The sequence below is a fragment of the Thermomonas alba genome (genome assembly GCF_022419205.1).
GTDB lineage: Bacteria > Pseudomonadota > Gammaproteobacteria > Xanthomonadales > Xanthomonadaceae > Thermomonas > Thermomonas alba.
The window spans coordinates 1-57,157 of record NZ_JAJOZU010000006.1 but is presented as its reverse complement, the minus strand read 5'-3'; the positions used below and the strand labels follow the sequence as shown (position 1 = coordinate 57,157).

The 57,157-nt window shown below is 69.5% G+C and carries 47 protein-coding genes, 1 rRNA gene, 1 pseudogene and 1 riboswitch (1 of these 50 cut by a window edge); of the genes and pseudogenes, 24 read left to right on the top strand and 25 right to left on the bottom strand.

The features are described 5' to 3' along the window. Window positions 1-765, bottom strand: the 5' portion of a protein-coding gene (locus tag ML342_RS10235; RefSeq protein ID WP_240126951.1) for a 2OG-Fe dioxygenase family protein. 21 nt of this gene lie to the left of the window's left edge; only the first 765 of its 786 coding nucleotides appear in the window; the start codon lies at window positions 763-765; the stop codon falls past the left edge of the window. 125 nt (window positions 766-890) lie between these two features. On the opposite strand from ML342_RS10235, the gene argS reads away from it, so the two are divergent. Genes argS through ML342_RS10220 form a run of 3 tightly spaced genes read left to right on the top strand, consistent with a single transcriptional unit; the run spans window position 891 to window position 4,126 of the window. After that, window positions 891-2,579: an arginine--tRNA ligase gene (gene argS / locus ML342_RS10230; protein WP_240126950.1), complete on the top strand. Its 1,689-nt coding sequence runs from the start codon at window positions 891-893 to the stop codon at window positions 2,577-2,579. Further along, a complete protein-coding gene (locus ML342_RS10225; protein WP_240126949.1) occupies window positions 2,579-3,340 on the top strand; it encodes an SPOR domain-containing protein in 762 nt (253 codons plus the stop codon). Before argS ends, ML342_RS10225 begins: the two co-directional genes overlap by 1 nt. Window positions 3,341-3,370: 30 nt before the next feature. Continuing rightward, on the top strand, window positions 3,371-4,126 hold the full coding sequence (locus ML342_RS10220; RefSeq protein ID WP_240126948.1) for an SDR family oxidoreductase: 756 nt from the start codon (window positions 3,371-3,373) through the stop codon (window positions 4,124-4,126). Window positions 4,127-4,304: 178 nt separating this feature from the next. Here the strand turns inward: ML342_RS10220 and speA are convergent, their stop codons facing one another. Next, window positions 4,305-6,191 (bottom strand): arginine decarboxylase, encoded by a 1,887-nt coding sequence (speA, locus tag ML342_RS10215; protein ID WP_240126947.1) that lies wholly within the window; start codon window positions 6,189-6,191, stop codon window positions 4,305-4,307. 156 nt (window positions 6,192-6,347) lie between these two features. On the opposite strand from speA, the gene speE reads away from it, so the two are divergent. After that, window positions 6,348-7,202, top strand: coding sequence for a polyamine aminopropyltransferase (speE, locus tag ML342_RS10210; protein ID WP_240126946.1), 855 nt, complete (start codon window positions 6,348-6,350; stop codon window positions 7,200-7,202). A gap of 114 nt (window positions 7,203-7,316) precedes the next feature. Continuing rightward, window positions 7,317-9,230, top strand: coding sequence for a GGDEF domain-containing protein (locus ML342_RS10205; RefSeq protein WP_240126945.1), 1,914 nt, complete (start codon window positions 7,317-7,319; stop codon window positions 9,228-9,230). Between the two features lie 4 nt (window positions 9,231-9,234). Here the strand turns inward: ML342_RS10205 and ML342_RS10200 are convergent, their stop codons facing one another. Then, window positions 9,235-9,573 (bottom strand): P-II family nitrogen regulator, encoded by a 339-nt coding sequence (locus ML342_RS10200; protein WP_240126986.1) that lies wholly within the window; start codon window positions 9,571-9,573, stop codon window positions 9,235-9,237. A gap of 173 nt (window positions 9,574-9,746) precedes the next feature. On the opposite strand from ML342_RS10200, the gene ubiK reads away from it, so the two are divergent. Then, on the top strand, window positions 9,747-10,013 hold the full coding sequence (ubiK, locus tag ML342_RS10195; protein ID WP_240126985.1) for a ubiquinone biosynthesis accessory factor UbiK: 267 nt from the start codon (window positions 9,747-9,749) through the stop codon (window positions 10,011-10,013). Window positions 10,014-10,025: 12 nt separating this feature from the next. Then, entirely contained in the window at window positions 10,026-11,543 is a 1,518-nt protein-coding gene (locus tag ML342_RS10190; protein WP_240126944.1) for a YifB family Mg chelatase-like AAA ATPase, read from the top strand. Window positions 11,544-11,867: 324 nt separating this feature from the next. On the opposite strand, the gene ML342_RS10185 is transcribed toward ML342_RS10190, so the two are convergent. The 3 genes from ML342_RS10185 to aceB form a co-directional block, all read right to left on the bottom strand. Beyond that, a complete protein-coding gene (locus tag ML342_RS10185) occupies window positions 11,868-12,875 on the bottom strand; it encodes a GGDEF domain-containing protein (RefSeq protein WP_240126943.1) in 1,008 nt (335 codons plus the stop codon). A gap of 82 nt (window positions 12,876-12,957) precedes the next feature. Then, window positions 12,958-14,256 carry an isocitrate lyase gene (gene aceA / locus ML342_RS10180; protein ID WP_240126942.1) on the bottom strand — a complete coding sequence of 433 codons (1,299 nt, stop codon included), beginning with the start codon at window positions 14,254-14,256 and terminating at the stop codon, window positions 12,958-12,960. A gap of 66 nt (window positions 14,257-14,322) precedes the next feature. Continuing rightward, window positions 14,323-15,984, bottom strand: coding sequence for a malate synthase A (gene aceB / locus ML342_RS10175; protein WP_439655194.1), 1,662 nt, complete (start codon window positions 15,982-15,984; stop codon window positions 14,323-14,325). A gap of 107 nt (window positions 15,985-16,091) precedes the next feature. Between aceB and ML342_RS10170 the strand changes: the two genes are divergently transcribed. Further along, complete coding sequence (locus tag ML342_RS10170; RefSeq protein ID WP_240126941.1) at window positions 16,092-17,063, top strand: LysR family transcriptional regulator; 972 nt, start codon at window positions 16,092-16,094, stop codon at window positions 17,061-17,063. Window positions 17,064-17,070: 7 nt separating this feature from the next. Here the strand turns inward: ML342_RS10170 and ML342_RS10165 are convergent, their stop codons facing one another. Both ML342_RS10165 and ML342_RS10160 read right to left on the bottom strand, forming a co-directional pair. Then, complete coding sequence (locus tag ML342_RS10165) at window positions 17,071-18,048, bottom strand: isoaspartyl peptidase/L-asparaginase family protein (protein WP_240126983.1); 978 nt, start codon at window positions 18,046-18,048, stop codon at window positions 17,071-17,073. A 222-nt stretch (window positions 18,049-18,270) separates the two neighbouring features. After that, window positions 18,271-18,828 (bottom strand): annotated as a pseudogene (locus tag ML342_RS10160) (cyanophycinase); the annotation flags it as partial. A gap of 282 nt (window positions 18,829-19,110) precedes the next feature. On the opposite strand from ML342_RS10160, the gene ML342_RS10155 reads away from it, so the two are divergent. The 3 genes from ML342_RS10155 to ML342_RS10145 all read left to right on the top strand — a co-directional run bounded on the left by ML342_RS10155 (window position 19,111) and on the right by ML342_RS10145 (window position 23,813). Next, window positions 19,111-19,683 (top strand): RNA polymerase sigma factor, encoded by a 573-nt coding sequence (locus ML342_RS10155; RefSeq protein ID WP_240126940.1) that lies wholly within the window; start codon window positions 19,111-19,113, stop codon window positions 19,681-19,683. Then, a complete protein-coding gene (locus ML342_RS10150; protein WP_240126939.1) occupies window positions 19,670-20,674 on the top strand; it encodes a FecR family protein in 1,005 nt (334 codons plus the stop codon). Before ML342_RS10155 ends, ML342_RS10150 begins: the two co-directional genes overlap by 14 nt. A gap of 85 nt (window positions 20,675-20,759) precedes the next feature. Continuing rightward, window positions 20,760-23,813, top strand: coding sequence for a TonB-dependent receptor (locus ML342_RS10145; protein WP_240126938.1), 3,054 nt, complete (start codon window positions 20,760-20,762; stop codon window positions 23,811-23,813). A gap of 36 nt (window positions 23,814-23,849) precedes the next feature. Here ML342_RS10145 and ML342_RS10140 read toward each other — a convergent pair whose 3' ends face one another. The 11 genes from ML342_RS10140 to ML342_RS10090 all read right to left on the bottom strand — a co-directional run bounded on the left by ML342_RS10140 (window position 23,850) and on the right by ML342_RS10090 (window position 36,411). Next, on the bottom strand, window positions 23,850-24,809 hold the full coding sequence (locus ML342_RS10140; RefSeq protein WP_240126937.1) for a hypothetical protein: 960 nt from the start codon (window positions 24,807-24,809) through the stop codon (window positions 23,850-23,852). Continuing rightward, entirely contained in the window at window positions 24,806-27,187 is a 2,382-nt protein-coding gene (locus ML342_RS10135; protein WP_240126936.1) for an LTA synthase family protein, read from the bottom strand. The genes ML342_RS10140 and ML342_RS10135 overlap by 4 nt, the downstream gene beginning before the upstream one ends. Beyond that, window positions 27,184-28,473, bottom strand: coding sequence for a YaiO family outer membrane beta-barrel protein (locus ML342_RS10130; protein ID WP_240126935.1), 1,290 nt, complete (start codon window positions 28,471-28,473; stop codon window positions 27,184-27,186). Before ML342_RS10130 ends, ML342_RS10135 begins: the two co-directional genes overlap by 4 nt. Continuing rightward, window positions 28,470-29,972 carry a glycosyltransferase family 2 protein gene (locus ML342_RS10125; RefSeq protein WP_240126934.1) on the bottom strand — a complete coding sequence of 501 codons (1,503 nt, stop codon included), beginning with the start codon at window positions 29,970-29,972 and terminating at the stop codon, window positions 28,470-28,472. Before ML342_RS10125 ends, ML342_RS10130 begins: the two co-directional genes overlap by 4 nt. Continuing rightward, on the bottom strand, window positions 29,969-31,039 hold the full coding sequence (locus ML342_RS10120) for a HEAT repeat domain-containing protein (protein ID WP_240126933.1): 1,071 nt from the start codon (window positions 31,037-31,039) through the stop codon (window positions 29,969-29,971). The genes ML342_RS10125 and ML342_RS10120 overlap by 4 nt, the downstream gene beginning before the upstream one ends. A 317-nt stretch (window positions 31,040-31,356) precedes the next feature. After that, window positions 31,357-31,977, bottom strand: coding sequence for a 1-acyl-sn-glycerol-3-phosphate acyltransferase (locus ML342_RS10115; protein ID WP_240126932.1), 621 nt, complete (start codon window positions 31,975-31,977; stop codon window positions 31,357-31,359). Next, window positions 31,974-32,387: an alternative ribosome rescue aminoacyl-tRNA hydrolase ArfB gene (gene arfB, locus ML342_RS10110; protein WP_240126931.1), complete on the bottom strand. Its 414-nt coding sequence runs from the start codon at window positions 32,385-32,387 to the stop codon at window positions 31,974-31,976. The genes ML342_RS10115 and arfB overlap by 4 nt, the downstream gene beginning before the upstream one ends. Window positions 32,388-32,397: 10 nt before the next feature. Then, window positions 32,398-33,117 (bottom strand): pseudouridine synthase, encoded by a 720-nt coding sequence (locus ML342_RS10105; RefSeq protein WP_240126930.1) that lies wholly within the window; start codon window positions 33,115-33,117, stop codon window positions 32,398-32,400. Further along, a complete protein-coding gene (locus ML342_RS10100; RefSeq protein ID WP_240126929.1) occupies window positions 33,110-34,036 on the bottom strand; it encodes a cation diffusion facilitator family transporter in 927 nt (308 codons plus the stop codon). The genes ML342_RS10105 and ML342_RS10100 overlap by 8 nt, the downstream gene beginning before the upstream one ends. Before the next feature lie 87 nt (window positions 34,037-34,123). Continuing rightward, complete coding sequence (gene ubiB / locus ML342_RS10095; RefSeq protein WP_240126928.1) at window positions 34,124-35,776, bottom strand: ubiquinone biosynthesis regulatory protein kinase UbiB; 1,653 nt, start codon at window positions 35,774-35,776, stop codon at window positions 34,124-34,126. Then, window positions 35,773-36,411, bottom strand: coding sequence for a ubiquinone biosynthesis accessory factor UbiJ (locus ML342_RS10090; RefSeq protein ID WP_240126927.1), 639 nt, complete (start codon window positions 36,409-36,411; stop codon window positions 35,773-35,775). The genes ubiB and ML342_RS10090 overlap by 4 nt, the downstream gene beginning before the upstream one ends. 166 nt (window positions 36,412-36,577) lie before the next feature. On the opposite strand from ML342_RS10090, the gene ML342_RS10085 reads away from it, so the two are divergent. Both ML342_RS10085 and ML342_RS10080 read left to right on the top strand, forming a co-directional pair. Further along, window positions 36,578-37,084 carry a hypothetical protein gene (locus tag ML342_RS10085; RefSeq protein WP_240126926.1) on the top strand — a complete coding sequence of 169 codons (507 nt, stop codon included), beginning with the start codon at window positions 36,578-36,580 and terminating at the stop codon, window positions 37,082-37,084. Continuing rightward, entirely contained in the window at window positions 37,081-37,857 is a 777-nt protein-coding gene (locus ML342_RS10080) for a YkgJ family cysteine cluster protein (RefSeq protein ID WP_240126925.1), read from the top strand. Before ML342_RS10085 ends, ML342_RS10080 begins: the two co-directional genes overlap by 4 nt. Here the strand turns inward: ML342_RS10080 and oleD are convergent. Both oleD and oleC read right to left on the bottom strand, forming a co-directional pair. After that, complete coding sequence (gene oleD, locus ML342_RS10075; RefSeq protein WP_240126924.1) at window positions 37,788-38,789, bottom strand: 2-alkyl-3-oxoalkanoate reductase; 1,002 nt, start codon at window positions 38,787-38,789, stop codon at window positions 37,788-37,790. The two genes, ML342_RS10080 and oleD, sit on opposite strands and share 70 nt — an antisense overlap. Continuing rightward, window positions 38,786-40,441 (bottom strand): olefin beta-lactone synthetase, encoded by a 1,656-nt coding sequence (oleC, locus tag ML342_RS10070; protein WP_240126923.1) that lies wholly within the window; start codon window positions 40,439-40,441, stop codon window positions 38,786-38,788. The genes oleD and oleC overlap by 4 nt, the downstream gene beginning before the upstream one ends. A gap of 110 nt (window positions 40,442-40,551) precedes the next feature. On the opposite strand from oleC, the gene ML342_RS10065 reads away from it, so the two are divergent. Further along, window positions 40,552-40,932, top strand: coding sequence for a YkgJ family cysteine cluster protein (locus ML342_RS10065; protein WP_240126922.1), 381 nt, complete (start codon window positions 40,552-40,554; stop codon window positions 40,930-40,932). Window positions 40,933-41,165: 233 nt separating this feature from the next. Here ML342_RS10065 and bioD read toward each other — a convergent pair whose 3' ends face one another. After that, complete coding sequence (bioD, locus tag ML342_RS10060) at window positions 41,166-41,846, bottom strand: dethiobiotin synthase (RefSeq protein ID WP_240126921.1); 681 nt, start codon at window positions 41,844-41,846, stop codon at window positions 41,166-41,168. A gap of 66 nt (window positions 41,847-41,912) precedes the next feature. On the opposite strand from bioD, the gene ML342_RS10055 reads away from it, so the two are divergent. From ML342_RS10055 to ML342_RS10045, 3 genes are all read left to right on the top strand, one after another. Further along, window positions 41,913-42,398: a free L-methionine (R)-S-oxide reductase MsrC gene (locus ML342_RS10055; protein WP_240126920.1), complete on the top strand. Its 486-nt coding sequence runs from the start codon at window positions 41,913-41,915 to the stop codon at window positions 42,396-42,398. Continuing rightward, window positions 42,395-42,784: a TfoX/Sxy family protein gene (locus ML342_RS10050; RefSeq protein ID WP_240126919.1), complete on the top strand. Its 390-nt coding sequence runs from the start codon at window positions 42,395-42,397 to the stop codon at window positions 42,782-42,784. Before ML342_RS10055 ends, ML342_RS10050 begins: the two co-directional genes overlap by 4 nt. A gap of 10 nt (window positions 42,785-42,794) precedes the next feature. Then, window positions 42,795-43,020: riboswitch (cobalamin riboswitch) on the top strand. A 122-nt stretch (window positions 43,021-43,142) separates the two neighbouring features. Further along, complete coding sequence (locus ML342_RS10045) at window positions 43,143-45,068, top strand: TonB-dependent receptor domain-containing protein (RefSeq protein WP_240126918.1); 1,926 nt, start codon at window positions 43,143-43,145, stop codon at window positions 45,066-45,068. Between the two features lie 118 nt (window positions 45,069-45,186). Here ML342_RS10045 and ML342_RS10040 read toward each other — a convergent pair whose 3' ends face one another. Together ML342_RS10040 and glmS are read right to left on the bottom strand one after the other, a co-directional pair. Further along, entirely contained in the window at window positions 45,187-47,316 is a 2,130-nt protein-coding gene (locus ML342_RS10040; protein ID WP_240126917.1) for a putative bifunctional diguanylate cyclase/phosphodiesterase, read from the bottom strand. Between the two features lie 105 nt (window positions 47,317-47,421). Beyond that, a complete protein-coding gene (gene glmS / locus ML342_RS10035; protein WP_240126916.1) occupies window positions 47,422-49,254 on the bottom strand; it encodes a glutamine--fructose-6-phosphate transaminase (isomerizing) in 1,833 nt (610 codons plus the stop codon). Between the two features lie 161 nt (window positions 49,255-49,415). Between glmS and ML342_RS10030 the strand changes: the two genes are divergently transcribed. The 7 genes from ML342_RS10030 to ML342_RS10000 are packed head-to-tail and all read left to right on the top strand — an operon-like array spanning window position 49,416 to window position 56,979. After that, window positions 49,416-50,732, top strand: a complete 1,317-nt coding sequence (locus ML342_RS10030) for an efflux RND transporter periplasmic adaptor subunit (RefSeq protein ID WP_240126915.1) — start codon at window positions 49,416-49,418, stop codon at window positions 50,730-50,732. A gap of 3 nt (window positions 50,733-50,735) precedes the next feature. Continuing rightward, entirely contained in the window at window positions 50,736-50,942 is a 207-nt protein-coding gene (locus tag ML342_RS10025) for a hypothetical protein (protein ID WP_240126914.1), read from the top strand. Window positions 50,943-50,995: 53 nt separating this feature from the next. Further along, window positions 50,996-51,721, top strand: coding sequence for an ABC transporter ATP-binding protein (locus tag ML342_RS10020; RefSeq protein ID WP_240126913.1), 726 nt, complete (start codon window positions 50,996-50,998; stop codon window positions 51,719-51,721). A gap of 10 nt (window positions 51,722-51,731) precedes the next feature. Continuing rightward, entirely contained in the window at window positions 51,732-53,036 is a 1,305-nt protein-coding gene (locus ML342_RS10015) for an ABC transporter permease (RefSeq protein ID WP_240126912.1), read from the top strand. A 41-nt stretch (window positions 53,037-53,077) separates the two neighbouring features. Beyond that, a complete protein-coding gene (locus ML342_RS10010) occupies window positions 53,078-54,301 on the top strand; it encodes an ABC transporter permease (RefSeq protein ID WP_240126911.1) in 1,224 nt (407 codons plus the stop codon). A gap of 22 nt (window positions 54,302-54,323) precedes the next feature. After that, window positions 54,324-55,664, top strand: a complete 1,341-nt coding sequence (locus ML342_RS10005) for a sigma-54-dependent transcriptional regulator (protein ID WP_240126910.1) — start codon at window positions 54,324-54,326, stop codon at window positions 55,662-55,664. Window position 55,665: 1 nt separating this feature from the next. Beyond that, complete coding sequence (locus tag ML342_RS10000) at window positions 55,666-56,979, top strand: sensor histidine kinase (protein ID WP_439655193.1); 1,314 nt, start codon at window positions 55,666-55,668, stop codon at window positions 56,977-56,979. 95 nt (window positions 56,980-57,074) lie between these two features. Here the strand turns inward: ML342_RS10000 and rrf are convergent. After that, window positions 57,075-57,157, bottom strand: a 5S ribosomal RNA gene (gene rrf / locus ML342_RS12050); the annotation flags it as partial.

The following is a 57,157-nucleotide window of genomic DNA, read 5'->3' as shown; positions in this document are numbered from 1 at the left end:
GTTGCAATTGTAATCGTCGTCGCCCAGAAAGCCGGCACTGCGGAAGGTCAGCACCAGGGTGTCGCGGTGGCCGTCCCGGCCTTCGATCGCGGGCTGGATGGGAGTCGTCTCATGAATCACCCGCGCATCGTCCAGCAGCAGCAGCGACCACGGCTCGGCCAGGGTGAAGCGCTGGCCGTCTGGTCCGTCGGCGGCGAATACCCGCGTCTCGCCGCCTTTGATCGCCTGCCGCGCCACCAGCAGCACCGCGACGAAATCCACCCCGTCGCGATGCGCGCCTTCCGGAGTGGGGCGACCGATGCCGCCGCAGGTGTCGATCCGGAACTGGTGCGCCTCGACATACCAGCATGGCACCGCCGGGCGCTGGCGGCTGCAGACGGCGGCCAGCCCCAGCACCAGCGGCGCGAAGCCCGGGGCGGCCACGGTGGCCGGGTCCAGCGGCGCGAACCAGCGGCGCATGCCGCCATGCAGGGCGTTGTACTCGCGCGGCTGCCAGTGCGCGCGATGCGGGACTGGGCGCAACTGCCCGGCCTCGACCACGAACGAGCCGTGCCGGCGGTAGCGATAGCGGCCACCATCCTTGAGGTACTCGTCCGCCGGCAGGTCGTCCCAGCCGGGGGCCAGCGCCTGCAACGCGGCCAGCGGCACGCCCGCCAGCGCCGCCACGTCGTCCGCGCCCAGCACGGCATAGCCGCGCTCGCGCAAGGCCTGATCGAGCGCCGGCAGCGCGATCCGGGGCGGCGGAAAACTGGTGACGGCCGACATTGAGTTGAAGATCCGGCAAACGTAAGGCACCCATTCTCGCACCCACCGCTGCCCCGCGGCCTGCTTCGACCCAACCGGATTGCGACGTACAATGCACGGCCTCGTATTGGCAACCCCCCAGCCCTGTGAAAGCCCAGCTCCGCGCCCTGATCGACCAGGGCCTGACCGCCCTGCGTTCCGCCGGCAGCCTGCCGACCGACCTCGCTGCCCCCGACTTCGTGATCGAACGTCCGAAGGAGCGCGCGCACGGCGATTTCTCCACCAACGTCGCGATGCTGCTGGCCAAGGCGGCCAAGACCAATCCGCGCGCGCTGGCGCAGCAGCTGGTCGCGGCGCTGCCGCCCTCGGACGCCATCGCCAAAGTCGAGATCGCCGGACCTGGCTTCATCAACTTTCACCTGACCCCTGGCGCGTGGCAGCAGCAGGTGCGTGCCATCCACGCCGCCGGCATGCGCTTCGGCCACAACACCAGCGGCGGCGGGCGCACGGTCGGGGTCGAATACGTCTCGGCCAACCCCACCGGCCCGCTGCACGTCGGCCACGGCCGCGCCGGCGCGATCGGCGACTGCATCGCGCGGGTGCTGGCCGCCAATGGCTGGAACGTGAAGCGCGAGTTCTACTACAACGACGCCGGCGTGCAGATCGAGAATCTGGCGCGCTCGGTGCAGGCGCGCGCCAAGGGGCTTGCGCCCGGTGATCCCGGCTGGCCGGCCGATGCCTACAACGGCGACTACATCGCGGATGTCGCCGCCGCCTACCTGCGCGGAGAACGCGTGGACGTGGAGGGCCACGTGGTCGCCGGCAAGGACGACGCCGACGACCTCGACGCCATCCGCCGCTTCGCGGTGGCCTACCTGCGGCGCGAGCAAAATGCGGATCTGGCAGCGTTCGGCGTCAGTTTCGACGTGTATTTCCTGGAATCCTCGCTGTATGCCGACGGCAAGGTGGAAGAGACCGTGCAGCGCCTGATCGCGAACGGCTACACCTATGAGGACGGCGGCGCGCTGTGGCTGCGCACCACCGCCTTCGGCGACGACAAGGACCGGGTGATGCGCAAGTCCGATGGCACTTACACCTATTTCGTGCCGGACGTGGCCTACCACCTGTCCAAGTGGCAGCGTGGCTACGAGCGCGCAATCACCGAGCTCGGCGCCGACCACCACGGCTCGCTGGCGCGCGTGCGCGCCGGGCTGCAGGCGCTGGACTGCGGCATCCCTGCCGGCTACCCGGATTACGTGCTGCATCAGATGGTGACGGTCATGCGCGGCGGCGAGGAGGTAAAGCTGTCCAAGCGCGCCGGCAGCTACCTGACCCTGCGCGACCTGATCGACGAAGTGGGCCGCGATGCCACCCGCTGGTTCCTGATCGCGCGCAAGCCGGATTCGCAGCTGGTGTTCGACATCGATCTCGCGCGTTCGCAGTCCAACGACAACCCGGTCTACTACGTGCAGTACGCACATGCCCGCATCTGCAGCCTGCTGCGCCAGGCCGAGGACAAGGGCCACGCGCACGATCCCGCGCGCGGGCAGGCCGCGCTCGACCGTCTGGACGATGCGCCGGCGCAGGAGTTGCTGCGCGAGCTGTCGCGCTTCCCGGAAGTCGTCGAGACCGCCGGCGCGACGCTGGAACCGCATCTGATCGCGCAATACCTGCGCGAGCTGGCGCAGGCCTTCCACGCCTGGTACCACGCCAGTCCCGTGCTGGTGGAGGATGCCGATCTGCGCGACGCCCGCCTGGCGCTGGCGCTGGCGACCCGCCAGGTGCTGGCCAACGGCCTCGACCTGCTGGGCGTATCCGCCCCGGAGCGCATGTGATGGCGGCACGGCGTGGCAAATCCCAGGCGCGCCGCAGCGGCGGCGACGGGCTGCCCGGCTGGGCCTGGCTGCTGATCGGGGTGGCGCTGACCCTGCTCGCGGTCCTGCTGGTTCCGCGCTACCTGAAGTCCAACGGCGGCGACGGCTTCTTCCGTCCGCGCCCGAACCCGAACGCGCTGCCGGCTGCGGTCAACGGCGAAGGCGAAGCCATCGCGCCGGACGCCGCCCCGACCGATGCCTCTGCGCCCACCCCCGGCGCGCCCAAGCCAACCCGGTACGACTTCTACACCCTGCTGCCGGGCCACGAGGTGGCCATGAGCGACGCCGAACTGGCCGCCAGCGCCAAGGCCGAAGCCGAAGCCGCCGCGCGCGCGCGCCAGCAGGGCGACGCCGAAACCAAGCCCGCCGACGCCACCGTGCTGCCGCCGCCGCTCGGCGATGCGCCCGCCAGCCCCGCGCCATCTCCTGAACCCTCCCCGGCCAAGGCGTCTGCGCCCCCGCCGTCGGCGGTGGAGCCGACCGCCGACGGCGCGCGCTATCTCCTGCAGGCCGGCGCGTTCGCCGCCTCCGGAGATGCCGAGGCGCTGAAGGCCAGAATCGCCCTGCTCGGCCTGAACGCGCGGGTGGAGTCGGCGCAGATCGGCGACAAGACCGTTTACCGGGTTCGCCTGGGCCCGTATGGCAGCACCGCCGAACTCAGCGACGCCAAGGCCAAGCTCGCCGACGGCGGCCTGTCCGCGATCGCGGTCAAGCTGCACTGACACTCCCGCCACATCTCTCCGCGCATGCACATGCCAACTGCTCGCACTGCCCTGATCACCGGCGCCACCGCGGGTTTCGGCCGCGCCAGCGCGCGCCGGTTCGTCGCCGCCGGCTGGCAGGTGATCGCCACCGGCCGCCGCGCCGATCGTCTGGATGCCCTGCGCGCGGAGTTGGGCGAGGCCCTGCATCCGGCCTGCTTCGACATCCGCGACGAAGCCGCGATGTGCGCCGCGCTGGACGCGCTGCCGGAGCGCTTCCGCGGGATCGACCTGCTGGTGAACAACGCCGGCCTGGCGCTTGGCACCAAGCCCGCGCAGGAGGCCCTGCTGTCCGACTGGAACACCATGATCGACACCAACGTCACCGCGCTGGTGACGTTGACCCACGCGCTGCTGCCCACGCTCATCGCGCGCGAGGGCGCGATCATCAACATCAGCTCGGTGGCAGGCACCTACCCCTATACCGGCGGCAACGTGTACGGCGGCACCAAGGCCTTCGTCAGCCAGTTCTCGCTGGGCCTGCGCTGCGACCTGCACGGCACCGGCGTGCGCGTCACCAGCATCGAACCGGGCATGGCCGAAACCGAGTTCACCGTGGTCCGCACCCACGGCGACCAGGCCGCCTCGGACAAGCTCTACGCCGGCGCCCACCCAATGACCGCCGAGGACATCGCCGAGGCGATCTTCTGGGTCGCCAGCCTGCCGCCGCACCTCAACGTCAACCGGCTCGAACTGATGCCGACCTCGCAATCGTTCGCCGGCTTCCAGGTCCACCGCTCGCCCTAGGGAACCTCTGATCAAATCAGAGGTTCCTGCCGGCCATGGAGGGCCGGCCACGCATCAATCGCACAAGTGATTGATGCGTGGGCGCCGAGTCCGGGCCTGCACCGGACCCGGCGCGGCTGACAACGCCCGGATGGCGTTGCCCAGACCTTCCCCGGGGGCTCAGCCGCCGCGGCGGCGCTCACTGCGGCGTGTCGTCGAGGTAGGTGTAGGCAGTCAGACCGGCTTCCAGCGCCGCCTTCAGCGCTTCGCTCTCGGCCGCTGGCAGGTTCGCCGCGTCCACCTTCGCGGCGTATTCGCGGCGCAGGTCGGCGAGCTTGTAGCCCACGTAGTCCAGCATCACGTCGGTGGTATCGCCGCGGCGCTGCCGCGTGATCGCAAACCCATCGCCCTCGCAGCGCACCTCGATGGCATCAGTGTCGCCGAACAGGTTATGGATATCGCCCAGGATTTCCTGGTAGGCGCCAACCAGGAAGAACCCCAGCCGGTAGCTCTCGCCCTTGCGCAGCTCGTGCAGCGGCAGTGAGGAATCGAGGTCCTCGTTCTCCACGTAGGTGTCGATCTTGCCATCGGAATCGCAGGTGAGGTCGCAGATCACCCCGCGCCGGGTCGGCGCTTCGTTGAGGCGCTCGATCGGCACGATCGGGAACACCTGGTCGATCGCCCACACGTCGGGCATCGACTCGAACACGCTGAAGTTGACGAAGTACTTGTCCACCAGCCGTTCGTTGAGCTCGTCCAGCAGGTCGCGGTGGCTCTTCTCGTCATAGCTCAGGCGCGCCTTCACCGCGTGCGCGATGGCGTAGAACAGATCGTCGATGCGCGCGCGCTGGACCAGGTCCAGCTGGCCCAGCGCAAACAGGCTCAGCCCATCGGCGTGCGCCTGGCTGGCCTCGTGGAAGACCTCGACCGCCGGGCGCTGGGCCATCTCCGCATGCAGTTCGCGCAGCTGGCGCACCGGGCTGGACTCGTCGGCATGCGGCTCCGGCACGCGGCCTTCCGGTGCGCGCTCCACCTCGCTGACGTTGGCGACCAGCACCGCGTGGTGGGCGGTCATCGCGCGTCCGCATTCGGTGATGATGCGCGGTGGCGGAAGCCCCTCGGCGCGACAGGCCTCCGCCAGCGGCTGCACGATGCTGGAGGCGTAGTGGTGGATGCCGTAGTTGACCGAGTTGAACGAGCGTGAGCGGGTGCCCTCGTAGTCGATGCCGAGGCCGCCGCCGACATCCACGTAGCGGATGGTCGCGCCCAGGCGCGAGAGCTCGACGAAATAGCGGGTGGCCTCGCGCATGCCGGCGGCAATGTCGCGCACGTTGCTGATCTGGCTGCCCATGTGGAAATGCAGCAGCTGCAGGCAGTCGCCCATGCCGGCATCGCGCAGCTCCTTCCACAGGGTCAGCAGCTGGCGCGGATCCAGCCCGAACTTGGCCTTGTCGCCGCCGCTGTTCTGCCACTTGCCGGCGCCCAGCGACGCCAGCCGCATGCGCACGCCCAGGCCCGGCTGCACGCCCAGCGCGGCCGCTTCCTCCAGCGCCACCTTCAGCTCGGAAGGCTTCTCGATGACGATGAAGGTCTCCAGCCCCAGCTTGCGCCCGATCAGCGCCAGCCGGATGTATTCGCGGTCCTTGTAGCCGTTGCAGACGATCAACCCGCCAGGCCTGCTCAGCGCCAGCACCGCCATCAGCTCCGGCTTGCTGCCGGCCTCCAGCCCGAAGCCCTCGCCGTGATGCGCGGCCAGAGTGCCCGCCACGCCGGCATGCTGGTTGACCTTGATCGGATACACCGCGGTGTAGCCGCCGGCGTAGTCCCAATCCTGCTGGGCCTGCGCGAACGCCGCCTGCAGTTTGGCGAGGCGATCCCCGAGAATGTCGGGGAAGCGCACCAGCACCGGAAGATGGCCGCCCTGCGCCAGCGAGGCGTCCACCACCTCCGGCAGCGCGATGACCGGACCCCGCCCCCCACGCGGGCGCACCACGATGCGACCACTGGGATCGACGTCGAAATAGCCGTCCGCCCAATGCGGGATCGAATAGGTCTTGCGGGCGAGGTCGGAGGACCAGTCGGTCATGGGGGACTTCCGGGCAGCGCGAACGGATGCGCATTCTACAGGCGCTACAATGCGCGCCCCATGCCAGGGCTCCACGTCCACGGGCGCCCGGCCATCATCCCAACGACCGTCCACGCCCGCCTATGCGGGCAGATTGCCATCCCAGGAGCCATCGCCATGACCCCGTCCACCTGGCTGCACGAACAGTTCGACAAGACCGGCTCTGCGATCGGCTTCCGCATCGTCCGCAAGCTGGACGAAGTGCAGTCGCCGTTCCAGAAGATCGAGATCTATGAATCGACCGACTGGGGCAACCTCATGCTGATCGACGGCGCGATGATGCTGACCACGCGCGACAACTTTTTCTATCACGAAATGATGGCGCACCCGGCGCTGTTCACCCATCCGGATCCGAAGCGCGTGGTGATCATCGGCGGCGGCGACTGCGGAACGTTGCGCGAGGTGCTGCGCCACCCGGGCGTGGAGAAAGCCGTGCAGTGCGACATCGACGAGCAGGTGACGCGCATGGCGGAGAAATACTTCCCCGAACTGTGCGAATCCAACGGTGATCCGCGCGCCGAGCTGCTGTGGGACGATGGCATCGCCTACATGGCCAACTGCGCGCCGGGAAGCGTGGACATCGTGATCGTCGATTCCACCGACCCGGTCGGCCCGGCGGAGGGGCTGTTCAACAAGGCCTTCTTCGAAAGCTGCCACCGCGCGCTGAAGGACGACGGCATCCTGATCCAGCAGAGCGAATCGCCGCTGGCGCTGCTCGACCTCATCCAGGCGATGCGCGCCGAGATGCGCAAGGCCGGCTTTGCGAGCTTCCAGACCCTGCCGTTCCCGCAGCCCTGCTATCCCACCGGCTGGTGGAGCTGCACCATGGCGAAAAAGGCGGCAAATGCCGATTTCGGCTTCCGCGAAGCCGATGCGCGCGCCAAGGCGTTCCCCACCCGCTACTACAGCGCGGACGTGCACAAAGGCGCCCAAGACCTGCCGCCATTCGTGGCGCAGGCATTGGACAGCTGAAAACATCCCGCTGGCGGAACCCAGGGCGCGAAACTGATCGAAACTGCGATTTGCGGCACAATCGCCGTCACCGAAATGTCATAGGTTGACATTTCGATTCCGCACGGAGAGGGGATGCGCGCAGCCCGATGGCTGACCCATACGGCGTTGCTGCTGGCACTGCTGCTGCCCGCGGCAGGGGATGTGTTTGCCTCTCTGCTGGAAGACGGACATACCAGGCCTCCACCGACCCAGGCCGCCCGCTTCGACGCGGTGTTTCAGAATGTGGTCGGGCCAGGCTCGATGGATGCGCCCGAGGACGTCTACGTCGGCTGGCTGGAGCAGCTGCGCACGCTGCTGCCTCCCGGCGATGCCGCCCGCGAGGTGCAGTTTCGCTCGGTGTACTGCACCAGCCCGCGCTGGAAAGACCCGCAGCAAGGCTTGACCTATAGTCAGGACGCGTTCCGGCGCGCGCTGGCGGCGGGCGATGTCGGCTCGCAGGGCCGCGCCCTGTTTTGCCAGGTCGGCTTCGTGCAGGAGCTGGAGGGCACCCGCAAGGCGATTACGGTGGCCGATCGCATGGTCGCGCTGCTGGAGCACTCCACCGAGCGCCAGCTGCTGGGCGAGGCGCTGATGCTGCGCGGCAGCCTGCTGTCCGATATCGGCGAGCAGGCCCGCGCCCTGATGGATTTCCAGCGTGCGCGTGCGGCGTTCCGCGATGCCGGGATCCCCCACGAGATCGATTTCCTGCAGATGAAGATCGCCACCGCCTATCGGCGGATGGGGGACTATGCGCAGGCCGAGCGCTATTTCACCCAATCCGTGCAGCGGCTGCAGGCGCAAGGCAAGGATCCGGATCGCCTGCTGTCCGACCTGATCCAGCTCGGCTATCTGTACGAGGAATCTGGCGATTTGCCCAAGGCGCGTGACGCTTTCTCGCGCGCACTGGCGGTGGCCGAGCAGCGCAAGGACCGCATGAGCATCGCCAGCGCCCGCCTCGGCCTGGCCTCGGCGCTGATCGCGCAGGGCGAGTTCGAGGCAGCGCTGACGGCGCTAGCGCAAGCAAGCGCTGGATTCGAAGCCGAAAAGGTGGATGGCAACGATGGCCTGCTGCTGCTCACCACCGGCCAGGCCCTGGCCGGCAAAGGCGAGCACCGCGCCGCGCTGGAGCATTTCCGGCGGGCGCTGGGGCCAATCGAGAAAGACGGCAACCTGCGTTATCTGGCGCTGCTGTATCAGGCGCGCGCAGCCAGCGAGGAGGCGCTCGGTCAGCTGCGCGCGGCCCTGGACGACTACAAGCACTACGCGCACCTGCAGGCCGAGCTGCAGTCCAAGATGCGCCTCGAACAGGGCCGGCTGCTGCAGTACGAATACGAAATCCGCCGCCGCGATTTCGAGAACCGACGCCTGCAGACCGAGGCGCGTGCCCAGCAGCAGCAGCTGGCGGCGCTGGAGCGCGAGCGCCACTGGCAACTGCTGGCCCTGCTCCTGGGCGGCATCCTGGCCGTGCTGCTGGCCTGGCTGGCCTGGCTGCAGTGGCGCCGCTCGCGACGCATGCGCACGCTGGCCATGACCGATCCGCTGACCGGCGCCAGCAGCCGGCGCGCGATCGAGAAATACGCCAAAGCCGCGCTGGAGGCGATGCGCAAGCAGGGACGGCCGCTATCGCTGCTGATCCTCGACCTCGATCACTTCAAGCAGGTCAATGACCGCTACGGACATCTCGCCGGTGATGCGGTATTGCAGACCGTGGTCCGCGCCTGGCAGGACCAGCTGCGCGATCGCGACGCACTCGGCCGGCTGGGCGGCGAAGAGTTCGCGGTGGTCTGCGCCGGCGCCACGCTTGAGCAGGCGCAGGCCATCGCGCGGCGCTTGCTGGTGGCGACCCGCGACATCCGCCTGCCCGAGATCGATCCCGCGCTGCGCATCACCACCAGCATCGGCATTGCCCAGGCACACCCGGAAGATACGCTCGATACCCTACTGGCGCGCGCCGATGCTGCGCTGTATCGCGCCAAACAGAACGGCCGCGATCGCGCCGAGGAGTGATCGCTCACAGCGCGTCGGCGTCGAGCTCGCCGGTGCGGATGCGCACCACCTGCTCCAGATCCCAGACGAAGATTTTGCCGTCCCCGATCTTGCCGGTGCCGGCCGCCTTCATGATCGCCTCGGTGACTGCCGCCACGCGGTCGTCGGTCACCGCGATCTCCAGCTTGATCTTGGGCAGGAAATCGACGACGTACTCGGCGCCCCGGTACAACTCGGTGTGGCCCTTCTGACGCCCGAACCCCTTGACCTCGGTCGCGGTGATGCCGGTGACGCCGGCCTCGGCCAGCGCCTCGCGCACATCGTCCAGCTTGAATGGCTTGATCACCGCCATCACCATCTTCATCGTCATCACACCTCCTGTTGCAGGATGCGAGCATAGCGCGGCCGATGCCGGCATACTGACCGTCCGCGCCCGGATTCTCCTACCCGGCCACGCGGCTGACGCCGACGGTTTCGACACGGCATCGCCGCCATCGTAGGCCTACCGGCAGGAGACCCACCATGAGCCCCTTGAGCATGATCGATCTGGCCCAACTCGATGACCTCGCCCGCCGCCTCAGCACCTTGGTGCCGCCCAGTCTGCGCGAAGGCCGCGAGGAGCTGCAGCAAAACTTCAAGGCGGTGCTGCAGGCCGGGCTGGCGCGGCTGGACTTGGTGACCCGCGAAGAGTTCGAGGTGCAGCGCCTGGTGCTGGCACGCACCCGCGAGAAGCTCGAAGCGCTGGAACGCCAGCTGGCCGAGCTGGCCGACGCCGCCAAGCCCGACGACGCTCCGCGCCACTGAGAGGCCACCGCCATGAGCCTTGCGATCGTGCACAGCCGTGCTCGGGTGGGCGTGCGCGCGCCCGAGGTACGGGTGGAAGTGCACCTGGCCGGCGGCCTGCCGTCGATGTCGATCGTCGGACTGCCGGAAGCCGCGGTGCGCGAAGCCAAGGACCGCGTGCGCGCCGCCCTCCAGTGCGCGCAGTTCGAGTTCCCGGCGCGCCGGATCACGGTGAACCTCGCGCCCGCCGATTTACCCAAGGACGGCGGCCGCTACGACCTCGCCATCGCGCTGGGCATCCTCGCCGCCAGCGGGCAGCTGCCGGTGGAAGCGCTGGCGGGCTGGGAATTCGTAGGCGAACTGGCGCTGACCGGGGAACTGCGTCCGGTGGACGGCGTGCTGGCGGCAGCGCTGGCCGCAGGCGCGGCAGGACGGCGTCTGCTGGTGGCGCCAGGCAATGCCGCCGAGGCGGCCCTGGCCAGCACGGTGGACGTGCGCGTCGGCCGCACCCTGCTGGAAGTGTGCGCAGCGCTGGAAGGCCGCGCCCAGCTACCGCGCGGCGAGCTGCCCGCCACCGACCCGCCACCGCCTGGGCCGGATCTGGCCGACGTGCGCGGTCAGGCGCAGGCGCGACGCGCCCTGGAGATCGCCGCGGCCGGTGGCCACCACCTACTGCTGGTCGGCCCGCCCGGCAGCGGCAAGACCCTGCTTGCCTCGCGCTTGCCCGGCATCCTCCCGGAGCCGACGGACGCCGAAGCGTTGGAAGCGGCCAGCATCGCCTCCGCCAGTGGCCGCGGGCTGGACCTGGCGCGCTGGCGGCAGCGCCCGTTTCGTGCCCCGCACCACACCGCCAGCGCAGTGGCGCTGGTCGGCGGCGGCACCGATCCCCGCCCTGGTGAGATTTCGCTGGCCCATCACGGGGTGCTGTTCCTCGACGAACTGCCGGAATGGAGCCGGCATGCGCTGGAAGTGCTGCGCGAGCCGCTGGAGTCCGGCAGCGTCAACATCTCGCGCGCGGCCCGCCACTGCGAATTCCCGGCGCGCTTCCAGCTGGTGGCGGCGATGAATCCCTGCCCCTGCGGCTGGGCCGGTGATCCATCGGGACGCTGCCTGTGCAATGAGGAGATGATTCGCCGCTACCGTGCGCGCATCTCCGGCCCGCTGCTGGAGCGCATCGATCTGCACGTGGAAGTGCCGCGCCTGCCACCCAACGCCCTGCGCACCGATGGCACGCCGGGCGAATCCAGCGCCGACGTGCGCGCTCGCGTGCTGGCTGCGCGCGCGCGCCAGCAGGCGCGCTGCGGCCAGACCAACGCGCATCTGGACCAGGCCCAGACCAATGCGTTCTGCCGACTCACGCCCCGCGACGGCGCACTGCTCGAACGCGCGGTGGAGGCGCTGCAGCTATCGGCTCGCTCGCTGCACCGGATTCTGCGCGTAGCCCGCACCATCGCCGACCTCGCCGGCAGCGACGCCATCGAAACCCCACACCTGACCGAGGCCATCGGCTACCGCAGACTGGAACGTGGGCGCGACCGCGCGGCGGCGTGATGCCGGCATTGGCATCGTGACCATCGCGCGGGCCTCGCGCGGGCTTCGGCGCATTTCCCTCGTGAATCGCCGCAGGTGCTCGATCTGCGGCAGCCGGTCTCACTAGGGAAGGTCTGAACAACGCCATCCAGGCGTTGTCAGCCCACGCCGAGTCCGGTACAGGCCCGGACTCGGCTCACACGCATCAATCACTTGTGTGATTGATGCGTGGCCGGCCCTCCATGGCCGGCAGGAACCTCTGGGTTGATCAGAGGTTCCCTAGAGCGCTCGGCAACATGACATCGGGCTGGACGCGGGCGCAGGTTCGATCTGGCGCCGCGGCTTTCAGTCCATCCACTCGACATGGCCGCCGCCGCGGCGCTTGGCGCGGTACAGCGCGCGATCCACCCGGGCATAGCATTGCTCCCAGTCTGGCGTCTCGTGCGGTTCCACCAGGCAGGCGCCGATGCTGACGGTGGTCATTTGCGGCGGATGGCGGTGCATGCGCGCCAGCATGCGCGCACTGTCGGCGACATAGCCGGCGATACGTCTGACATCCTCACGCCCCTGGCCCTGCAGCAGCAGGCAGAACTCATCGCCGCCCAGGCGGCACGCGATGTCGTCCTTGCCGGCCACCGCACGCAGCAGGTTGGCCACGCCCTGCAGCACGCGATCGCCCACCAGGTGGCCATAGGTATCGTTGATCGCCTTGAAACGATCGCAATCGAGCAGAAGCAGCGCGTGCCCGACGCGCATGCGCTGCTCGCGCAGATTCTGCAGATACAACAGAAGCCCGCGCCGGTTGGCCAGCCCGGTGAGTTCGTCGGTTCGCGTCAGCGCTTCGGTCTGATCCAACCTGCGGCTGGTCGAACGCAGCGCATCCAGCGCGTCCTGCAGCTCTTGATTACGCCGGCGCAGGCTGGCGATCAAGGCGTGCTCGCTCAGCATCGCGCGCAGGATCGCGCGGCGCAGAAACTGGGCCAGCAGATGAGGATCGCGCGCGGCCAGAATGTGGAAATCGTCGTGGCGCAGTTCCAGCAGGATGCCATCCTGCAGCACGCAGGCATCCGCGCCGCGCGTGTGCTCGCCGACCAGCAGGCCTAGCTCGCCAAAATAGGCGCGCTCGCCCAGCCGCCTGCCGCTCAACCCCTCGCCCCAATCCAGCTCGACCGTGCCGCTGGCAACCACGTACATGGCATTGCCGGACTCGCCGCGGCGGAACAGGCGTTGGCCGGCCGTAATCGCGCGCGGGCGCGCGGCCTGCGCGAACAGCGCATACTCACGCGGATCCAGCGTCGATACGCCAGAGTGTTCCGCGTTCCATGCCGTGCCGGTGGTGCCCCAAGCAGCCACGCGATCCCCTGTCACCGCGCCAATCCAGGCGGGTGCAGCATAACACCGCCGGAGGCTTTGCAAGCCGCCGGCGGCATCAGCCTCAGGCCGCGGCGCGATCGCCGTGGAACTGCTCTTCCTCGGTGCTGCCCTTGAGCGCGACGGTCGCGCTGTGCTGGCCCTGGATGGTCTGGGTGATGGCGTCGAAATAGCCGGTACCGACCTCGCGCTGGTGCCTGACCGCGGTGAAGCCGCGCTCGGCGGCGGCAAACTCCTTCTCCTGCAGCTCCACGAACGCGCTCATCTGCCGCCGCGCATAACCGTGCGCCAGCTCGAACATGCCGTAGTTGAGCGCATGGAACCCGGCCAAGGTGATGAACTGGAACTTGTAGCCCATCGCGCCGAGCTCACGCTGGAACTTCGCGATGGTCGTGTCGTCCAGATGCTTCTTCCAGTTGAAGCTGGGCGAGCAGTTGTAGGCCAGCAGCTTGCCCGGGAACTTCGCGTGGATGGCCTCGGCGAAGCGGCGGGCGAACTCGAGATCGGGCTTGCCGGTCTCACACCACACCAGGTCGGCATACGGCGCGTAGGCCAGGCCGCGGCTGATCGCCTGCTCCAGGCCCTTGCGGGTCTTGAAGAAGCCTTCCGCAGTGCGCTCGCCGGTGCAGAACGGGCGGTCGTTGGGGTCGATGTCGGACGTGAGCAGATCCGCCGCCTCGGCGTCGGTGCGGGCGATGATGAGGGTCGGCACCCCGCACACATCGGCGGCCAGACGCGCGGCGGTCAGCTTTTCGATCGCCTCGCGGGTCGGCACCAGCACCTTGCCGCCCATGTGCCCGCACTTCTTCACGCTGGCCAGCTGGTCCTCGAAGTGCACGCCGGCGGCGCCGGCCTCGATCATCGCCTTCATCAGCTCGAAGGCGTTGAGCACGCCGCCGAAGCCGGCCTCGGCATCGGCCACGATCGGCTGCAGGAAATCGATGGAATCATCGCCCTCGGCGTGGTGCAGCTGGTCGGCGCGCAGCAGGGTGTTGTTGATGCGCTTGACCACCGCCGGCACCGAGTTGGCCGGATACAGCGACTGGTCGGGATACATCTCGCCGGCGAGGTTGGCATCCGCCGCGACCTGCCAGCCGGACAGATAGATCGCCTTCAGTCCGGCCTTGACCTGCTGCATGGCCTGGTTGCCGGTAAGCGCGCCGAGCGCGTTGACGAACTCCATCTCGTGCAGCGACTTCCACAGCTTCTCCGCGCCGAGCCGCGCCAGCGAGTGCTCCACGTGCACGGTGCCGCGCAGGCGCACCACGTCCTCGGCGGAATAGGTGCGGGTGATGCCGGCCCAGCGCGGGTTGTTGGCCCAGTCCAGCTTCAGTTGCTCGGCGGTCGGCAGGGTGTGCTTCATGATGGTGTCCTCGGTTGCATGCGGTGATGGTTTCGCCCCTCGCGCGCGGCGAGCGGGCACGGGGGTTCAATCCAGCCGCTCGTAGGCCGGCAGGGTCAGGAACGGGGCGAGTTCCTCGGCGTGGGTGAGACGGTCGAGCAGACCGATCGCCTCCGCCACCCGGCTCGCGCCCGGCAGCCCCGTCTGCGCGTGCAGGCGACTGGGCAGGGTGATCAGGGCGCGCTCGAACAGTGCGAAATCGACCGGAGTGCCGTCGTCCAGCGCCAGCGGCTCGCCGCCGGCGTCGGCCCCCGACGGCCCTTGGCCGGCGGGAATATCGGGAAAGTGCAGCCACTGCCACAGCTGCGCGCGCGCGATCTCGGCGGTGGCGGCGTCCTCCATCAGATGATGGATCGGCACGCAGCCGTTGCCGTCCAGCCACGCCGCGAGGTAGCGCACGCAGACCTCGACGTTGTTTTCGAAGCCGGCGCGGGTGACGGTGCCGCGGCAGGGCTGCAGCAGATCGGCGGCCTCCACGTGCACGTCCTCGCGGGCGACGTGCAGCTGGTTCGGCCCGCGCATGCGCGCGTCGAACACCTCGCGCGCGACCGGGATCAGCGCCGGGTGCGCAACCCAGGTGCCGTCGTGGCCGGCGGTCACCTCACGCAGCTTGTCGGCGCGCACCCGCGCCAGCGCCTCCGCGTTCGCCTGCGGATCGTGCGCGATCGGGATCTGCGCGGCCATTCCGCCCATCGCGTGTGCGCCGCGGCGGTGGCAGGTCTGGATCAGCAGCTCCGAGTACGCGCGCAGGAACGGCTGCACCATCGTCACCTGGCCGCGCTCGGGCAGCACCCGGTCGCGGTGCCGGCGCAGGGTCTTGATGTAGGAGAAGATGTAGTCCCAGCGCCCGCAGTTGAGGCCGACGGCGCGGCCTTTCAGCGCGTGCAGGATCTCGTCCATCTCGAATGCGGCCGGCAGCGTCTCGATCAGCACGGTGACCTTGATCTGCCCGCGCGGCAGCGTCAGCCGGTCCTCGATGCGGGCAAGCACCGCCTCCCACAGCGCCGCTTCCTCCATCGATTCCAGCTTGGGCAGGTACAGATAGGGCCCGCGGTCGCGCGCGGCCAGCGCCTGCGCGTTGTGGAAGCAGAACAACCCGGCGTCGAACAGCGCCCCGGCCAGGCGCGCGCCATCCACGCGGACATGCTTCTCGTCCAGATGCCAGCCGCGCGGGCGCACGATCAGCACCGCCTGCTCAGCCTGCGGGCGCAGCGCGTAGCGCTTGCCGCCGGCCTCGTGGGTGAGCGTCCCGGCGATTGCCGCGCGCAGCGCCAGCTGCCCGGTGACGAGGTTGGCCCAGGTCGGGGAAGTGGCATCCTCGAAATCGGCCATGTAGCAGTTGGCCCCGGAGTTCAGCGCATTGATCACCATCTTCGGGTCCACCGGCCCGGTGATCTCCACCCGGCGGTCGCGCAGCGCGGCCGGCGCCGGGGCCACCGTCCAGTCACCGCGGCGGATGTGCGCCGTGTCGGCGCGGAAATCCGGCAGCGCGCCCGCATCGAACGCCTGCTGGCGCGCGCGGCGGGCGGCCAGCCGGGCCTGGCGAACCGGCTCGAAGCGGCGGTGCAGGTCGGCGAGGAACTCCAGCGCCTCGGGCGTCAGCAACACCTCCTGCCCGGCCGCGCGCGCGACGACCTCGACCCTGGGCTCGGTTTCGGGTTGAACCTGCTGCTGCATGACTGCCGACATCGTCGATGTGCTCCCGTGCTGACTCGTGGGGCGCTACCATCCGCTGGCGTGTGGTATTTGGCAAACGAGATTTATCAATGTTTTGTATTTGAAAAATAAATAAAGTCATGAAACCTGATCGCCCACCCCGCACCCCCCGGTTTTCCTACAAGGGCTCGCGCCTGAAGCCGCTGCGCGCGTTCTGCCAGGTGGCGCGCCTGGGCTCGATCAGCCGCGCCGCCGAGGCGCTCTACCTCAGCCAGCCGGCGGTGACCCTGCAACTGCAGGCACTGGAACGCGAGCTCGGGGTGCGCCTGTTCGAGCGCAGCGGACGGCGCCTGACTCCGACCCGGGAAGGGGAGCTGCTGTACGAGCTGGCACGCCCACTGGTGGAAGGGCTGGACACGCTGGCCACCCGTTTCCGTGAACAGGTGCGCGGGCTGGATGCGGGTGAGCTAAACGTCGCGGCCGGCAGCTCGACCATCCTCTACCTGCTGCCGCCGATCGTGGAGGCCTTCCGGCGCCAGCATCCGGACGTGCGCCTGACCCTGCACAACGTCACCGGCGCCAGCGGGCTGGACCTGTTGCGCAGCGACGCGGTGGATCTGGCGGTCGGCTCGATGCTGGACGTGCCGGCCGACCTTGCCTACACCCCCGCCTATCGCTTCGAGCCGATGCTGATCACCCCGCCCGACCACCCGCTGGCCGGAAAGCGCGAACTCGCGCTGGAGGATCTCTCGCCCTATGGCCTGATTCTGCCCCCCAAACGCCTGACCACCTACCGTCTGGTGGATCTGGTATTCCAGCAGCATCGGGTGCCGTACACGGTCGCGCTGGAAGTGGGCGGCTGGGAGGTCATCAAGCAGTACGTGGCGATGGGCCTGGGCATCAGCATCGTGACGGCGATCTGCCTGACCGCGGCCGATCGCCAGCGGCTGGCGGCGCGTTCGCTGGCACGCTGGTTCCCGGCGCGCAGCTACGGCGTGGTGATCCGGCGCGGCAAGGCGCTCTCGCCGCAGGCGCGCGCGTTCGCCGCCCTGATCCAGCCGCAGGCGTTGGCTCCGCGCGGCTACGACGAGAGCGGGCACTCCGAACGCTGAATGCCGCTCACGGCGTCTGTCCCGGCAGCGGCAGCGGGTCTTCGCGGTAGATCGCCACGTGCGGCACGCCGTCGGCGCCGATCCAGCCGCGGTACATGCCAGGAGTATTGAACGGAAACGCGATTACGCCATCGGCGCCGAGCGCGATCGCACCGCCGTCGCCACCCGCGCGTGGGATGTCGCCATTGATCACCGCCTCGGCCGCGCGCGGTAGGGGTTCGCCCGCGAGCCGCACGCGCGCGCAGATCTCATGCGCCGCCGCCGCCCGGATGTAGAACTCACCCCAGCCGGTGCCGGACACCGCGCAGCCCGCATCGGCCCAGGTGCCGGCGCCGATGATCGGCGCATCGCCCACGCGCCCGTAGCGTTTGTTGGTCATGCCACCGGTCGAGGTCCCGGCCGCAAGGTTCCCGCGCGCATCCAGCGCCAGCGCCCCCACGGTGCCGAAATACGCCTTGCCGGGCAGCACCTGCGGCACCTGCGCGGCCTGCGCCGCGCGCTCTTCCTGCAGCGCCTTCTGCAGCTGCTGCCAGCGCTTTTCGGTGCGGAAGTAGGCCGGATCCACCAGGGTGATGCCCTGCTCGCGGGCAAACTGCTCGGCGCCATCGCCGATCATCATCACATGCCGCGAGCGCTCCATGACCGCGCGCGCCAGCAGGATCGGGTTCTTCACCCGGTGCAGGCCCGCCACCGATCCGGCCTTGCCGCTGGCGCCGTCCATGATCGCGGCATCCAGCTCGTTGCGGCCGTCATGGGTGAACACCGCCCCACGCCCGGCATTGAACTGCGGCGCATCCTCCAGCACGGTAATCGCGGCGGTGACTGCCTCCACCGCGCTGCCGCCGCCCTGCAGCTTCGCATAGCCGGCGCGCAGCGCCTGCTCCAGCGCCCGGCGCGCGGCCTCCTCTTCCTGCGGCGTCAAGTCGCCATGCGCAACCCCCGCCCCGCCGTGGATCACGAGGGTCGGCAGGTCGAGCAGGGCCAATACACCATCCCGAACCGTATAACGCCGGGTGAATGCAGGGCGCTCTACTTCTCCCGACGGAAGATGCAGCACCGAACGGACATCTACCCCCACAGCCCATAGACGCTCAATCCGCGCCGGGCGGTCGGGCTGCACACGCCGCTCGAATCCGCCGTGCACTACGGTTGCGCCCGCCCCCGGCGCCGTGGCGTACACCCGCGCACTGCCGTCAGCCTCCACTGCCAGCGCAGCATTCTCATCCACTCCCAGCCCGATCAGAGGGCGACCGGCGAGTTCCTCGCTCTTGGTCAGGAAGGCCACTAACCGCCCCAGCCTGGCGCGCTCGCTGAAATGGGTATCGGTCACCACGCCTTCAAGCAGAGGAATATTGAGAAACCCGGTCTCAATCGTGTTGTCATCCGACAACGGATCCGCCAGCGCACGCGGACTAGTGATGCTGCCTCCATCCATTGCCCCGTAAAGATATTCGCCCAGGATCGCCAGACCCGCGCTGGTGCCACCCAGCGGTTTTCCCGCTCGGACATGATCATCCAATGCTTTCGCCAGCGGGGTGCCGCGCCAGTAGCGGACGTAGCGGGATTGATCGCCTCCTGCGATGAAGATGCCGTCGGCGCGCCGGATCGCCGCGAGGATGGCCGGATCGCTGGCGGCATCCCGATCCTTGAATACGAAGGTCTCAGCAGATGTAATGCCGCCGACCTTTTCGTAGAACTCCTCGCCGATCTCTCCGCCCAGCGATGCGCGCAGGATCACGATGTGGCCGTGACCAGCCTTGGCCATGAACCAGCGCAGCGCATCGAAGTTACGGTCGCCGCCGCCCATCAGCAATAGCCCCGGCTGCACACGGCCCGGAGTCTTGATCGAGGGATTGCCCTTCAGGTAGTGGTCCACATTCGCCGCGGGCGCCAGCAACGGCAACAATAGCGCCAGTACCGCCACCAGAAGCTGCGTGGTGCCGCTCAGTCGCTTCATATCGCTTCCTCTCGCAGGGGCATGCCTGGGATAGACGAATGGACGCGCGATTTCCCCCGCCGAAGTATCGGCTTTCGCTATGGTAGAGCCATGCAGGCCGACCTCGACCGCTGGTTCATCCACGAAATCCTGGCCCATGAGCAGGCCCTGATGGCGTTCCTGCGCCGGCACTGGCCGCACCCGGACGAATGGCACGATCTGCGCCAGGAGCTCTACACCCGCATCTACGAAGCCGCCTCGCGCACGCTTCCGACCCAGCCCAAGGCCTTCCTGTTTGCCAGCGCGCGCCACCTGATGGCCGACCGCCTGCGCCGCGCCAAGGTCGTCTCGATCGAACCGATGGGTGATCTTCCGCCCTCGCACGTCTTGGTGGACGAGGTCTCGCCGGAACGCTGGTGTGGTGGACGTCAGTCCCTGCGCCGGCTGGCGCAGGCGCTGGACCGCCTTCCTGATCGCTGCCGCGAAGTGGTGTGGCTGCGGCGGGTCGAGGAGCTTTCCCAGAAGGACGTGGCCCTGCGGCTAGGAATCAGCGAGAAAACGGTGGAAAAACACATCGCCAAAGCCATGCGTCTGCTGGCTGATGCCCTGTTTGCGGGAGAACCGGCACCTGCGCCCACAGCCAGCGCGCCGGGCAAGGCGGAGCCGGGCCATGGCCGCAAATAGCGCCGCCATCGAAGCCGCCGCCGCCGCCTGGCTGGCGCACCGCGACAGTGAACGCTGGAGCCTGCAGGACGAAACCGCCCTGCAGGCTTGGCTGGCCGCGGACACCGCGCACCGCGTGGCCTTCCTGCGCTTGCAGGCGGCCTGGCAGGAGAGCGCGCGCCTGCAGGCGCTGGGCGCCGGCCGCCCCGCCCGCCGCGAGCAGATGCTGCAGGCGCTTGCGGCACGTCCTGCCCGCCACGTCCGCCATCGCCGCCCTCGCTGGCCGTGGGCCATAGCGGCCATGCTGGCCGCCTGCGCCTTGGTCGCCGTAGGGCTATGGCGACCAACACCACCCGCATCGCAACCGCCCGCATATGCCTATGAAAGCGGCATCGGCCAGGTGCGCCAGATCGTGCTCACCGATGGCTCCCGGGTGACCCTGGCCGCTGCCAGCCGGATCGAGGTGCAGCTGACGCGACAGGCGCGCCGCGTCCACCTGCTGCAGGGCGAGGCGATCTTCGCCGTGGCCAAGGACCCCGCACGGCCATTTTCGGTCGCCGCCCGCGGCTATCGCGCCGTGGCGGTGGGCACGCGCTTCTCGGTGCGGCGCGATCCCGGCAGCGTGCGGGTCGTGGTGACCGAAGGCACCGTGCGCCTGGAAGACGCGGCAGGTGCCGCCGGCGCCTCCGCACTGCTGCCGGCGGGCAGCCTGGCGCTGGCACGCGCGGATGGCGTCCTGGTGCGCAACCTCGCGCTCGAGGACGCGCAGGATCTGCTGGACTGGCAGCAAGGCTGGTTGGTGTTCCGCGACACCCCGCTGTCCGAGGCGGTAGCCGAGTTCAACCGCTACAACGCGCGCAAGCTGGTGCTGGCCGACGCGCGCGTCGGCACGCTGCGGATCGGCGGCAGCTTCCGCTGGGACAACGAGGATGGCTTCGTCCGCCTGCTGGAGGCCGGATTCCCGATCCGCGCCGAGGCCGCGGACGGGCGGATCCTGCTGCACGCGCGCTGAGGCAGGCGAATGCGGGATTTCCCGCAGTCGCTCGTCATGATGCCGCGATGGCGCCACGTCGAGCGCCCACTGGGGAACCTTTGCCATGAAACCGCTGCGCGTCCTGCTGCTGTCACTCGCCTGCTCCGCCGCCCTCGCGGCGCAGGCGCAAACCGCCACCCGCCTCGACATCCCGGCCGGCGACCTCGCCACCGCGCTGGATGCCTATGCGCGCCAGACCGGCACCCAGCTGGTGTACCGCGCGGACCAGCTGAAGGGCGCGCGCAGCAAGGGGCTGCGCGGACAAGCAGGCTCCGCGCAGGCGCTCGATGCCCTGCTGGAAGGAAGTGGCTTCACTGCGCGGCGCGACGCCTCCGGGGCCGTGCTGATCGTACCGGCCGCCAACACACCAGCCGCACCGCCTGCGCGCAGGCCGGCGGCGCAGGCAGAGACACCGGTGACCAATCTGGAAGCGGTCCAAGTGACCGGCTCCCGCATCCCGCGCGCACAGGTCGAAGGCCCGGCCCCCATCACCATCGTCACCGCCGAGCAGATCCAGGCGTCCGGCCTGACCACGGTGCCCGAAGTGCTGCGTTCGCTCAGCCAGAACAGCGGCAGCGTACAGGGGCAGCAGAACACCACCAGCGCGCAGTCCACCCCCGGCGCACAGGCGGTGGACCTGCGCGGGCTCGGCCCCAACCACACCCTGGTGCTGGTCAACGGCCGCCGGATCGCCGACTTCCCGCTGCCGCTCAACAGCCGTAGCAACTTCACCGACATCGGCAATATCCCGCTGGGCATGATCGAGCGGATCGAGATCCTGACCGGCAGCGCTTCCGCCGTGTATGGCTCGGACGCGATGGCGGGGGTGATCAACTTCATCCTCAAGAAATCGGTGGATGGCACCACCATCGACTACCGCTACGGCGGGACCAGCGAGGGCGGCGGCGAATCGCACGACCTCACCCTGACCACAGGCTTCGAGCGCGGTGATTTCAGCGCGGTGCTGGGGCTGGAGCTGATCGACCAGCGCCCGCTGTGGGGGACCCAGCGCAAGGTGCAGGATTCGACCCTGGATGCGCCGATCCCGCGCCGCCGCCTGCCGCGCCTGATCGCGCAGGTGTACGACTGGGACGACGACGCCAACCTGGCGCCACCGGATGGCTGCCAGGCGATGGCTGGGCTCAACCAAGGCACCACGGTGCTGGCCTACGACCGCTATGGCGAGCCTTACTGCGGCAGCGAGCGCGCGATCGCCTACCGCACCATCCGCAACCAGCGCACCGGGGTCAGCGCGTATGGATCGTTCGAGTACCGGATGTCCGGCGACCTGTCTTGGTTCGCGGACGTACAGGCAGCGCGCCAGACGGTGAAGCTGCTCACCGGCACCAACGGCAACGACGTGGTCAGCGACAACATGGGCTGGGAGTTCCACGATCCGGCCTCGACCGACAACTACCGCAACAAGATGTTCTTCAATCAGGCCACCGGGCATTACGAGATCTGGTCGCGCCAGTTCACGCCCGAGGAGATGGGCGGGTTGCGCAACCGCATGAACACGACCACCCAGAAAACCCTGGCCATCACCACCGGCTTCAAGGGCATGTTCGGGCGCGACTGGAACTGGGAAGCGGCCTACAACCACTCGCAATACGCTGCCGACGTGGCCATGCCGCGGATCAAGGCAGCGGCCGCGAACGCGCTGTTCCTGGGCCCGCGCCTGGGCTACGACGCCGACGGCTACGCCATCTACGACGCCGACCCGGCGCGCCTGTTCAAGCCGCTGACCGAGGCCGAGTTTGCCTCCATCGCAGCGATGTCGGTGTTCCGCCCCAAGGCGGACAACGACAACCTCAGCCTGACCATGGACACTCCGGCCCTGTTCACCCTGCCGGCCGGCGATGCCGGCTTCGCAGGCGCACTGGAATTCGGCCGCCAGTCCTATCGCATCAACCCCGATCCGCTGGCGCTCACCGACGATGCATACGTAGGACCACGCTACGGCGACGGCCGCGGCAGCCGCAACCACTGGAGCGCAGCCGCCGAATTGCGCCTCCCCCTGCTGCCCAGCGTGCAGGGCAGCCTCGCCGGGCGCTATGACCAATACCGCTACGGCGGCCGCCAGCCCGGCAAGTTCACCTACAGCCTCGGTCTGGAGTGGCGCCCGCTGGATACGCTACTGGTGCGCGGCTCCTACGGCACTGGCTTCCGCACGCCGGACATGCACTACCTGTTCGCCGGAAACGATTACTACCGCACCCGCTACGCCACTGACTACTATCAGTGCCGGGTGGACAACCCTGGCGCCAGCAACGCCTGGTGCTACGACGATGGCAGTTACGACATCAGCACCTTCGACGTGTATGCCGGCAACATCGCACTCGACGCAGAGACCAGCCGCTCCGCTACGTTCGGCTTCGTGTGGTCGCCCAGCCACGACTTCGACCTCGCAATCGACTACTACGCGATCCGCGTGCAGAACCAGGTAGAGGCCCAGGATCGCGATCTGCTGCGCCAAACCGAGGCCAACTGCCGGCTCGGCCAGACCGACACCGGAACGCCGGTGGACATCAACTCGCCCACCTGCGTGGACGCCATCGCGCGGGTGATCCGCGATAGCAACGGCGACATCACCAGCGTGCATTTCGGTCCGATCAACATCGCGCGCGAGCAGACCTCGGGGATCGACGTCACCGCCAACTACCGCCTGCAGACCACGGCGGGCGACTTCCGCTTCACCGGCAACTACAACTGGACGCGTCGGCACACCCGCCAGCAGTATCCGGGCGATCCTACCGAGGACATGCTGGCGGTGACCTTCAGCGATACCACCCTGCCGCGCGCCAAGGGCAACCTGGGAATCAACTGGGACCGCGGCGCATGGGGCGCCAGTCTGTTCGGTACCTATCTCGGGCGAATCGCCAACTATGCAAACGACGCATGGACGCACGCCACTTGGCGCTTCAATGCCGGTGCGCGCTACGACATCAACGACCATCTGCGCCTGGCGCTGACGGTGGACAACCTGTTCAACCAGATGCCACCGAAGGATCCCACTTGGGGCAACTACCCCTACTACGACACCTCGTGGTTCGACAGCATCGGCCGCAGCTTCTTCCTGCAGCTGACCTGGAAGCTGGGCGGAAAGCCGTTGCAGTGACGCGGCATGGCGCGGTGCTGCCGGCAGCACCGCGCCCTATTCCGGCTTCGACTGCGAATCCGGTACCGGCTCGCCAACGAAGCGGCGGTAGCCTTCGTAGTGGTGGAACACGAATCCGGCGAACGCCGGGCGCGTGCGGTAGGCGGCCTCCACCTTGCCTGCCTCGGCCTCGAACGCGGCCTCGGTCATGCCGTGGAAGCTGAGCTTGGCCGGCTCGCCGGGATTGAACTCCAGGCCGATCACCACGCGCTTGCCCACGCGGTCGGCGTACGCCATCTCGGACTCGGCATGGGCGAGGATGGAGTCGCGCCCTTGCGCGAAGTTGCGGTAGTCCATCAGCGCCACGTAGTCGGTCAGGTCGATCACGTGCTCGCTCACCGGCTTGCGCGCGCCGCGCCACTCCAGGGCGATGCCGTCCCACCAGAACGGCATCGCCGGGCCGACCGGCAGCGCCTGCCCGGACTTGCGCCGGGCTTCCATCATCGCGGCGGTCATGTCGAGGAAGCCGCGCAGCAGGCGCACGCGGGCGGCGTCCTCCCATTCATCCAGCAGGTGCGGCTCGATGTCGTAGTTCACGCCGTCGAAGCGCGCCCCGTCGGGGGCGGCGGCGTTGTAGTCCAGCACCCGCCGCAACATTGCCACCGCCTTGTGCTGCTGGCGCGGCAGCACGTAGCGCTCGGTATGCAGGTACCACGAGCCGAGCAGCGCATACACCTGCATTCCGCGCGCATGCGCGGCGCGGATGAAGACGTGGTAGCGCTCCGGCTGCTGCGCCAGCAGGTTGCGCCCCCGGTAGGCGTCGGCGTACAGGTAGAGCGCGCCGATGCGCTTGCGCGCGAGGAAATCGAGCGCCTCCTCGGCCACCGCCGGCGAATCCAGCATCGCGTAGGAATCGGATTCCCAGACCCACACCGCGCGCGGCGCCTGCGCGCCAGCGGCGCCGGCCAGCAGCAGCAGGGCCGCCAGCAGCAGGCCGCGGCATCCGTACCGGCTCATTGCGCTGCGGCCGGCACATCCACCGGCACGTGGTAGCGCCCACGCCCCAGCGGCTTGCCGTCGTCGGGATCGGACGGCCGCACCGAGACGAAATAACGCCCCGGCGCCGGCGGCCGCGGCAGCACCAGTGACACCCGCTGCTGCCCGTGCGCGGGCAGGCGCAGGGCGGCGCCATAGCTTTCGTGCAGCTCGCGGCCGCTTTCATCCAGAAGCACCGCCAGCGGCACGAAGGGCGAGGAATCATGGCCGTCGCCATTGGCGAACTCGGCCTGCAGATGGATGCCGTCGGCCGCCACCGCCAGCGTCAGCGCCTCCACCCCGAGCCCGGGCGCGACGGCCTGCACCGCCGGCGGCGCGGTCGCGGCGGGCGCCTCGCGATAGGCCACCAGCGCCGGGGCCGCGCCCTCCGGCGACAGCGTGCGGCTGCGCAGGAACGCGGCGTTTGCGGCTTGGTAGGCATCAAGGCGTGCCTGCACCTGCGCGCGCCCCCCGGCGTCGTCCACCTCGGAGGTGCGCAGGCCGTCCTGCAGTTCGAACAGGGCGCCGTCGTGCAGGAACCAGCGCCCGGAGACGAAATCCAGCGCGCTGGTCTTGGTCTGCTTCAGCGGAAACTCGTGGGTGCTGCGGAAGGTGGTGGCCAGGTCCAGCCCGCTGCCGGTCCAGGCCGCGCGCTGCGGGCGCTTGAGCCCGTAGGTATGCGCCAGCAGCGCCAGCAGCGAGGGCGTCACGTCCAGGTGCGAGGACACCGCGCGCACCCGCGCCGGCTGCCTGAGCAGCGGCGAGAAGATCAACAGCGGCACGTGATAGCGCTCGATATGGGTGTCCAGCGGGATTTCCGGCAGGCGATGGTCGCCGGTGATGACGAAAATGGTGTCGGCATACCACGGCGCGCGGGCGACGCCTTCGAAATAGCGCCGCAGCGCATCGTCGGTGTAGAGGATCGACGTGTAGATATCGGACTGCGCGCGATAGGCCGCGCGCCGCGCTTCGGGGATGCCCAGCTGCTGCAGGCGCTGCTCCAGCCGCGCGCGGTAGGCCTCCTGCCCGGGGAAGCGGTAGTTCGTGTGCATGCTGATGGTCTGCATGCCCAGCACGAACGGCGGCTGCAGGCGCGGGCTGTCGGCCAGCACCCGGCGCACCAGTTCGCGGTCTGGATAGCCCCAGGCATCCAACGGGTTGCGCTGGTAGCCCGCGCCGAAATTGCGCAGGTCCACGATGTCCTGCACGCCCTGCCGCTGCAGGAAGGTGCGCTCGTCGTCGAAGCCGGTGTCGGTGCCGCTGTAGAACGCCGCGTGGTAGCCCTGGCGCTGCAGCACGTTGAACAGGCCGGTATGCGCGGGCATGTCCGCGCCCAGCGCGGTGAAGCCCTGCTCGCCCATCGGCAGCGAGGCCAGCAGCGAGGGCAGCACGCCGAAGGTGCGGCCCTGGTTGGCGAGGAAATTGTCGAAGTACAGGCTGCGCCCGGCCAGTTCGTCCAGGAACGGGGTGAAGCTGCCGAGCGCGGCATCCGGGCCGGAGAAGGCGCGACCCAGGCCTTCGACCACGATCACCACCACGTTCGGCGGGCGGCCGTCGCGGGTGGGGCCGAAGTACGCCCCCAGCGCGTCAGGGGTCGTGTCCACGTGCAGGAAGGGATAGGCCGGATCGCCGCCCGCTGCCGCCACGGTCGCCGTCGGCGCGGCGGCGCTGGCGCTGGCGATCGCGGGGATGTCCTGCGCGCGCCACCAGCGCAGGCTGTCGGCTACGAAATAGGCCCCCTTGCTGGTAGCCGCGGCGCGGACCGCCTCGCCGCGCAGGAGGGAGACGCCGGGCGCCAGCGGCAGCGCCCAGGCCGCCAGCCCGGCCAGCAGCAGCACCGCCAGCACGCCGCGGCGCGCCGGCAACGGGCACCGCGCGCGCCAGGCCAGCAGGGCGATCAGCACCAGCAGCGGCAGCAGCAGGCCGGCCACGCCGGCCACACCGAGCCCGCCGCCGGCACCGCCGAGGGTGGTGCGGATTTCGTCCAGCCGGTAGCCGAACAGGTCGGCTCCCAGCGGCACCCCCGCCACGAGGAAATACTGGTCCAGCAGCGCCTGCGCCAGCAGGAACAGCGCCCAGCACGCGGCAACTCCCAGCAGCGCCCAGCGCCGCGCCGGCAGCGCCGCCAGCGCCAGGCTGATCGGCAGCAGCAGCGGCAGCGCGCGCAGCAGGAACAGCAGCTCATTGCCGATGGCCAGCGCCAAGACCGTGCCCCCCGCGCCGGGCGGCAGCGCGCGCACACCCATCCACAGCGCCAGCAGCAGCTGCGCCACCAGCAGGGCCGGCAGCCACGCCAGCAGGCGGGCGCCCGCGCCTTCGCGCCCGTCGTCCGCGGGCCGGGGAGCGTTATCCCGTCTCACCAGCGTCGGTACAGCGCGAAGGAGAGCTGGCGCTCGTTGAATCCATCGGCATCGTCGGCGTAGCCGGCGCCGAGCTTGAGGCCCCAGGCGCCGAAATAGCGCACCCACGACACCCCCAGCGCGGCATTGCTGTTGCGCACCAGCGCGCCGCCGCGGTCGAGGTCCACGCTGCGGCCGTGGCCGGCGCTGATTTCCCAGTAGTCGTCGCCATTGCCGCGGTAGTAGTTGCGCAGCTGCGCACGCTGGCTCCAGCTGCCGGAACCCACGCCGGGCACGTGCTGCAGCTTGTAGCGGGCGTACCAGTCGCCCCAGTAGCGGCCGATCCCCACCCCGTAGAACTCGGTGGCGGTGGAAAAGCGCAGGTGATCCACGCTGGCCGACAGCTCCCAGCCGCTGCCCACGCCCTGGAACAGCTCTGCCCGCCACGCCGTACGCGGCAGCACCCCGGACACGGGGCCCTGCTGGTAGCGCAGGTTGGCGTAGGCACGGGCCCACAGGCTGGCGTAGCCATCCAGCGCCCAGGCATCGTCGCGCTGGCGGAAGTGGTCGGCGCTCACCCATTCCAGCGCCAGCGAGCCGCGTGCGAACTTGCGCCGCAGCGAGACGCCGGCATCGGTCCAGGCATCGCGGCCGCCGCCGAAGGCGGTGCGGTCGAGCCCGGCGCGCAGCTGCCAGCGGTAGCCGTCGCTGCGCAGCGCCTCGGGCGCGGCGGTACGCGCCGGCAGCAGGCTCTCGCGCAGCGCGGCCACCTGCGCCGGATCGGCGCCGCGCTCGGCGGCCGCATCGAAATCCGCACGCGCGGCCGCAAGCTCGCCGGCGGCGCGCCAGGCGCGCCCGCGCGCGAGGTAGGGCGCCGCGTCCGCCGGCTCCAATGCGACCCAGTGTGCATAGGCCGCCGCCGCCTCGCGCGGGCGGTCGCTCCACAGGTACAGGTCGCCCAGTGCCGACCAGGCATCGGCATAGCCGGGCTTGGCGGTGGTCACCGCGCGCAGGTCGGCCTCGGCGTCGGCATAGCGCCCGTCCCAGGCATAGGTGCGGCCGCGCGCCAGCAGCACGTCGCTGTTGCCGGGCGAGTCCTGCAGCATCGCCGCGTATATCGCCAAGGCCTGCGCGCGCTTGGCCGGGTCGCCGGACGTAGCCAGTTCGCGCGCCTGGCGCAGGCGCAGGGTCTCGCTATCTTCCTGCGCGGCGGCCGCGGGCGGCGCGGCCTGCAGCGGCACGGTCGCGGCGGGACTGCCCGCGAGGAGGGCGGCCGCCTGCAGCGCGGCGGTGAGCTGTTCGATCATCGAGTCCCCTCCGGCGTCGAGCGCGCGGCATCGTTGGCAGCAGTGGCGCTCGCGCCCAGCTTCCTGTGCTCTGCCTCATGCCAATCGCCCTTACGGCGCATGTGCCCCCAGCGCGCAGGCCGCCCCAGATAGCGCAGCCAACGCAGCAGCCCCATCACCCGGATCAGCGACATCATCTGGCGATAGCCGAAGTTCTCCAGGATGGCGACCAGGAACAGCTTGAACTGCTGGCTAAAGCGCGGATAGAGATGAAACGAGATTTCCTCCAGCATCATCGCATTCACCGATAGCAGGATGCCCAGCCCGACCGAGGCGAACAGGAATACGAAGAATGCCTGCATCGACAGCATTCCGGCCAGCCCCAGGATGATCACCGCGGCATAGCCCACCACCTCCACCAACGGCCCCAGGCATTCGAACAACAGCATGAACGGAAACGCCACCCATCCCGCGATGCCGCCGTTGCGCCGGAACATCAGCCGCCAGTTGCCGAACAGGCTCTCGGCCAGCCCCTGCTGCCAGCGCGCGCGCTGGCTGTAAAGCGAACGCAGGTCGGACGGCACCTCGGTCCAACAGATCGGATCCGGCACGAAGGCGATTCGGTAGGGCCGCTTTTCCTCGCGCATCTGGTTGTGCAGACGCACCACCATTTCCATGTCCTCGCCGACCAGATCGCGCCGGTAGCCGCCGGCGGCGATCACCCGCTCTTTGTAAAACACACCGAAGGCGCCGGAGATGATCAGCAAGGCATTCAAGGGAGACCAGCCCAGGCGTCCGAACAGAAAGGCCCGCAGGTATTCGATCACCTGCATCAGCGGCAGCAGTTTGCTCGGCAGATCGACCTCCGACAGCAAGCCATCCTTGACCTTGCAGCCATTGACGATGCGAATGACCCCGCCGGCGGCGATCATCCGCGCATCTTCCAGAAACGGCTGCACCGCCCGCGCCAGACTGTCTGGCTGCAGGATGCTGTCTGCATCCACCACGCAAAACAGCGGGGAGCGCGCTGTGTTGATGCCCGCATTGAGCGAATCGGCCTTGCCGCCGTTGTCTTTGTCCACCAGGCGCACCCGGCCGTGCCCTGGCGCGGCGAAGATGCGCCGGACCGGCGCCGTCTTCAGGCGCGCGCGATAGGCCTCGGGAAACTCCACCAGACCGAACGCATCGATCACCGCCTGGCAGGTGCCATCGGTCGAGCCGTCATTGATGACCACCACCTCGAAGCTCGGATAGTTCAACCGCAACAAGGAACGCACCGTGGCGACGATGGTTTTCTCCTCGTTGTAGGCCGGCACCAGGATGCTGACCGGCGGTTGGTATTCGGCATAGTTGCGGATGCGAAACCCCGCGCCATGCTCGCGGATATGCCGCAGGATCCCGAACATCGCCACGAAGTTCAGCCCGAGATACACCGCGTTGATGCAGACGAAATACAGCAAAAAGGCCCATTGCAGGGCCTCCAGCATGGGCGCCAGAGCGAGCAGGTCGAAGCCTCTCAAGCCGCCTCCAGCGTCTGCTCGGCGATGACCTGGGTGAGGATGTCGCGCGCGTAGCGGTCCTGCTGGCGCTCGCGGACGCGCGCCAGCACATCGACGTCGCGCAGCAGGTGCGCGATTGCCTGCGCGGCGCGGTAGCGCACCCACCACTGGGTGTCGCCCAGCAGCGGAAGCAGCGCCTCGACATCACTCGCGCTACCCAGGCGGCCCAGCGCGGACGCGGCGTGCATGCGCACGTGCCAGCGCGGATGCGCAAGCAGCGCGCGCACCTTGTCCAGATCGGCCGGATCGGTCATCACCTGCAGGCAGGTCGAGATCAAGTGATCATCATGCGACTCGGAAAGGATCTTGCGAATCACCGGCGCGGCAGCCTCCGGGCTGACATCGGCCAGGAACCGCACCATGCGCGGGGCGATCTCGTCATTGGCCCGCAGGGTGGCGCCACTCAGTGGCCCCTGGACGACCGCGGCATCGGCCTCCGACAGGATCTGCGCCACGCCGCCATCCACCCAGTCCAGGCGCGATTCGATCTTCGGCATCACCCGCTCCACCGCACGCGCGGCGTCGATCCGCATCAGCGCGCGCGCCGCGCTGAGGGAAATGATCGGGCTGGGATCGTCAAGCAGCGGCTCGATCCGGCTGAAGCTGGAGACGCTGCGCAGATGTCCGAGCGCGATGATCGCCATCACGCGGTCGTGGAAACGCCCGGTCAGCGCGATCTTTTCCAGCTTCGGCGCCGCCCCGATCTCCCACGCCAACTGACGCATCCCCGGATTGTCCTGTCCTTCCGGCAGTTCGTGCAGTTCGTTCCAGACCTCCATGAACCCCGTGATCTCGCGCTCCGGTAGCGTCGGCAGATGGGCAGGCAGGTGATCGCGCATGGCCTCGGTCAGCAGCGTTCGCCAGCGCGCGACCGCCTGCAGGTGCTGGCGCTCGCGCCGCTGCGCCAGCTGGCGCAGCACCAGCACCGCCACGAACAGCACCAGCGAAGCCAGGCTCATGCTCAGGCCGACCCAGAATGCGAACACCACGCGCGGATCGCTGCTGTAGAGCAGGTCGAACAGCCTCATGGCCACCTCCCCACGCGTATGCCCGCAGCGGCGCGCACCGGCGATGCGCGCCGTCCGTATCCGCCTGCCGCTGGCCGTGACCGTTTCAACCCTCTCCTCGCCTGTGCCTAATATTTACCACCGACCACTGTCTCGAAATTTCGGACGCATCCCTGTTTCCGTCATCCACAACCAGGACATCGGCGGGCGGCTGTCAGCAAAATGAGATGCAAATCTCACGCCAGATGCCTAGTGGGGGGGGCCTGGGCGAGAAATTTCAAGTCTTTACGCGATCCAACTGACGCAGCGCGTCAATTTCAGCCGCTGAGCGGCCGTATTCAGGCGGGCTGCCGCACGTCGTGGTGGCGCCCCTTGAATGGGGCATACCAGCGCTGGATACGCGCGATATCGCCCGCCATGTCGTCGCTGGTCGCAAACGCCGGGCCGAGCACGATCCGCCGCCGCGGGTAGTCGAACGCGGCCACCACCACCGGCACCTGCGCCGCATGCGCGATCCGCCAGAACCCGGGCTTCCACTGCGCCACCGGGCGGCGGGTGCCTTCCGGCGCCATCGCGTACCAGATCACGTCGCGCGCGCGCATGGCCGCCACCGCCTGCTCCACCACCCCCTGCGGCGCGGCGCGGTTGACCGGGATCACCCCCTGCCAGCGCAGCAGCGGCGCCAGCAACGGGATGCGGAACAGGGTGTGCTTGCCCAGGATCGACAGCCGGATGCCCAGCGCCAGCTTGGCCGCGATGCCCCAGAACCCGTCCCAGTTGGACGAATGCGGCGCGGCAATCACCACAGCCTTGGGAATGTCTGGCAGCTCACCCTCCACCCGCCAGCCGCCCAGCCGCAGTACCGTGCGCCCCAGCCACGGGGCGATGCGCCCGCGCGGCATGCGCGGCACCCGCGGCGGCAGCACCGGCACCACCGGGGCGTGCGCGCCGCCGCTCATTCCCAGCCCCGCCCGCTGCGGCCCTGCTTGCGCACGGCACGCAGACGCTTCTCGCCCAGGCGGCGCTCCTTCGCGGCGCGGCTGGGCCGGGTGGGAATGCGCGGCGTCGGCGCGCGCAGGCCGCTCTCGATGAAGGCGGCCAGCCGCGCGCGCGCGTCCTCGCGATTGCGCTCCTGGGTACGGAAACGCTGCGCCGACAGCACCAGCACGCCGTCGGCGGTCATGCGCCGATCGCGCCGCGCCAGCAGGCGCGCACGCACCGCCTCCGGCAGCGCGGGCGAAGCGGCCACGTCGAACCGCAGCTCGACCGCGCTGGCGACCTTGTTGACGTTCTGCCCGCCTGGCCCGGAGGCGCGCACGAAGCGCTCCACCAGTTCGTCATCGGGGATGGTCAACGGGCCGATCTGCATGGAGATGATCTTAAACGAGGTCCACCGGCGGCCGCGGACCGAACAGCGCCAGCGCGCGCTCGAACTCGGCATCCACCGGCGCAATGACCTCGATCCGCGCGCCGGTCTGGGGGTGGAGGAAGGCCAGGCGACGCGCATGCAGCAGCATGCGATGGATGCCGAGCATGCGGAAATGGCGGTTGTGGCGGCCATCGCCGTGGCTGGAGTCGCCGATCAGATGGTGCGAGATGTGCTTGAGATGGCGGCGGATCTGGCGGAAGCGGCCGGTGCACGGGCGGGCGCGCAGCCAGGCATAGCGCGAAGTGGGAAAGCCGGCCGAGGGCAGCGGCAACTCGCAGGTCGCGAGCACCTCGAAGGCCGTTTGCGCCGGCTTCTTGTGCGGCTTGCCGGGCCCGCCGTCGAGGGGATGATCGACCACGAACGCAGGCTGCGCCGGCCAGCCGCGGCAGATCGCCCAATAGTCCTTCTCGACCGCATGCGCCATCCATGCCCGCCCGAGCGCGGAGGCGGTGTCGCGGTCGAAGGCCAGCAGCAGGCAGCCGCTGGTGGCGCGATCGAGCCGGTGCAGCACGTGCACCGGCATGCCGAACTGCGCGCGCAGACGGTCGGCGGCGAAATCGGCCTCTCCCCCCGCCAGCCGGCTCGCGTGCACCATGAGCCCGGCCGGCTTGCACACCACGGCCAGCCTCTCGTCCCGATACAGCACCGGCAGCGGCCCACCCTCAGTCATGCAGCCCCTGCGCGTTGCAGTGCCGCACCTCCATCTGCAGGGTGGCGTGGTCGATGTCGAAATGCGCGTGCAGCATCGCCGCCACCTGCGCGCGCACCCCATCGACATCGGCATCGGCCTCCGCCAGCAGCACGTGCGCGGTGAGGATCGGCTTGCGCGAGCCCAGCGCCCAGATGTGTAGATCGTGCACCGCGGCCACCCCGGGCACGCTCTGCATGGCGTCACGCACGGCGTCGATGTCCAGCCCGGCCGGCACGCCCTGCATCAGCACCTGTCCGGCCGCGCGCAGCAACGTCCAGGTGCGCGGCAGCACCCACAGCGCGATCAGCACCGCGATCAGCGGGTCCAGCAGGGTCCAGCCGGTATAGCGGATCAACAGCGCGCCCACGATCACCCCGAGCGAGCCGAGCATGTCGCTCCACACCTCGAGGTAGGCCCCACGCACGTTCAGGCTTTCGCCGGCGCCCGCCGCCAGCAGCCGCATCGACACCAGGTTGACCACCAGCCCCAGCACCGCCACCCCCAGCATGGCGTCGAGCGCCACCGGCTGCGGCGCGCGCAAGCGGCCCACCGCTTCCCACAGGATGATGCCGGCAGCCACGAACAGCAGACCGCTGTTGGCCAGCGCGCCCAGCGCCTCCAGCCGCGCATAGCCGTAAGTGCGGCGGGCGTCGGCCGGGCGGCGCGCCATGCGCACCGCGAACAGCGAGATCCCCAGCGCCATCACGTCGGTGAACATGTGCGCGGCATCCGACAGCAGCGCCAGGCTGTTGCTCCACAGGCTGCCCGCCACTTCCGCCAGCATGAACAGCGCCGTCAGCGCGAACGCGATCCACAGCGGCCGCTCGTGGCGGATCTCGGTCGGCACGTGGCTGTGGCCGTGCGAATCGTGGTGGCCGTGGGAATGGTCTGCGCCCATCGCGGGGGCTCCTGCGGAAACTGCGCGGGACGTTAGCGGCCGCCGCGCCGGTACACAATTGCAGCCCGGCGCGCGGGGCGGCGGCGGTCAGCGTCGCGGCCAGGCCGCGAGCAGGGCCCACAGGCCGCCGAGGCCGGCGATCCAGGCCGAGACCGGCAGCGCCAGCAGGCGCGGGCCGCCGGCATCCAGCGCGTACAGCAGCGCCGCGGCGATCAGCAGGCCCACCCCCAGCACCGAAGCGACGATCCGCCGCTGCATCTGCGCCAGCACGTGGGCGATCGCGCGCACGTCGGCCGAGCGCATCGCCAGCTCGTGCCGGCCTTCCACCTGCTGCTGCAGCCAGGCATGCAGCAGGCGCGGCATCTCCGGCGCGCGGGTCACCAGTTCGGGCACCTGCCTGCGCATCTCCTCCAGCAGCCGGCGCGGGCTGTAGCGCTCGGCCAGGATGTCCTCCAACACCGGCCGCGCCACCGCCCAGATGTCGATCTGCGGGTCCAGCTGGCGGCCCACGCCCTCGATGTTGAGCAGGGTCTTCTGCAGCAGGATCAGCTGCGGCTGCAGGGTCAGCTCGTAGCGCTGCGCGGTGCGCAGCAGCTTGACCAGCACCTCGGCCAGCGAGATCTCGCTCAGCGGGCGGGTGAAGTACGGCTCGCACACCGCGCGCGCCGCCGCTTCCAGCTCGTCCAGGCGGATGTGCGACGGCATCCAGCCGGCCTGCACGTGCAGCTCGGCGATGCGGCGGTAGTCGCGATTGAAGATCGCCATGAAGTTCTCGGCGAGCCAGTACTGGTCCTCGCGCGAGAGCTGGCCCATGATCCCGAAGTCGAGCGCGATGAAGCGCGGGTCGGCCTTGCGCTGCGGGTCCACCCAGATGTTGCCGGCGTGGGCGTCGGCATGGAAGAAGTTGTCGCGGAACACCTGCTGGTAGAACACGCGCACGCCCTTGACCGCCAGCGCCCTGCGGTCGATCCCGGCGGCGTCCAGCGCGGCGATGTCGTCGGACGGGATGCCGCGCACGCGCTCCAGCGTGAGCGCGCGTTCGGCGGTGTGGCTCCACACCACCTCGGGCACGTACAGGTCGGGCGAGCCGGCCCAGTTGCGGCGCAGCAGGCTGGCGTTGCCGGCCTCGCGCAGCAGGTCGAGCTCGGCGGCGAGGGTGTTCTCGATCTCGGCCACCACCTCACGCGGACGGATCTTGTCGGCGCGCGGGTGCGCACGCTCGACGAGCGCGGCGATCGCCCTGAGCAGGGCGATGTCGGCTTCGATCTGGCGGTCGATGCCCGGGCGCAGCACCTTCACCACCACTTCGCGTCCGTCATGCAGGGTCGCGGCGTGCACCTGGGCGATGCTGGCCGAGGCCAGCGGCACGGTGTCGAAGCTGGCGTAGGCGGACTCGATCGCGCGCCCCAGCGCCTGCTCCACCAGCGCGCGCGCCTGCTCGCCAGGAAACGGCGCCACCCGGTCCTGCAGCAGCGCCAGCTCGTCGGCGATGTCCGGCGGCAGCAGGTCGCGGCGGGTGGACAGGACCTGCCCGAACTTGACGAAGATCGGCCCCAGCTCCTGCAGCGCCAGGCGCAGGCGCGCACCGCGCGGCAATGCCTCCACCGCGCGCGGGACGCGCGGCACCAGCGGCCGCATCAGGCGCAGCCAGCGCTCCGCCGGAGTGCCGTCCAGCAGGGCATCCAGCCGGTAGCGCAGCAGCACGCGGCCGATCCGCCAGGCGCGCAGCGCGGACTTCATGCGTCCAGCCCCCGCGCGCGGCGCAGGCGCGCCAGCTTGGCGGCGAGCCGCTCGACGTCGTCACGCAGCACGTCCACGTCGTCGTAGAACGCCTCCAGCTCGGCGCGCGGGACCACGTCGCGGCTTTCTTCGGTGAGGTATTCGGCAGCCGTCTGCGCGAGACCGCGGCCGGCGACCTGCGCCTGGCGCAGCGCCGCGCCCACCGCCTTCGCCACCTGCACGCCCAGCACCTCGCCGAACACAGCCACGAACGGCTGCTGCCAGTCGGGATCGAAACGCTGCGCCAGCTTCTGCAGGCGGCGCGCCAGCTCGGCATCGCCCTCGATCCGCAGCTGCCCCACCGGGGGCGCGGCCGTCTCGCGCAGCGGCGGCAGCTGGCGCAGCAGCGCGCCGAGGCTGGCGCGCACGCCGAGGTCGGGCTCGGCTTCTGCATTCGGCGGCCCCACCCGCAGCGCCTCGCCCTCCACCCGGACCTCCAGCGCCAGCGGCGGCGCCGCCAGGTGCAGCGCGATGCGCCGCCCGTCCAGCGCCGCCAGCGCGGCGCGGGTGTCCGGGTCCAGCGCCAGCGCGCGGTTGAGCGCGACCTCCAATGCCCGCCCGGCCGGCCGCTTCCAGTTGAAAGGGAGCTCAGTCATGGCCGCATTGTAGGGGAAGGCCCCGCCCGCACGCCCTGTCACCGGAGGTTGCCACGTCGCGCCACGGCGGCGCAGACTGAACGCCGGCCGAGGCCGCGGGGCGGACGCGAAAATCCGGCGGCATCCTGCCGATACATTCTCGTGTCCATCACGCGGAGAGGCCGCCATGTCGGATTCCACCCTTACTCACAGCCTGCGCGCGCTGGCGCTGGCCAGCACCAGCCTCGGCCTGGTCTTGGGCTACACCCCGGCACAAGCCCAGCAGCGCGCACCCGCCGGGCAGAACGCCACCAACACGCCAGCCGCGCAAGCGGCGCAGCAACCCAGCAACCGCGGCTACGTCGTGGGCGATGGAGGCGTTGCCCGCGCCACCACGCATCAGGACGGCGCCGAAGGCAGCAGTCCCACGGCCGCGCAAGCGGCGCAGCAACCCAGCAACCGCGGCTACGTCGTGGGCGATGCCGGAGTGGCACGCCGCAAAGCGGCGGGCACCTACCACCACTTCAAGATCGAGATCGAGGGTCGGCAAGCCGCTCCCGCCGCCCAGCCGTCTCCTCAAGCTTCGCAGACACAGCAGACGATGCAGCCCAAGGGCAGCTATCGCTATCTGAAGCGGCAATCCAGCCAGACCGAGAAACCTGGCGCCACCGCCAGCAACGACGGCACGCCGTGAGCCGCGAGGCGGCGCCGGATCCGACCTCGCGGCTGCAGGAAGACAGCGCCTTCTCCTACCGCTGCCATGCCTGCGGGCGCTGCTGCCATCACAAGCTGATCTATCTGGCCCCGCACGAAGTGCTGCAACTGGCCCGCCATCTGGGCATGCGCACCACGGCTTTCCTGGCAGAGCTCGCCGGCCCCGGCCCCAGTCTGCGCCTGCGCGAGGAGGATGGCGCCTGCATATTTCTGGACGGCAGCGCCTGCCGCGTGCATCCGGTACGGCCGCTGGCCTGCCGGCTGTATCCGCTGGGTCTGCACGCCGACGTGGACGGGAGCGAGACGTTCTCACCACTGGATCCGCATCCGCACAGCGCCGGCGAGTACGGGCGCGAAGGAACGGTGGCCGGGTTCCTCGCCGCACAAGGCGTGGGGCCGTGGCGGGACTGGTCGCGACGCTATGCACAGCTGCATTCGCGCATGCTCGAGGTGCTGGCACGGCTGGAGGCAACGCCGCCCTCTGCCGTCTCTCCGACACCGGAGATCGCCGCAGCGCTGGATGCCATCGGCACCGGCGACTGGATGGACATCGACGCCGTGCTCGAGCGCGATGCCACGCAGCGCGGCACGCCGCCTCCCGCCACGGTCGAACAGGCGATCGCGCGGCACCTGGCGTTGCTGCACGCCTGGCTGGATGCGCTGCTGGCCGCGACCAGGCCGGTTCAGGCGGACGCCGCCAGCGATGCCCGCAGCCGCGCCAGCCCGTCCGCCATCGACACCCGCGGCACGTAGCCAAAGTCACGCGCGGCCGGCGCCATCGAATACCAGTGCGGGGTGGCCAGCTGTTCGGCCAGAAAGCGCGTCATCGGCGGATCGCCGCGCAGCGGCAGCAGCGTCCACAGCCCCTCGCAGACCGCCCCGAGCGCGTAGGCCGCGCGGAACGGGATCGTGGCATGCACTTCCGGCGCGCCGGCGGCGCGCAGCAAGGCATTGAGCACCTCGCGCAGCGGCCACGGCTCGCCATTGCTGATGAAGTAGGCGCGCCCGGCGCAGGCGGTGCCCGGATGCAGGTGGTCGAGCGCATCCAGATGCGCCTGCGCGGCGTTGTCGATGTAGGTGGTATCGACCAGGTTGTCGCCGCTGCCGACCAGGCGCAGGCGGCCGCTGCGCGCGCGCGCAACCAGCCGCGGCAGGATCTGGGTATCGCCCGGCCCCCAGATCAGGCGCGGGCGCAGCGCCACCGTCGCCAGCTCCGGGCCATTGGCCGCCAGCGCCTCGCGCTCGGCGATGATCTTGGTCGCGGCGTAATGCGCCTTCACGCCCTCGCCGTAGGGCACCTCCTCGGCCGTCGCGCCTTGCACCGGGTGGGTGGCGCGATGGGCCACGCTGGGCGTGGACGTGTAGACCAGCCGCGGGATGCCGTGCGCGCGGCAGGCCGCGATGACGTTGCGGGTGCCGAGCACGTTCGCGCTGAAGTAGCTGGCATGGCTGCCCCAGGCGCCGGCCTTGGCGGCGTTGTGCAGCACTGCGTCGAAGCCGCCGGCGAACGCGCGCAGCACGGCGTCGCGGTCGGCCAGATCGCCCTGGATCTGGGCAACGCCCAACGGCGCGAGCGCGGGGTGATAGTGGCGGCTGAAGCTGGTCACACAATCGCCGCGCGCCACCAGCGCCCGGCACAAGGCCTGGCCGAGGAAGCCGCCGCCGCCGGTGACGAGGATCTTCATGCGGCCTCCTTGCGCAACTGCTGCGCCGCCCACGCCGCCAGCGCCTCGCGGCCAATCTTGGCGTTATGGCGGATGTCCACCGGAAATGGTTTTGGATAATGCAGGAAGTGCGCGATCTTGGCGGTATGCACGAAGCCGTCGGCGCGATGGCGCAGCTCCTCGACGATCCGCGGCCAGGCCTCGCGCCCCACCCCGGCCTGCAGCTCCACGCACAGCACCGGCGTCTGCGCGCCCTTCGCGCCGACCCCGACCAGCGCCGTGCGCCGCACCTGCGGATGGGCGTTGAAGACCGGCTCCACCTGCTCGGTGCATAGCGTGGTGTGGGCATCCATCACCACCCGCTGCGACTTGCGCCCGCAGAACCACAGCCGGCCCTCGCCGTCGAACCAGCCCAGGTCGCCCATGCGGTGGACGATGCGATGGCTACCATCGGGCAGCGTCTCGCGGATCTTGGCGAGCGCGGTCTGCGCATCGCGATTGAAATAGGCGTCGGTGGCGCTGGGGCCGGCGACGGTGATCTCGCCCACCTGCCCCGGCGCGACCTGCAATCCGTCGTGCCACTCGGGAATCGCGCCATCGTCGATACGGATGATGCGCACCGTATTGCCCGCCACCGGACGGCCGACGCAGGTGCCGGCGCCGCTCTCGGTGCGTGCGCGCAAGGTGAGCAGCTCACGCCCTTCGATCACCGCCACCGGCAGGCACTCGGTCGCGCCATAGGGCGTCCAGAACCGCGCATCCTGCGGCAAGAGCGCCAGCATTTTCTCGACCACCTCCGGCGGCACCGGGGCGCCGGCGCTGGTGACGCGCTTCAAGGTAGGCAGCGGCTGGCCATGATCGGCCAGGACGCGCATCAAGGCCGGCGAGCCGAACAGCTGGTCGGCGCCGAACCGCGCGATCGCCGCGTGCAGCTTGCGCGGATCGGCCAGCGCCGGGCGCGTGGGGTCCATGTCGGGAATGATGCTGGTCAGGCCGAGGGCCGGATCGAACAACGCGAACGGCGGGAAGGTGGGGAAATCCACTCCGCCGGGCACGATCCCGAACGCCTCACGCAGCATTTCGACCTGCGCAACGAAATGGCGGTGCCGGTACACCACGCCCTTGGGCACGCCGGTACTGCCGCTGGTGAACAGGATCGCGGCCACGTCGTCGGCGTCGGTATCCGCCAGCTGCGGCCCCGCGCCGGCGCCCTCGGCCTCGACCTGGGCCAGGGTCGCCTCCGCCAGCAGCGGCCAGCGCCCGGTGGTGATCCGCACCGCCGCCGAACGCGCCCAGCCCAGCAGCGCCTTCGCCAGCAGCGCCAGCGGAATGCCGATGAACGCCTGCGGCTGGGCCTCGTCCAGGCACTGCTTGAGCGCGCGCTTGTCGATCCCGGGGTCCACCAGCACCGGCACCGCGCCGGCCTTGAACAGCGCGAACATCAGCAGGAAGAACTCCGGCGTGGGCCGCACCATCACCACCGTGCGGGTGCCGCGCACGATCCCGCGCCGGGCCAGGCCGGCGGCGATCGCATCGCTGCGCGCATCCAGCGCGGCGTAGGTCAACGTTTCGCCGTAGCGCCCGTCGCGCCCGGGGCAGCGCATGGCGATCTGGTCCGGGCGCTCGCGCGCCAGCTGCGGCAGCGCCGCGGCAATGTTGCAGGGCTGATTCATGCCGGCATTATGGCCTGCCGCCCGCGCTTGGCGGCCTCTTGCATGGCCGTCGCGGGCCATCAAAAATCCGCGTCCCGCCACTTTCGCCGCGCACCGCCCGGCCCGTTCACATGCACCCCTGTCTGACCTGCGGCGCCTGCTGCACGCAGTACCGCGTCGCCTTCCACTGGATGGAATCGGACGCCGTCACCCCAGGGGGAGTCCCGGATGCACTGACCGAGCGGCTCGATGCCCACCGCCTGTGCATGCGCGGCACCTACGCCCCGCCGATCCGCTGCGTGGCGCTGGATGCCGACATCGGCAAATACTCGCGCTGCACCATTCACCCGCAACGCCCGTCGGTCTGCCGCGAGGTGGAGGCGTCATGGGAGTTCGGCCGCCCCAGCCCGCAGTGCGACAAGGCCCGCGCCGCCTTCGGGCTGCCGCTGCTGACGCCCGAAGATTGGATCGGGATGGCGGAACCCGAGGAAAAACTCACCGCCGGAGATTGACCAACGGACGGCATGCCAGATGCGCAGCCATGCATTCTGCGCTTCCGATCAACCCCTCGCTTTATTTTGTCTGCGGTCTCCCCCGCGCACGCGGGGATCGACCTGCGGTGAGGAGAGCAGCACACGGCCTATTGCGTCGGCATGAAGAAGCCTCAACTTCCGTGCCAGCTGAGCCGGTCGAAGACTGCCTCCCCTCCCCAAGCTCAGGACGAACGAGCTTCAACCATGCCAGATCAATGAGCGGCCCGCATCGGCACGCGCAGGTGCGCGGCCAGCGTCTGCGGATCGCCACCCGGCGCATGCGGCAGCACGCCCCAGCACGGTGCCGGCAGGCGCGCGCGCAGGATCGCCAGGTTGTCCTCCACCCGCTCCATCGCCGGGTCCACGTGCGAGCCGATCCAGCCGGCCAGGTGCAGGCCATCGGCGGCGATCGCACGCGCGCTCAGCAGCGCGTGGTTGATGCAGCCCAGGCGCAGCCCGACCACCAGCACCACCGGCAGGCGCAGCGCGCGCACCAGGTCCGCCTGCATCAGGCTGGCCGACAGCGGCGCGGCCCAGCCGCCGACGCCCTCCACCACCAGCGCATCCACCTGCGCCGTCAGCCGCGCATAAGCCGTCAAAATCGGCGCCAGCGTCACCTCGACGCCGGCATCGCGCGCGGCCAGCTCCGGGGCCAGCGGGTGCTCCAGCGCGAACGGGTTGATGTCGGCGTAGTCGATCCCGGGCTCGCCCGCGCACTGCAAGGCCAGCGCGTCGGCGTTGCGCCAGGCGCCGTCGATGCGCTCGCAGCCGCTGGCGACCGGCTTCATCCCCGCGGCACGCAGGCCTTGGCGGCGCAGCGCGTGCACCAGCGCGCAGCTGGAAAAGGTCTTGCCGATGCCAGTATCGGTGCCGGTGACATAGAAGGAAACCATCGTGCCTCCCATGGGCCAACAGGGGCGCATGGTAGCCCGGCGGCTCGCGATTGCTACACTGCGCGCATGAGCTTCTCCTTTCCGCCTCTCACCGGCAGCAAGCCGGAACGCTACGCGCAGCTGCTGGAGCAGGTGCGTGCCCTGCTGCATGACGAGCGCGACCGCATCGCCAATGCCGCCAACCTGTCGGCGCTGGTGTACCACGCGCTGCCCGACCTGAACTGGGTGGGTTTCTATTTCTTCGACGGCAGCGAGCTGGTGGTCGGCCCGTTCCAGGGCCTGCCCGCCTGCGTGCGCATTCCGCTGGACAAAGGCGTCTGCGGCGCCGCCGCGCGCACCCGCCAGACCCAGCGGGTGGACGACGTGCACGCCTTCCCCGGCCACATCGCCTGCGATTCGGCCAGCCGTTCGGAACTGGTGGTGCCGCTGTACCGGGGCGAGGCCCTGATCGGCGTGTTCGATCTCGACAGCCCGCTGCCGGCGCGCTTCGACGGCGACGACCAGCGCGGGCTGGAGGCGATCGCCGCAGCCTATCTGGAATCCCTGGAGTGACCCTGAAGCTGCGCAACATCGGACCAAAATCCGCGGCCTGGCTGCGCCAGGTGGGCGTACGCACGCGCGAGGACCTGGCGACGATCGGCGTCGTCGGCGCCTACATGAAAGTCCGTCGCGCAGGCTTCAAGCCCAGCCTGAACCTGCTTTATGCGCTGGAAGGCGCGCTCGCCGACTGCCACTGGCAGGACGTACCGGAAGCGCGTCGCGCGGAACTGGTGCAGGCCGCCGAAGCCGCGATCGCGCAGCTGCCACCGCCGCGCGGGCGCCCGGCCGCCGCCCCGGTCACCACCACCCATCACGACGAATCAGCGGACATGCCGCCGGCGCTGGCCCTGTTCGACGACGATCGCGGCGGGCATCCGGGCCACCGCGACGGCGACTGACCCGCCACGCTACACTAGCCGCGCTCGAGGTGACCTGTCGGCCCGGCCGGCGGGTTGAAACGGGAAGCCGGTGACGAGGCGCGCGAGCGCCGCCATTCCGGCGCTGCCCCCGCAACGGTAAGCGTGACGACGCCAGCAGCGGCCACTGTGCATCCGCATGGGAAGGCGCTGGCGGGGAACATCCGCGCGATGTTCCGCGCGCAAGCCCGGAGACCGGCCTCGAGTCTGTCTGGTGGCGATGCGGAGGGCGTCGCGCGGCCTGCGCGCGCGTTGCTGCCCGCCGTGTCCGTCGATCCCCCGCATGGCCATCGCCCACCATCCCAGGGCGCGCGGGCGTGCGCGCCGGAGACGACCATCCATGCAATCCCGATCTTTCTTCTTGCCCCAAACCCGCAAACCTCGTGCCGGCCGCTGGCTGCCCGCCGCGCTGCCGCTGGCCCTCGCCGCCGCCCTGCCGGCGACCGCGCGCGCCGACGACGCCAAGACCCTCGACCACGTGATCGTCACCGCTACCCGTACCCCGACCACGGCGGATGCCGCGCTGGCCGCGGTGGAGGTGATCGACCGCGCGCAGATCGATGCCAGCGGCGCGCACTCGCTGCCGGAACTGCTGCGCGGGCGCGCCGGCATCGACATCGTCAACCAGGGCGGGCTGGGCAAGCTGAGCACCCTGTTCCTGCGCGGCACCGAATCTGACCACACTCTGTTTCTGGTGGATGGCGTGCGGATCGGCTCGCCGACCTCCGGCCTGGCCTCGCTCCAGGACATCCCGCTGGCGCTGATCGAACGCATCGAGATCGTGCGCGGGCCGCGCTCGTCGCTGTACGGCGCGGATGCGATCGGCGGGGTGATCCAGATCTTCACCCGCCGCGACACCGCGCGCGGCACCCACGCGCGCGCGCGCATCGCGGCCGGCAGCCACGGCCTGCGCGAAGCCAGCGCCGGGCTGGACCTGCGCGGCGCGCGCGGCGGCATCGGCGTGGACGTGGCGCACCAGCGCACCGACGGCATCAATGCCTGCACCGGGTATTTCGATCCGCTGACCTGGAACGGTGCCGGCTGCTTCATCGTGCCCGGCACCCAGCTGGACCGCGACGGCTACCGCAACCGCAGCGCCAGCGTGCGCGCCGATTTCACGCCCGCCGACGGCTGGCAGCTGGATGCGCACGCCTTCCGCGCCAGCGGCCACAACGATTACGACGGCAGCTACGTGGACAACTCCGACATCGTCCAGCAGGTGGTCGGCGGCAGCGTGCGCTGGACGCCAGTGGACGCGCTGCAGCTCAAGCTCAGCGCCGGCCGCAACACCGACGACTCCCGCAACTACCTCGGCCAGGCCTTCAGCAACCGCTTCGCCACCCACCGCGACAGCGCCAGCCTGCAGGGTGATCTCACCCTGGCCCAGGGCCAGCGGCTGAGCGCGGGCCTGGACTGGCTGCGCGATGCCGCCAACGTCACCGACCCGTGGGCGCCGTTCGCGCGCACCCGCGGCAACCGCGGGCTGTTCGTGCAGTACCAGGGCGAATCGGCGGTGGCGGCGGGGATGCAGAACCTGCAGCTTGCCTTGCGCCGCGACGACAACGACCAGTTCGGCGGCCACACCACCGGCAACCTCGCCTGGGGCCGCGACCTCGGCGGCGGCTGGCGCGTCACCGCCAGCCACGGCACCGCGTTCAAGGCGCCCACCTTCAACGAGCTGTACTACCCCGGCTTCAGCAACCCCCTGCTGCGCCCGGAAACCGCGCGCAGCAGCGAGCTGTCGCTGGCGCGCAGCGGCGCGAACTGGCATCTGCAGGCCAATGCCTACCAGACCCGCGTCCGCGACCTGATCGCCTACGACGCCACGCTTGGCAAACCCGCCAACCTCGATTCCGCGCGCATCCGCGGGCTGGAGCTGACCGCCGACGCACAGTGGGGCGCATGGTCGGCGCGCGGCCAGCTGGGCTGGCTGCAGACCCGCAACGAAAGCCCTGGTGGCAACCACGGCAAGCCGCTGCCGCGGCGCGCGCCGCGCAGCGTGCGGCTCGACCTGGATCGCGAGGCCGGCGCGTGGGGCTTCGGCCTGAGCGGGATCGCGCAGGCCGCGCGTTGGGACGACGTGGCCAACACCCTGCGCGTGGGCGGCTACGCCACCCTGGACGCGCGCATCACCCGCCGCCTCGCGCACGGCTGGACGCTGCAGGCGAACGTCACCAATGCGCTGGACAAGCGCTACCAGACCAGCGCGTACTACCCGCAGCCGGGGCGCGAATACACCCTGAGCCTGCGCTGGCAGGGCGACTGAGCCTGCGATGCTCCTCCTGCGCCGGCAGTCCGCCGCGGCTGCCGGCGCAGCGCTTGGCGCTCGCGCCAGGCGCGCGTCCACGCCTTCACGCGCGGCGCCCGCCGAGCGCAAGACCCCATCACTGCGCGGCGGACCCGCTCTCTCCTTCGAGCAGCCGCTTGCACGCACGCAGCAGGTCCAGGCATTCCGGCGGCGCCAGCGGCTTGAAGAACAGATAGCCCTGCGCCTGGTCGCAGCGCGCGGCGCGCAGGAAGGCGAACTGATCCTGGGTTTCCACGCCCTCGCCCACCACCACCATTCCCAGGCTGTGCGCCAGCGCGATCACGGTCCGCACGATGGTGGCGTCATTGGCGTCATGGGTGATGTCGGACACGAACGAGCGGTCGATCTTCAGGCAGTACAGCGGCAGCGATTTCAGGTAGGCCAGCGAGGAATAGCCGGTGCCGAAGTCGTCGATGGCGATGCGCACGCCCAGCCGCTGCAGGTCGGTCAGCGCCACCGTGGCCGCGCCCAGATCATCCATCAGCATCGACTCGGTGATCTCCAGCTCCAGATCCTGCGGCTGCAGCCCGGTTTCGCGCAGCGCGCGGCTGACTTCCTCGGCGATGTCGCGCTGGCGGAACTGGCGTGCCGACAGATTCACCGCCATGGTGCCCGCCGGCAGCCCTTCGTCGCGCCACTGCCGCAGCTGGCGGCAGGCTTCGCGTAGCACCCAGTTGCCGATCGGCAGGATCAACCCGGTGCGCTCGGCCACCGGAATGAACTCGTCCGGGCGCACCGGGCCCAGCTCCGCGCTATGCCAGCGCAGCAATGCTTCCCAACCGACCAGGCGGCCGCTTTCGATCTCCCATTTCGGCTGGTAGTGCACGGCCAGCTCGCCGCGCGCCAGCGCATGGCCGAGTCCTGCCTCCAGCTGCGCCTCGCGCCGGAACGCCTGCTCCAGGGCCGCGTCATAGGCCACCACGCAATTGCGCCCGGCCTGCTTGGCCTGGCGCAAAGCAAGATTGGCATGGTTGACCAGCGCGCCCGCCGACAGCGGCGACAGGGCATGCCCGGCCAGCCCGATGCTGGCGCCGATGCCGATCCGGTCTTCGCCAAGCTCGAACTCACGCGCCAGCCCGACCAGCAAGGTTTCGGCGCACTGCCGCCCCGACGCCAGCGTGGTATCTGGCAGGTAGATCAGGAACTGATCGCCGCTGAAGCGCGCCAGCTGCGCCGAAGCGGGCAGCACCTCGCGCAGGCGCGCAGCGAGCGCCACCAGCAGGCGGTCGCCCTGGGCGTGGCCGAGGGTGTCGTTGACGTTCTGGAAATGGTCCAGGTCCAGCAGCAACAGCGCGCCCGGCCGCCGCCCGCCGTTCTCGCCCAGCGCCCGCTCGAGGCTGGCGAGGGCGGCGCTGCGGTTGGGCAAGCCGGTCAGCGCATCGTGCGTCAGCATGTGCTGCATCTGCCGGAACGGCCGGCGCACGGCCTCCACATATACCGCGCGGTACAGGTAGTAGTAGGCCGCCAGCTTGAACAGATGCCCAAGCAGGTTGGGCGTGCTGGTGATGCGCTCGTACAGGGTGAAATACAGCTCGCTGACCGCCATCAGCAGCAGCGCCAGCAGCAGGCTGGCGGTATCGCAGCCGGTGACCTTTTGCCGGCGCAGCACCAGCACCAGCGCCGCCAGCAGGTACAGCCCGCAGGCGCCCCACTCCAGCCAGATTTTGAGCGGGGTCAGGCCAACGCCGTCCACATACATCGTCGCCAGCCGCTGCGGCGCGGTCAGCGGCAGCCAGGCCAGCGCCAGGGCCAGCGCCAGCATCGCGCCAAACCAGGCGCCGCGGCGCACGCGCGAGGCCGGCGCCGGGCGCTCCGCGAACAGCACGTAGGCCAGCAGCCCCAGCGCCGCCAGATAGCGCGCCAGCAGCCACAGCAGGATGGTCTTCTGCGCCGAGTTCGGGCCGGCCAGCTCCGGCATGCCGGCATAGGTCAACAGATGCAGCAGGTCCAGCGCACCCACCGCCAGGAACACGCCGCCCAGCTCCAGCGCGCGCCCCGAACGGTCGGTATCGGCCGCCGTGGCGCCGGTGACGAAGACCAGCACCGCCACCACCACGGTCAGGATCTCCAGCAGCGAATGCAGGGCCAGGAATTCCCCCTGCGGCACCAGCCACTGGAGCCCAGTGGCAGCCTGCCAGCCCAGCAGCGCCAGGCCCAGGACCAGCAGCAGGCTCCCGACCCAGTGGCGCGGGGCAAGCGTCGGCATCAGCAGTCCTCCTCGGCGTGGTGGTGACAGGGATGATCGGGACGCGGAGCGTATGCCATCAATGGCGCGCTGCGGCGATCATCCTAAACGCAAAGGTCATTCCCCTCACTCCACCGTCACAGACTTGGCCAAGTTACGCGGTTTGTCCACGTCGGTGCCGCGCGCCAGCGCGGCGTGGTAGGCCAGCAGCTGCACCGGGATGGCATGCACGATCGGCGACAGGACGCCGACGTGGCGCGGGGTGCGGATCACGTGGACGCCCTCGGAGTCACTGAAGCGGCTGTCGGCGTCGGCGAACACGAACATCTCGCCGCCGCGCGCGCGCACTTCCTGGATGTTGGACTTCACCTTCTCCAGCAGCGCATCGTTGGGCGCGATCACCACCACCGGCATCTGGGTGTCCACCAGCGCCAGCGGGCCGTGCTTGAGCTCGCCGGCCGGGTAGCCCTCGGCGTGGATGTACGAGATTTCCTTGAGCTTGAGCGCGCCTTCCAGCGCGATCGGGTAGTGCGTGCCGCGGCCGAGGAACAGCGCGTGCTGGCGCGGGGCGAACGCCGCCGCCCACGACGCGATCTGCGGTTCCAGATTGAGCGCGTGCTGCACGCTGCCCGGCAGGTGCCGCAACTCATCCAGCAGCGCGGCCTCGCGCGCGGCGTCCACCTGGCCGCGCTGGCGGCCCAGCGCCACCGCCAGCGCGAACAGCGCCACCAGCTGGGTGGTGAAGGCCTTGGTCGAAGCCACCCCGATCTCGGCGCCGGCGCGGGTGTAGAACACCAGCCGGCTGGCGCGCGGGATCGCGCTCTCGGGCACGTTGCAAATGGACAGCGTCCGGTCGTGACCCTGGGCCTTGGCGTATTTGAGCGCCTCCATCGTGTCCAACGTTTCGCCGGACTGCGAGATGGTGACGATCAGCTGCCTGGGGTTGCTCACTACTTTGCGATAGCGGTACTCGCTGGCGATATCGACCGCGCATGGGATGCCGGCGATGTCCTCGATCCAGTAACGCGCGGTCAGGCCAGCGTAGTAGCTGGTGCCGCAGGCGAGGATCTGCACCGACTCCACGTCGGCCAGCACCGCGGCCGCGTCCTTGCCGAACAGCGCCGGGTCGAAACCGCCGGCATCGAGGATGCCTTCGGCCGTGTCGCTGAGCGCGCGCGGCTGCTCGTGGATTTCCTTCTGCATGAAGTGGCGGTAGGGGCCGAGTTCCAGCGACGCCAGCGACACGTCGGAGACGTGCACCTCGCGCGTCACCGGCATATCGTGCGCATCGAACACCTGCACCTGGGTGCGGGTGAGCAGGGCGGTGTCGCCTTCCTCCAGATAAATCACCCGGCGCGTCGCCGAGACGATCGCAGACACGTCCGAGGCCACGAAGTTCTCGCCCTCGCCCAGGCCGATCAGCAGCGGGCAGCCCATGCGCGCGGCGACAAGGGTGTCGGGCTCACGCTTGTCCACCACCGCCAGCGCGTAGGCGCCGTGCAGCTCCTTGACCGCACGCTGCAAGGCTTGCAGCAGGCTCAACCCCTGCGCGCGGTAATGGTGAATCAGATGCGCCACCACTTCGGTATCGGTCTGCGATTCGAAGGTGTAACCGAGCGCACGCAGACGCTCACGCTGGGCTTCGTGATTCTCGATGATGCCGTTGTGCACCAGCGCCAGCTCGCCGCCGCTGATGTGCGGATGCGCGTTGGATTCGGTGACGCCGCCGTGGGTGGCCCAGCGGGTGTGGCCGATGCCGAGCGGCGCGGAGAGCCCTTCGGCGGTGGCAGCCGCCTCCATCTCGGAGACACGCCCGGTGCGGCGCACGCGGCGCACCGCCTCTGCCGTGACCACCGCAAGCCCAGCCGAGTCATAGCCGCGGTACTCCAGTCGCTTCAGTCCTTCCACGAGGACCGGCACCACGTCACGGCTGGCGATAGCTCCGACGATTCCACACATGCCCGGCAACTCCATTCCTTGACAAAGCTGGAAGTGTAGCGGCAGCCCCTTGCGTCCGTCCGGGCGGACGCGGTGTCCGCCCGGACGGACACCGCGGACACGCAAAGAGCGCAAGAAAATCAACATGTTGCGATTGGCACGCGGCTTGCCATACCTCGTGCATGGACACGCCCAACAGCCCGCCCCGCCTGCAACCGCGCAGCCGCATCCGCGACACCTCCGGCCAGGATCGCATGCCCCTCGAGTCCCACAGCCGCCGCCTGCCCCGCCGAGTGGGCTGGGTAGCGGGCGGCCTCGGCGTGCTGCTGCTGGCCGGATGGGTGGCCAAGGGCTGGCTGGGCGGCGCCCATTCCTACGACGCCTCGCGCCTGCGCATCGCCACCGTCACCCGCGGTGATCTGGTGCGCGACCTCAGCGCCGAGGGACGGGTGATCGCCGCCAACAGCCCCACCCTGTACGCCATCGCCGCTGGAACCGTGACCCTGAAGGTGGTCGCCGGCGACAAGGTCGCCAAAGGCCAACCGCTGGCGGTGATCGACAGCCCCGAGCTGCACAGCAAGCTGGTGCAGGAAGAATCCACTCTGGCCGGCCTCGAAGCAGAAGCCAGCCGCGCCGTGCTGGACGCACGAATCGCACGCGCCAACGCGCAGCGTGCGCTGGATCAGGCCATGATCGAACGGACCGCCGCCCAGCGCGACCTCGAGCGCTACCAGCGTGCCTATGCCGGAGGCGCCGTTGCCCAGAACGATCTGGCGCGCGCGCAGGACGGCCTGAAGAAAGCCGAGATCGGGCTGACCGCGGCGCAGCGCGACTTCCAGCTGCAAAGCGCAGGTGCCGCCCTGGATGCACGCAACAAGCAGCTGCAGGCGCAGCGCCAGCGCGCGGTGGTGGAAGAAGCGCGCCGTCAGGTGGAGGCGCTGACCCTGCGCGCGCCGTTCGATGGCCAGGTCGGCCAGGTGCAGGTGCCGCAAGGCACCCAGGTCGCCGCGCATGGCCCGGTGCTGAGCGTGGTCGATCTGAGCCGCTTCGAAGTGGAGATCAAAGTGCCGGAAAGCTTCGCCCGCGACCTGGGCCTGGGCATGCCGGCGCAGATTGCAACCGACACCGGCCGATACGCCGGCGAGATCGCTGCGGTCTCCCCGGAAGTCGTAAACGGCGAGGTCACCGCGCGCGTGCGCTTTGCCGACGGTCAGCAACCGCCGAACCTGCGCCAGAACCAGCGGCTGTCGGTGCGAATCGTGATGGGCACCCGCCACGACGTGCTGATGGTGGAGCGCGGCCCGTTCCTGGAGCAGGACGGCGGCCACTTCGCCTACGTGGTCGATGGCGACAGCGCCGTGCGCCGCCCAATCCGCACCGGCGCCGCCAGCCTCGCCAGCGTGGAAATCCTGTCGGGCCTGAAAGCAGGCGACCGCATCGTGGTCGCAGGCACCGACCAGTTCAACAACGCGGACCGCGTCCGCATCTCCGGAGACTAAGCCATGAACGCTTCCCCAGTACTGCCTTTGCACTTCCACTGGACGGCCCAAGAGCTGGCCGATGCCGTGCCCCAGCGTCTGAGCCAACTGCCGCTGTTCGACGCGGCAGCCGACACCCGCAACGCCTGCAATGATGCGCGCGCGCGGCCACGCCCCGCGGTTGGATATCTGCCGCGACCAGCCCTTACGCCCGCGTTTCGCATCCATTGACGACCCGCCACGCCATCACGATGGCGCGCCTCGCCCACACAAGGACTCCTCCCATGCTGAGCATGCATCAGATTGCCAAGGTCTACCGCACCGAACTCGTGGAAACGCACGCGCTGCGCTCGCTCGACCTGCACGTCGCCGAAGGCGAGTTCGTGGCCGTCACCGGGCCCTCCGGCTCGGGCAAGACCACCTTTCTCAACATTGCCGGCCTGCTGGAGGAGTTCACCAGCGGCGAGTACCTCTTGGACGGCGTGAACGTGAAGGGGCTGGACGACAGCGCGCGCTCACGCCTGCGCAACGAAAAGATCGGCTTCATCTTCCAGGGCTTCAACCTGATTCCCGATCTCAATCTGTTCGACAACTGCGACGTGCCGCTGCGCTACCGCGGGATGCCCGCGTCCGAGCGCAAGCTGCGGATCGAGGACGCGCTGGGCATGGTGGGCCTGGGCTCGCGCATGAAGCACTATCCGGCCGAACTCTCCGGCGGCCAGCAGCAGCGCGCGGCGATCGCACGCGCCCTGGCCGGCAGCCCACGCCTGCTGCTGGCGGACGAACCGACCGGCAACCTGGATTCGCAGATGGCGCGCAGCGTGATGGAACTGCTGGAAGAGATCAACTCGCAGGGCACCACCATCGTGATGGTCACCCACGATCCGGAGCTGGCCGCGCGCGCGCAGCGCAATGTCCACATCGTCGACGGCCAGGCCACCGACCTGGAACGCGAGGCCGTGCTGCTGCGCCCGCGCCCGGTGCCGTCCGTTTCCGCCACGGGTGCCTGAGGAGGCCGCCATGTTCGGGTATTACTTCCAGCTGGCCCTGCGCAGCTTCAAGCGCAACAAGGTGCTGACCGCGCTGATGGTGCTGGCGATCGCGCTCGGGATCGGCGCCAGCATGACCACCCTGACCGTGTTCCACGTGCTCTCCGGCGACCCCATCCCTGGCAAGAGCGACCGCCTGTTCTACGTGCAGCTGGATCCGGAGCCGATCGACGGCTATCAACCCGGCAGCGAACCGCAGGATCAGCTCACCCGTTACGACGCGCAGGAACTGCTGCGCCAGGCCAAGGCGCCGCGGCAGGCTATGATGACCGGCGGCGGCGGCGTGCTGGAGCCGGCGGGCACCAAGCTCAAGCCGTTCCTGATCGGCATGCGCTACACCTCGGCTGATTTCTTCCCGATGTTCGAGGTGCCATTCCTGCATGGGCGCGGTTGGAGCAAGGCGGATGACCAGGCGCACGCGCGCGTCGCGGTCATCACCCGCGAACTGGCCGAAAAGCTGTTCGGACGCACCGATGTCGTCGGTCGCGATGTACGCGTGGACGGGCATGATCTGCGCATCATCGGCGTGGCCAATCACTGGCAACCCAATCCGCACTTCTACGATCTGACGACTGGCAGCTACGCACGCGCGGAGGAAGTCTTCCTGCCGATCTCCACTGCGCTGGAGTTCAAGCTCGACCGCAATGGGAACATGAACTGCTTCGGGCGCAACGTGGTTGGCGACCCTACCGCCGAAAACGCTCCCTGCGCCTGGCTGCAGTACTGGGTGGAGCTGGACTCCGCCGCGGATGCGCCCGCCTACAAGGCCTACCTCGATCAGTATTCGGAGCAGCAGCGCCGCGCCGGCCGTTTCGAGCGCCCGGCCAATACCCGCCTGCGCAACGTGATGGAGTGGCTGGAGTTCCGCCAGGTGGTGCCGGGCGACGTGCGGTTGCAGCTGTGGCTGGCGTTCGGCTTCCTGCTAGTGTGCCTGCTCAACACCGTCGGTCTGCTGCTGGCCAAGTTCCTGCGCCGCAGCGGCGAGATCGGGGTGCGTCGCGCGCTCGGCGCCTCGCGCCTGGAGATCTTCAAGCAGTGCATGGTCGAATCCGGCGTGGTCGGCCTGGTCGGCGGCGTGGCCGGGCTCGGCTTGGCCCTGCTCGGCTTGTGGGCCGTGCGCCAGCGCCCGACCGATTACGCCTCGCTGGCGCACCTGGACCTGCCAATGCTGCTGCTCACCTTCGCGCTGGCGATCGCCGCCAGCCTGCTCGCCGGGTTGCTGCCCGCGTGGCGCGCGATGCGCGTGCCGCCGGCACTGCAGCTCAAGTCGCAATGATCCGCAGCGCCGCGCTGCCCACGCATCCCCGGAGAATCCCGATGGAAATCCGTCCCATCCTGTCCACCCTGGCCCGCCATAAGATCGCCGCTGCGCTGATCGTGCTGGAGATCGCGCTGACCTGCGCAATCCTGTGCAACGCCCTGTTCCTGGTGACGCAGCGCCTGGAGACCATGCGCATGCCCAGCGGCCTCGACGAGGACCGGCTGCTGATGGCCCAGGTCAACGGCATCGGCGCCCAGACCGATGCCGATGTGCGCACCCAGGAGGATCTGGCCGCGCTTCGCGCCATCCCCGGCGTCACCGCCGCGGTGATCGTCAACCAGGTACCGTTCCGCAACGGTTCCTGGAACACCGCGCTGGGCGTACGTCCCAATCAGCCAACGCCCACGCTTACCGCGGCGCAGTACATGGTGGGGGAAGGCATCCTCGAGGCCATGGGCCTGAAGCTCATCGCTGGACGCGACTTTCGTGCCGATGAATTCAGAACCGTCACCGAACTCAATCGATCCGACGACCCCAAGGCGCTGGCATCGCCGGTGATTCTCTCCGCGCAAGCGGCGCGGAAGCTGTTCCCGGATGGAAATGCCCTGGGCAAGGTCGCGTACATGGCCAACATCCCGCTGACCGTGGTCGGCGTGGTCGAAACCCTGACCCGCCCGACCCAGATGGATGGCAACCGCGACAGCTCGATCCTGTTGCCGGCGCGCATGAACTTCGCCAACGGGGGCTTCTATCTGGTGCGGGTGGCCGATCCCGCACGCCGCGAGGAGGTCGCCAAGGCGATCGAGCGCACGCTGGAGAAAGTCGATCCGAACCGCCTGATCAAGCCGGTGAAGTCCTACGCGCAGCAGCGCAGCGAGTATTTCGCCGCCGACCGCGACATGATCGGCCTTCTGCTGGTGGTCAGCGCTTTGCTGCTGCTGGTGACCGCGCTCGGCATCGTCGGCCTGGCCAGCTTCTGGGTGCAGCAGCGCACCAAACAGATCGGCATCCGGCGCGCGCTGGGCGCCACCCGCGGCCAGATCCTGCGCTACTTCCAGACCGAGAACTTCCTACTGGCATCGATCGGCATCGTGCTCGGCATGCTGCTGGCCTTCGCTATCAACCAGCTGCTGATGAGCAAGTACGCGCTGCCGCGCCTGCCCTGGCAGTATCTGCCCATCGGCGCACTGATGCTGTGGCTGCTGGGCCAGCTGGCGGTGCTTGGGCCGGCCTGGCGCGCGATGGCCATCTCCCCGGCGATCGCCACCCGTTCGGCCTGAGCCTGCGCCTACAATCGCCGACATGCCTACCGTCCTGGTCATCGATGACAATCCTTCGGTCGCTACCGCGCTGGACGTGCTGTTCTCGCTGCACGACATCCGCACGCTCGGCGCGGCCTCGCCCGAGGCCGGCCTGGCACTGCTGGAGCGGGAGCCGGTGGACCTGGTGATCCAGGACATGAACTTCGTCGCGGACACCACCTCCGGCGACGAAGGAGTGGCGCTGTTCCGCCAGATCCGCGCCCGCCACCCCGATCTCCCGGTGATCCTGCTGACCGCCTGGACTCATCTCGAGGCAGCGGTGGAACTGATCAAGGCCGGCGCCGCCGATTACCTGGCCAAGCCGTGGGATGATCAGAAACTGCTCGCGACGGTCAACAACCTGCTGGAGCTGGGCGAGAGCCGCCGGCAACTGGCGGCGGCCAGTCGCGGCGAACGCCAGCGTCGCAGCGCCCTGGCCCGTGAGTATGACCTGCGCGGCATCGTGTATGCCGATCCAGCGAGCGAGGCCGTGATCACCTTGGCCTGCCAGATCGCACGCGCCGACATCCCGGTCCTGATCACTGGCCCCAACGGGGCAGGCAAGGAACGCTATGCCGAGCTGGTGCACTTCAACAGCAGCGTAAAGAACGGGCCATTCGTGGCGCTCAACTGCGGCGCGCTGCCGGCGGACCTGATCGAAGCCGAGCTATTCGGCGCCGATGCCGGCGCCTATACCGGGGCGAACAAGCCGCGCGAGGGCAAGTTCGAAGCCGCCGACGGCGGCACCCTGTTTCTGGACGAGATCGGTACCCTGCCGCTAGCCGGGCAGGTGAAACTGCTGCGAGTGCTTGAGACTGGGCGCTTCGAGCGTCTGGGCAGCAACCGCGAGCGCAGCGTGAAAGTTCGCATCGTCAGCGCGACCAACGCCGACCTGCCCACGCTGATCGCCGAGGGCAAGTTCCGTGAGGATCTGTATTACCGACTCAACGGGATCGAACTGCGCGTCCCGCCGCTGGTGGCGCGTCCGCGCGACATCCTACCGCTGGCACGGCACTTCCTGCCGCCCGGCAAGCAGCTGGGCGAGGACGCCATGCGCGCCCTGCAGCGCCATCCGTGGCCGGGCAACGTGCGCGAGCTGCGCAACGTGATGCAGCGTGCCGCACTGCTGGCGCGCGGCGACACCATCGGCGCGGCCGACCTGGCACTGCCGGCCAGCGCACCGACACCCACGCACGCCATCGGCGAGGAGCCCGACCGCGCGACCATCGAAGCCGCGCTGGCCCGTTGCGGCGGAGTGTTGGCGCAGGCCGCCGCCGAGCTGGGGATGTCACGCCAGGCGCTGTACCGGCGACTCGATCGGCTCGGCATCACGCGGCCCTGACATGCGCTTCAATCCATCGCGCCCACCGTTGTTTCTGCGCATGCTTTTAGCCACTGCGCTGGGCGCTGGGCTCGCGGCCATCGTGGCCGCCTGGCTCACGCCTGACATGGGCGGCCTTCGCGCTGCGCTGCTGGCGTGGCTGCTGACGCTACCGCTTATCGGCTTGCTGCTGCACTGGGTGCTGGCGCCTGTTCGGCGGCTGTTCCGGGCCCTGGCCGGCACCGTCATCAGCTATCGCGATGGCGACTTCAGCTTCGGCATCGCCTGGCGCGGGGGCGGCGCGCTCGGCGAACTGGTGCAAGCGCACAATGCCCTGGGTCAGGCCCTGCGCGAGCAGCGCCAGAATCTGGTCCAGCGCGAACTGCTGCTGGACACCATGGTGCAGAACACTCCCGTGGCGATGATCCTGCTCGATCCTGCGCGGCGGATAGTGCTGGGCAATCTCGCTGCACGCCGGATGCTGGGCGAGGGACGGCGGCTGGAAGGGCGCGCATTCCAGGAGGTGCTGGCCAAGACCCCGGCGGCCATGCAAGAAGCGTTTGCGCGCGGCGGCGACGGCATGTTCAGCCTCAGCAGCGACGACGAGGAGGACATCTACCACCTCTCGCGCCGCAGCTTCCGACTCAATGGGCGCGTGCATGAGTTGATTCTGCTGCGCCAGCTCACCGCCGAGCTGCGCCGTCAGGAAGTGCAGACCTGGAAGAAAGTCATCCGGGTAATCAGCCACGAGCTCAACAATTCGCTGGCGCCAATCGCATCGCTCGCCCATTCCAGCGCGGAGCTGCTGCGCCGCGGCCAGCACGAGCGTCTTCCGACCGCCCTGGCGACCATTGAAGATCGTGCCCGGCATTTAGAAGGCTTCATCCGCGACTACGCGCGCTTCGCCAAACTACCCGCGCCGCGGCGGACAGCAGTGGAATGGACACATTTCGTACAGCAACTGCGCGCGCAGATCGCGTTCACCGCCGAAATCATTCCGACTGACGGCATCGCGCATTTTGACGCTGCCCAGCTCGAACAAACCTTGATCAACCTGCTCAAGAACGCACATGAATCCGGCTCTCCTCCTGAGGAAGTCCGGCTATCGATACGCAGGACGCCCGAAAGCTGGCGAATCGAAGTCCTGGATCGCGGCAGCGGCATGAATCCTGCGGTAATGGCCAACGCGCTGCTGCCGTTTTATTCCACCAAACGCAATGGCACCGGGCTTGGCCTGGCACTTGCGCGTGAGATCATCGAAGCGCACGGCGGCCGCATCGCCCTGCTCAACCGCGACGGCGGCGGGCTGTGCGTCACGATGCAGCTTCCGCACTGAGCCGCTCTCAAAAGCGGCGTCGGTCGATCGTTCACTTTACTGGTGCTTTCGGCAAAGAAAAACCCCTCCTGTTGGGGAGGGGTTTGGGGATAAGGCCCTGGCGATGACCTACTCTTGCATGGATGGGACCACACTACCATCGGCGCGGCTGCGTTTCACTTCCGAGTTCGGGATGGGA

Coding starts and splice junctions, on each gene's coding strand:
- ML342_RS10225 (WP_240126949.1), top strand. CDS start 2,579: ATGGCGGCACGGCGTGGCAAATCCCAGGCGCGCCGCAGCGGCGGCGAC.
- ML342_RS10220 (WP_240126948.1), top strand. CDS start 3,371: ATGCCAACTGCTCGCACTGCCCTGATCACCGGCGCCACCGCGGGTTTC.
- speA (WP_240126947.1), bottom strand. CDS start 6,191: ATGACCGACTGGTCCTCCGACCTCGCCCGCAAGACCTATTCGATCCCG.
- speE (WP_240126946.1), top strand. CDS start 6,348: ATGACCCCGTCCACCTGGCTGCACGAACAGTTCGACAAGACCGGCTCT.
- ML342_RS10205 (WP_240126945.1), top strand. CDS start 7,317: ATGCGCGCAGCCCGATGGCTGACCCATACGGCGTTGCTGCTGGCACTG.
- ML342_RS10200 (WP_240126986.1), bottom strand. CDS start 9,573: ATGAAGATGGTGATGGCGGTGATCAAGCCATTCAAGCTGGACGATGTG.
- ubiK (WP_240126985.1), top strand. CDS start 9,747: ATGATCGATCTGGCCCAACTCGATGACCTCGCCCGCCGCCTCAGCACC.
- ML342_RS10190 (WP_240126944.1), top strand. CDS start 10,026: ATGAGCCTTGCGATCGTGCACAGCCGTGCTCGGGTGGGCGTGCGCGCG.
- aceA (WP_240126942.1), bottom strand. CDS start 14,256: ATGAAGCACACCCTGCCGACCGCCGAGCAACTGAAGCTGGACTGGGCC.
- aceB (WP_439655194.1), bottom strand. CDS start 15,984: ATGTCGGCAGTCATGCAGCAGCAGGTTCAACCCGAAACCGAGCCCAGG.
- ML342_RS10170 (WP_240126941.1), top strand. CDS start 16,092: ATGAAACCTGATCGCCCACCCCGCACCCCCCGGTTTTCCTACAAGGGC.
- ML342_RS10155 (WP_240126940.1), top strand. CDS start 19,111: ATGCAGGCCGACCTCGACCGCTGGTTCATCCACGAAATCCTGGCCCAT.
- ML342_RS10150 (WP_240126939.1), top strand. CDS start 19,670: ATGGCCGCAAATAGCGCCGCCATCGAAGCCGCCGCCGCCGCCTGGCTG.
- ML342_RS10145 (WP_240126938.1), top strand. CDS start 20,760: ATGAAACCGCTGCGCGTCCTGCTGCTGTCACTCGCCTGCTCCGCCGCC.
- ML342_RS10140 (WP_240126937.1), bottom strand. CDS start 24,809: ATGAGCCGGTACGGATGCCGCGGCCTGCTGCTGGCGGCCCTGCTGCTG.
- ML342_RS10130 (WP_240126935.1), bottom strand. CDS start 28,473: ATGATCGAACAGCTCACCGCCGCGCTGCAGGCGGCCGCCCTCCTCGCG.
- ML342_RS10120 (WP_240126933.1), bottom strand. CDS start 31,039: ATGAGGCTGTTCGACCTGCTCTACAGCAGCGATCCGCGCGTGGTGTTC.
- ML342_RS10115 (WP_240126932.1), bottom strand. CDS start 31,977: ATGAGCGGCGGCGCGCACGCCCCGGTGGTGCCGGTGCTGCCGCCGCGG.
- arfB (WP_240126931.1), bottom strand. CDS start 32,387: ATGCAGATCGGCCCGTTGACCATCCCCGATGACGAACTGGTGGAGCGC.
- ML342_RS10105 (WP_240126930.1), bottom strand. CDS start 33,117: ATGACTGAGGGTGGGCCGCTGCCGGTGCTGTATCGGGACGAGAGGCTG.
- ML342_RS10100 (WP_240126929.1), bottom strand. CDS start 34,036: ATGGGCGCAGACCATTCCCACGGCCACCACGATTCGCACGGCCACAGC.
- ubiB (WP_240126928.1), bottom strand. CDS start 35,776: ATGAAGTCCGCGCTGCGCGCCTGGCGGATCGGCCGCGTGCTGCTGCGC.
- ML342_RS10090 (WP_240126927.1), bottom strand. CDS start 36,411: ATGACTGAGCTCCCTTTCAACTGGAAGCGGCCGGCCGGGCGGGCATTG.
- ML342_RS10085 (WP_240126926.1), top strand. CDS start 36,578: ATGTCGGATTCCACCCTTACTCACAGCCTGCGCGCGCTGGCGCTGGCC.
- oleD (WP_240126924.1), bottom strand. CDS start 38,789: ATGAAGATCCTCGTCACCGGCGGCGGCGGCTTCCTCGGCCAGGCCTTG.
- oleC (WP_240126923.1), bottom strand. CDS start 40,441: ATGAATCAGCCCTGCAACATTGCCGCGGCGCTGCCGCAGCTGGCGCGC.
- ML342_RS10065 (WP_240126922.1), top strand. CDS start 40,552: ATGCACCCCTGTCTGACCTGCGGCGCCTGCTGCACGCAGTACCGCGTC.
- bioD (WP_240126921.1), bottom strand. CDS start 41,846: ATGGTTTCCTTCTATGTCACCGGCACCGATACTGGCATCGGCAAGACC.
- ML342_RS10055 (WP_240126920.1), top strand. CDS start 41,913: ATGAGCTTCTCCTTTCCGCCTCTCACCGGCAGCAAGCCGGAACGCTAC.
- ML342_RS10045 (WP_240126918.1), top strand. CDS start 43,143: ATGCAATCCCGATCTTTCTTCTTGCCCCAAACCCGCAAACCTCGTGCC.
- ML342_RS10040 (WP_240126917.1), bottom strand. CDS start 47,316: ATGCCGACGCTTGCCCCGCGCCACTGGGTCGGGAGCCTGCTGCTGGTC.
- glmS (WP_240126916.1), bottom strand. CDS start 49,254: ATGTGTGGAATCGTCGGAGCTATCGCCAGCCGTGACGTGGTGCCGGTC.
- ML342_RS10030 (WP_240126915.1), top strand. CDS start 49,416: ATGGACACGCCCAACAGCCCGCCCCGCCTGCAACCGCGCAGCCGCATC.
- ML342_RS10025 (WP_240126914.1), top strand. CDS start 50,736: ATGAACGCTTCCCCAGTACTGCCTTTGCACTTCCACTGGACGGCCCAA.
- ML342_RS10020 (WP_240126913.1), top strand. CDS start 50,996: ATGCTGAGCATGCATCAGATTGCCAAGGTCTACCGCACCGAACTCGTG.
- ML342_RS10015 (WP_240126912.1), top strand. CDS start 51,732: ATGTTCGGGTATTACTTCCAGCTGGCCCTGCGCAGCTTCAAGCGCAAC.
- ML342_RS10010 (WP_240126911.1), top strand. CDS start 53,078: ATGGAAATCCGTCCCATCCTGTCCACCCTGGCCCGCCATAAGATCGCC.
- ML342_RS10005 (WP_240126910.1), top strand. CDS start 54,324: ATGCCTACCGTCCTGGTCATCGATGACAATCCTTCGGTCGCTACCGCG.
- ML342_RS10000 (WP_439655193.1), top strand. CDS start 55,666: ATGCGCTTCAATCCATCGCGCCCACCGTTGTTTCTGCGCATGCTTTTA.